The following is a 57,671-nucleotide window of genomic DNA, read 5'->3' on the forward strand; positions in this document are numbered from 1 at the left end:
TCCCCTCACCCCGCCCCCCCCCCCCGCGGGGGGGCCCGCGGGGGGGGGGGGGGGGCCCGCGCCGGGGGGGGGGGGGGGGGGGGGGCCCACCCCCCCCCCCCCCCCCCGCGCCCGTCCTGGTGAACGTGGATCCGCGAGGTGGGATCAGAGGTTCGGGTACAGCGGGTGCTTCTTCGCCAGGGCCGTGACGCGGGTGGCCAGGGCCGCCTTGCGGGTGTCGTCGAAGCCGGGGAGGAGGGCCTCGGCGATGATGTCGGCGACCTCCTCGAAGTCGGCCGCGTCGAAGCCGCGGGTGGCCAGGGCCGGCGTGCCGATCCGCAGGCCGGAGGTGACCATGGCCGGGCGCGGGTCGAACGGGACCGCGTTGCGGTTGACCGTGATGCCGATCTCGTGCAGGCGGTCCTCGCCCTGCTGACCGTTGAGTTCCGAGTCGCGCAGGTCGACCAGGACCAGGTGCACGTCGGTGCCGCCGGTGAGCACGGTGATGCCCGCGTCGGTGACGTCCTTGCGGGTGAGCCGCTCGGCGAGGATGACCGAGCCCTCCAGGGTGCGCCGCTGGCGATCCTTGAAGTCGTCGGAGGCGGCGATCTTGAAGGCCACCGCCTTGCCCGCGATCACGTGCTCCAGGGGACCACCCTGCTGGCCCGGGAAGACCGCCGAGTTGATCTTCTTGGCGTACTCCGCCTTGGACAGGATGACGCCGCCGCGCGGGCCGCCCAGGGTCTTGTGCGTCGTGGTGGTGACCACGTCCGCGTACGGCACGGGACTGGGGTGCAGACCCGCGGCGACCAAGCCCGCGAAGTGCGCCATGTCCACCATCAGGTACGCGCCGATCTCGTCGGCGATCCGGCGGAACCCGGCGAAGTCGAGCTGCCTCGGGTAGGCCGACCAGCCGGCGATGATCAGCTTCGGTCGGTGTTCCTTGGCCAGGCGCTCGACCTCCTCCATGTCGACCCGGTGGGTCTTCTCGTCGACGTGGTAGGCGACCACGTTGTAGAGCTTGCCGGAGAAGTTGATCTTCATGCCGTGGGTGAGGTGGCCGCCGTGGGCCAGGTCCAGGCCGAGGATCGTGTCGCCGGGCGAGAGCAGCGCGACCATCGCGGCGGCGTTCGCGGACGCGCCCGAGTGCGGCTGCACGTTGGCGGCCTCGGCGCCGAAGAGCTCCTTGACCCGGTCGATGGCGAGCTGTTCGACGACGTCGACGTGCTCGCAGCCGCCGTAGTAGCGCCGGCCGGGGTAGCCCTCGGCGTACTTGTTGGTCAGGACGGAACCCTGTGCCTCCAACACCGCCACGGGGGCGAAGTTCTCGGAGGCGATCATCTCCAGGGTGTTCTGCTGGCGGTGCAGCTCGTCGGTGACGGCGGCGGCGACCTGCGGGTCCACCTCGCTCAGCGGACGGTCCAGGATCGTCACGGTTGTCAGCTCCTCGATCGGGTCGATCTCGATCATTCGCCGCAGAACGCGGCGTACTCGTCGGCCGACAGCAGGCCCTCGGCCTCGCCGTCGATGCGCACCTTGAACAGCCAGCCCGTCCCGAAGGGGTCGGAGTTCACCAGGGCGGGGTCCTCGGCGACCGCGTCGTTGATCTCGACGATCTCGCCGGAGACGGGCGCGTACATGTCGCTGACCGACTTGGTGGACTCCAACTCGCCGCACGGCTCGCCGGCGACGACCGTCTGGCCGACCTCGGGGAGCTGGACGAACACCACGTCGCCGAGCGCGTCGGCCGCGTGTTGGGTGATGCCGACGAGGGCGGGGGAGGCCGCCTCGTCGAGCCACTCGTGTTCCTTGCTGTAGCGCAGGTGCTGGGGTGCGTGCACGGGTCCATTCTCCATTCGATCGAGGGGGGTCTGTCCCTCAGGTGGGTTTGTGATGGTTTGTACCGCGGGCCCGGAGGGCCCGAGCCGGCCGCGCCCGCGGAACTCGGGTCGGGCCGCCGGCCGCCTCGGTCAGGCCCGCTTGTAGAACGGCAGCGCGACGACCTCGACCGGCTCCGCCTTGCCGCGGATGTCCACGGCCAGCCGGGTGCCCGGTTCGGCCCGCTCCTTGGCCACGTACGCCATCGCGATCGGCACGCCCAGTGTCGGCGAGGGCGCGCCGGAGGTGACCTCGCCGACCCGCTCGCCGGTCTCCGCGTCCACCACGGGGTACCCCGCACGCGGGACCCGCTTGCCCGGCGAGGTGAGCCCGACCAGGGTCCGGCGCACGTCGTCCTGCGCCGCGGCCAGTGCCTCGCGTCCGACGAAGTCCTCGGGCTTGTCCAGCCGGACCACCCGACCCAGGTTGGCCTCGTACGGCGTGGTGTCCCGGGTCAGTTCGTGCCCGTACAGCGGCATGCCCGCCTCCAGGCGCAGCGTGTCGCGGCAGGAGAGCCCGGCGGGCACCAGGCCGTGCGGCTTGCCGGCCGCGAGCAGCGCCTCCCACAGCGCGACCGCGTCGTCGGGCGAGGCGAACAGCTCGAAGCCGTCCTCGCCGGTGTAGCCGGTGCGCGCGAGCAGTACCGGAATGCCGGCGACCTCGGTGCGCAGGATCGCGTAGTACTTGAGTGCGGGCAGGTCGGCGTCGGTGAGCGAACCGACGATCCCGGTCGACGCGGGGCCCTGCACGGCGAGCAGCGTGTACTCCTCGGACGCGTCGCGCACCACGGCGTCGAAGTTCTGCGAGCGGTGCTTCAGGCTGCCCGCGACCACGTCCGCGTTGGAGGCGTTGGCCACCACCACGAAGTGCTCGTCGCCCAGCCGGTAGACGATCAGGTCGTCGACGATGCCGCCCTCTTCGGTGCAGATCATCGTGTACCGGGCGCGGTCGATCCCGATCTTCGAGACGAAGCCGACCAGGGCGTGGTCGAGCGCGCGGGCGGCGTCCGGGCCGGTGACCTCGATTTCGCCCATGTGGGTGAGGTCGAACAGGCCGGCGGTGGTGCGCACCGCGGCGTGCTCGTCGCGCTCGCTCCCGTACCGGAGCGGCATCCGCCAACCGGCGAAGTCGGTCATCGTGGCCCCGAGCGCGTCGTGCACGGCGTCGAGCGGGGTCCGGCGGTCGGTGGTCATGCGAAGGCTCCTTCGAGGGGGCGCCGGCGGGAACACCCGAGGGGCGCGGGCCGGTCGGGGGCAGGGCGTTCGGCCGCGCGCTCGGTCGGCGCGCACGGGGCACGACGCACGGACGAGGAGCGGGTGCCGGTGCGGAGTGCGGCGAAAGACGACGGGCGGTGCGGCCGGTGCGACAACGGCGAGTACGACAACAAAGGGGGCTCCCTGCCATGGCTCTCAGCCCTTTTCGATCGGAGTCGATCGAAAAGTGGGGTGCCCTCCCCTTCTGTCATCGGAACCTGAGAGCTTCATCGCTTCCGGGCGCATCCGCGCGCGGAACGGCGATTTGCACCGTGGGTGAACCGCACCAGCGGTGCAGTTGCTTTCCAGAAGTGCCTGACCCATGCGGTATCGGTGCCTGAGAGATTCCGGGGAGGAGTTGCTCCTTCGGCGCCCCGCTCGTGGGCGAGGACTCTTCCGCGTGGGGTCGACGGCCGATATGAGGTTGTGCCCGGCATGCTAGCGCGTGTCGTCAATCCCCCACCGGGGCCGGGACCCCGCCGAGTCCGAGGACTGCCGACTCCGGAAGTCGCCGACTTCGAGGGTTGCCGGTTTCGAGGGGCGGCCGACACGCGCTCGCGCGCGAGGGTGCGCGGGTGCGACACCATGCGCAAGGCAGGACGGTTCGGGACAAGGGGAGGGCTCGTGGAGACGGACTCGGCGGGGGCGCATACCGGCGCCGCGACGAGCGGCGTGTTGATGCCCCGGTCCGTGCACGACCTCCGGGAGGAGCGCGATCGCACGGGGGAGCGGATCGGCGACCGGGTGGTGGAGGTGCTGGCCTATCCGGCCTCGTGCGTGCTCGTGGTGACCGGCCTGCCCGGGGCCGGCAAGAGCACGCTGCTCGCGCGCGTGGTCACCCCCGGGCCGACCGTGGCCGTGCTGGACGCGGACCTGGTCCGGGCGCGCTGGGCGGTGCGCGCCGGGCGCATCCCGTACCGGGCCTATCGGCCGCTGGTGCGGCTCTCGCACTACGGCGAGGTGGCCCGGGCACTGCGCGGCCCCGGCGCGGTGGTCGTGCACGACAGCGGCCGCAACCCGATCCTGCGCCGGGTGCTGGTGTTCGCCGCCCGGCGGCGCGGCAGTTCGGCGCACGCACTGTTGTTGGACGTGAGCGCCCATCAGGCCCTGGCCGGCCAACGCGCACGCGGTCGCGGAGTGTCCACGCCGGTGTTCGCCCGGCATCACCGCGAGTGGCGCGAACTGCTCGCCCGACTGACGCCGTGGCTGGATGCGGGCCCCACCCTGGCATCCGCGCCCGGCGGCTTCACCTCGTGCGTACTGCTCGACCGGCCGGCCGCCCGGACGCTCAGCCGGATCGTTTTCGCAGACCCCGTACCCGGACAGCCCCGACGGCGGCGGTCGACCGAGTCGTAAACTGCGGCGGACACCAGAGGAGCACCACCATGCCGTTTCCGGCCAATCCCGTGGAGAGCGCGCTCGTCGCGGCGATGCGCGACCCGTCCCGGGCCGAGGCTCTCTTCGAGGCCCTGGCCGAGTCGGACGTGTGGGTGCCGCTGCCCGAGGGCGGCGACCCGACGGACAGTGAACTGACGCTGCCGACCACCGAGATCGACGGCCGGCCGTACGTGCCGGTGTTCTCCTCGGAGGAGGAGTTCCGGCGGGTCGCCGGCCCGATGGCGTGCACGGTCGCGCCGATGCGCGAGTTCGCCCGCGGACTGCCGCCGCACGTGGGCATCGCGGTCAACCCGGGCGGCGAGGTGGGCATCCCGATCCCGCCGCCGGGGGTGCTGGAACTGGCCCGGCTGCCCGGGGCGGGCGTGCGCGGCGCGCGGGTGCGGCTGTACGAGCCGGACGAGGAGCCGATGGAGTTCCTGATCGCGGCCGCCGCCGAGTTCACCCACGTGCCGGTGGTGCTGAGTGCGCGTCGCGGCCTGGGTGCGATCGAGTCCGACCCGCCGTGCCTGTTCATCGGTGTCGAACTGGACCGCTGGCAGGAGGAGGACCGGCTGGCCGCGGTCGGCGCCCTGGAGCGCGCGCTCGGCCGGGCCGCATGTCCGTGGCCGGTGAACGTGGTGCTGTTGGACGTTGCGCAGGATCCTGTGGGGGACTGGATGCTGGAACGGGCCGAGCCGTTCTACCTGCGGGCCGACCAGCGCTGAGCCCGCGGGCCCGGCACATCCGTGCGCCCACGCGCGCGATGCGCGCCGGCGCGCTCCGGTGCGGGGCGTTCGCACTGCGGCATTCGTCGCAACGACTTCATCGGGACGGCGGGACGGCGGGACAGTGATCCGGCGGGACGGCGGTCGGCGGGTTCGGCGGGACATCGCAACATCGGGACATCGGGACATCGGTTCGGGTTCGGGGAGGACGTCGTGAACCAGGTCGAGCAGGCATTGAGCCAGGTGGCACCCGGGCGTTACGACGCCTACGAGCGGTTGCTCGAAGCGCTCACGGGCGCTCACGTGTGGATGCTGCTGTGGCAGGGGCAACCGGGCAGCCCGGACGCGCAGTACGGGAACATGGACGTGGCCGGATGGCGCTACGCCCCGGCGTTCACGTCCGAGGAACAGCTGCGTCTCAGTGGCTGGGATCGCTCCTTCGAGGTCTGTCCGGTCACCGAGATCGCCTCCTCCTTGTACACCGACCACTGGGGCCTGTGGCTGAATCCGCACGCCCAGGGCGGCGGCGTCGGTGTTCCCTACCTCGACCTCCGGCGGATCGTCGGCGGCCTGGACCGGTTGATGGCCGGCCCCCTGGAAGTGGGCGAACCGACGTTGTGGGACCCGGCGTTCTACGCCCTGCTCGGCGGCCAACTGTTCCAGACCCAGGTGGTGCGAGCCGCGCACCGGGCCTGGGTGCGACCCACCGTCGGACCCGAACGCCTCGTCATCGGCCTGCGCCTGACGGACAATCAGCCCGCCACGATGCAACGGATGCGGGACGCGATGGCACGCGCCTCGGCCGCCGCGCCGGCCGGCCTGACGTTGTCCTCGGTCGCCCTGGACGACCCGTTCGACCCGGTCGCCGCGTGGATGCGTGAGCACACCCGGCCGTTCATCGGCATCGACATGCTCGACGAGGCCGCCCGCAACTCGCAGTGAACGAAGATCGGCACACAGTGGCGGGAGCGGGGCAACAGGCACTGATGCCCCCAATAAACTGACGTCACGTCATCAACCGCTGCCTTGTTGTGATTTCGTGACCGATCTACGCGGATCAACCGGTGAATCGTGTCGCCGTAATCACGGTTCAGTAAAGGTATTCCTCGACCCCTGTTGGTGACCCCCGTCACGGAGGAGTCTCACCCGGACGACAGATCCCGAAGATCATCGGGATCGCAATGCCGGGTATGGCGACGGGATCGGCGATCCCGAGCCGCCGTCGCATCCGTGAGCGGGGAGGGTCGATCCATGACGGCACCGATCGAGACCACCGGTGTGGCCCGAGAGGCGCACCCCGAAGCGATCGCCGAATCCTCCGGCGTACGCATCGAGGGTCGTTCCCTCGGCCAGATCGCGTGGGCCCGATTCCGTCGCGACAAGGTCGCGATGGCCGGTGGCGTGGTGATCATCTTCATGGTACTCGTGGCGATCTTCGCACCGGTGATCACCTCCTTCGTCGGAGGCGACCCCGCCGAGTACCACGACGATCTGCTCGACCCGGTGTTGAACATCCCCAACGGCAGCTTCGGCGGCGCCAGTTGGGACCATCCGCTGGGTCTGGAGCCGGTCAACGGCCGGGACATCTTCTCGCGCATCGTCTACGGCGCCCGCATCTCGATGCTCGTGGCGTTTCTCGCCACGCTCCTGTCGGTGGTCATCGGCGTCGTACTGGGCACCGTGGCGGGCTACTTCGGCGGCTGGGTCGACGCGCTGATCAGTCGCGCGATGGACGTCTTCCTGGCCTTCCCGCTGCTCCTGTTCGCGATCGCGATCGGCAGCAGCCTCCAGGGCGAGGCGTTCGGCCTGAAGGGCGACACGCTCCGGGTCACCGTGCTGATCTTCGTGATCGGCTTCTTCAGCTGGCCCTACATCGCCCGCATCGTGCGCGGCCAGACGTTGTCGCTGCGCGAGCGGGAGTTCGTCGAGGCGGCCCGCAGCCTCGGGGCCACCGACCGGCACATCATCTTCAAGGAACTGCTGCCGAACCTGGTCGGTCCGATCCTGGTGTATTCCACACTGTTGATCCCGACCAACATCCTGTTCGAGGCCGCCCTTTCCTTCCTCGGCGTCGGCGTCCAGGAACCCACCGCCTCGTGGGGCGGCATGCTCGCGCGCGCCGTCCCCCGGTACGAGGACGCACCGATGTTCATGGTCGTCCCCGGAGTCACGATCTTCATCACCGTGCTCGCGTTCAACCTGCTCGGCGACGGGCTTCGAGACGCCCTCGACCCACGCAGCCGCTGAATATTCCGCAAGTCCCCACGAGGAGGCACGACCAGCGATGAAACACCCGGTAACTCGCAGGCGCAGGGCCCAAGCGCTGATCGGCATCGTTGCGGTCACCGCGCTGGCCGCAACCGCGTGTGGCGGTGGCGGCGGCAGCTCGAAGAAGAAGTACTCGCCGAGCAACAAGGCCGTCACCGAGGTCGTCAACCAGTCGCCCAAGAAGGGCGGGACGCTCAAGCTGGTCAGCTCGGACAAGTTCGACTCGCTCGACCCGGGCGACATGTACTACGCCTCGGCCTGGAACTTCTCCCGGCTGATGGCCCGTCCGCTGCTGACCTTCAAGCCCGCCCCGGGCAACGCGAGCTACGAGTTCGCGCCGGACCTGGCCACCGAAGTGGGCAAGACCGACGACGGCGGCAAGACCTGGACGTACCACCTGCGCAAGGGCGTCAAGTACGAGGACGGGACCGAGGTCAAGGCCGCGGACGTCAAGTACGCGGTCGAGCGGACCTTCGACAAGGAGATCCTGCCCAACGGCCCGGCGTACTTCAGCCAGTACCTGGACCCGGACGGCACCTACAAGGGCCCGTACAAGGACAGCGCGCCGGACAAGCTGGGCCTGAACGCGATCGAGACGCCGGACGACTACACCATCATCTTCAAGATGAAGGAGCCGTTCGCGGACTTCAACTATCTCGCCGCGCTCCCGCAGACCGCGCCGGTCCCGCCCGCCAAGGACACCGGCAAGGAGTACGTCAAGCACCCCCTCGCCACCGGCGCGTACATGGTCGACGGCCAGTACGAGCCCGGCAAGGCGGTCAACCTGATCCGCAACCCGCACTGGGACCCGAACACCGACCCGCTGCGCAAGGCGCTGCCGGACCGGATCGAACTCCTGGAGAAGCAGGACGCGAACGACGTCGACAACCGGCTCTTCGCCGGCACGGCGCAGCTCGACGTGGTCGGCACCGGTGTCCAGGCCGCCGCCCAGAACAAGATCCTGACCGACGAGAAGCTGGCCGCGAACTCGGACGACGCGGTCTCCGGTGCGCTGGCGTACCTCGCGATCAGCTCGAAGACCCCGCCGTTCGACAACGTGCACTGCCGGCGCGCCGTGCAGTACGCGGTGAACAAGGCGCAGATGCAGCGCGCGGTCGGCGGTGAGGTCGGCGCCGACATCGCGACGAACCTGATGCCGCCGACGCTGGCCGGTTCCAAGGTCGCCGACATGTACCCGAACGGCGAAAAGCACACGGGTGACGTGGCCAAGGCCAAGGACGAGCTCAAGCAGTGCGGCAAGCCGGACGGCTTCAGCACCGTGCTCACCGCGCGCAGCAACCGGCCCAAGGAGGTCGCGGGCGCCACGTCGGTGCAGAACGCGCTCGCCAAGGTCGGCATCAAGATCGAGATCCGCCAGTACCCCTCGGGTGACTACTTCACCCAGTTCGCCGGTGTGCCCAAGTGGGTGGCGGACAACAAGGTCGGCATCATGTTCATGCAGTGGGGCCCCGACTTCCCGACCCAGTTCGGCTTCTTCCAGCAGATCGTGGACGGCCGGGCGATCAAGCCCGCCGGTGGCACGAACCTGTCCGAGCTGAACGACCCCGCGGTCAACGGTCTGATCGACCAGGCCACCCGCACGATCGACCAGAACGCGAGCGCGGCCATCTGGCAGCAGTTGGACCAGAAGGTCATGGAGTCGGCGGTGATGGTTCCGTTCGCGTGGACCAAGTCGCTGCTCTACCGCCCGCCGAACGTGACCAACCTGGTCGTCACTCCCGCGTACTCCGGGATGTACGACTACCTCAACATCGGTATCCAGTAAGCCTGCGACGAGGTCAGTAGCCCGAAGGAGAGGTGAAGGCCCGTCAGTTCCGGTGCGGGGAGTGGTGATCCCGCTCCCCGCACCGGACCGGGTCGCCGGCTCATGATTTTCTATCTGCTCAGGCGACTGGCGGGAGCGGTGGTGCTCCTGTTGATCGTCACCATGGCGGTCTTCGCCATCTTCTTCCTCATTCCGCGTCTGGGAGGCGCCACAAGCGACCAACTCGCCGCGCGGTACGTCGGCAAATCGCCCAGCCCAGAGGCGATTTCGCAGGTCAAGCACAGCCTCGGGCTGGACAAGTCGGTGCCCGAGCAGTACGGCAAGTTCGTCAAGGGCATGATCGCCGGCAAGGACTACGACACCGGCGTACGCAAGGTGCACTGCGCGCCGCCGTGCCTGGGCTTCTCCTTCCGCAACAACCTGGAGGTGTGGCCGCGGCTCCAGGACCGGATCCCGGTCACGTTGTCGCTGGCCGCGGGCGCCGCGGTGATCTGGCTGATCGCGGGCGTCTCGATCGGGGTGATCTCGGCGCTCAAACGCGGCAGCCTGTGGGACCGCTTCTCGATGGGCTTCGCGCTCGCGGGTGTGTCTTTGCCACCGTTCTTCACCGGCCTGGTGGCACTGGCGTTGTTCAGTTATCAATGGCCGATCTTCAAGGGCGTGCACTACGTGCCGTTCTTCGACAATCCCGGCAGCTGGGCCTGGAACCTGGTGCTGCCCTGGCTGACCCTGGCGTTCCTGTACGCGGCGTTGTACGCCCGACTCACCCGCGCCGGCATGCTCGAGACGATGGGCGAGGACTACATCCGCACCGCGCGGGCCAAGGGTCTGCGGGAGCGGGACGTCATCGTCAAACACGGGCTGCGCGCGGCGCTCACGCCGATCCTGACCATCTTCGGCATGGACGTCGGGCTGCTGCTGGGCGGCGCGATCCTGACCGAACAGGTCTATTCGCTCGACGGCATCGGCAAGTTCGCCGTCGAGGCGATCACGCAACAGGATCTGCCCGAAGTGCTCGGCGTGACGATGATCGCCGCCATCTTCGTGATCCTGGCCAACCTCGTCGTGGACCTGCTCTACGCGGTCGTCGATCCCCGGGTGAGGACCTGATGCCCCGACTGCTACCGCGCCGCAAGCGGGACACCGCGGCCGAGACACCCAAGCTCGCCCCGGCCGGCCCGCCGCCGGTCGCCGAAAACTTCCTCGAAGTGCGCGGCCTGACCGTGCACTTCCCCACCGACGACGGCCTGGTACGCAGTGTCGACGGGGTGGACTTCGCACTCCAACGCGGTCGTACCCTGGGCATCGTCGGCGAATCCGGCTCCGGCAAGAGCGTCACCTCGCTGGCGATCATGGGTCTGCACGGCAACACCGGTGCCCGGATCGGGGGCGAGATCTGGCTGGACGGCCGGGAGTTGGTGCGCTCGACCCCCGAGCAGGTGCGGCTGATGCGCGGCCGCCGGATGGCGATGATCTTCCAGGACCCGATGTCCTCGATGCACCCGTACTACACGGTGGGCCACCAGATCATCGAGGCCTACCAGGTGCACAACGAGGTCTCCGGCAAGCAGGCCCGCACGCATGCGATCGACCTGCTGGGCCGAGTCGGCATCCCGCGTCCGGACCGGCGCGTGGACGACTACCCGCACCAGTTCTCCGGCGGCATGCGCCAGCGCGCGATGATCGCGATGGCGCTCAGCTGCGACCCGGAACTGTTGATCGCGGACGAGCCGACGACCGCGCTGGACGTCACCGTGCAGGCCCAGATCCTGGACCTGATCCGGGACCTGCAACGGGAGTTCAACTCCGCGGTGATGATGATCACGCACGACCTGGGCGTGGTCGCCGAACTCGCCGACGACGTGCTGGTGATGTACGCCGGCCGCGCGGTCGAGCACGGCCCCTCGCGGACCCTGTTCGAGCAGCCCCGACACCCGTACACCTGGGGCCTGTTGGGCTCGCTGACCCGGCTCGACCGGGAGCGCCAGGAACGGCTGATGCCGATCAAGGGCAGCCCGCCGAGCCTGATCTCGCTGCCCTCGGGTTGCGCGTTCCGTACCCGCTGCCCGTACGCGGACCGCAACGACGGGCGCGAGAGGACCGAGGTCCCCCGGCTGCTCGAGATCGAGCCGGGCCACCGGACCGCATGCCACCTGGACATCCAGGAGCGGGAGCGGATCTGGACCGAGGACATCAGGCCGCGCCTGTGAGCGAGACGGCGAACGTGAAAGCGGACGGGCACGGGGCCGGGCACACGGACGGCCGCGCGGCCGGTGGTCCGGCCGGTCGTAGGGCCGGAAACAAAGGGAACGGGAACGCTGAAGTGACCGAGGGCGCCCGAGCGGGAGACGACGTGAAAGCTGCGCAGGCCGCCGAGGCGGCCGCCGATTCCCCGAACGCGCGGGAGCGGGACGTGCTGGTGCGCGTGCGCGGGCTGCGCAAACACTTCCCGATCCGGTCCGGGGTGACCCGGCGCCGGGCCGGCGCGGTCAAGGCCGTGGACGGGCTGGACTTCGACATTCGCGAGGGCGAGACGCTCGGTCTGGTGGGCGAGTCGGGCTGTGGCAAGTCGACCACCGGGCGGATGGTGATGCGGCTGTTGGAGCCCACCGAGGGCACCATCGAGTTCGGCGGGCGTGACATCACCGGACTCTCCCGCGGGCAACTGCGGCCGTTGCGGCGCGACTTCCAGATGATCTTCCAGGACCCGCAGTCCTCGCTGAACCCGCGGCACACCGTCGGCACCATCGTCGGGCTGCCGTTTCGGCTGCAGAAGGTCACCCCCGAGGGCGGCATCAAGAAGGCCGTCCAGGAGCTGTTGGAACTGGTCGGGCTCAGCCCCGAGCACTACAACCGCTACCCGCACGAATTCTCCGGCGGCCAGCGGCAGCGCATCGGCATCGCCCGCGCGCTGGCACTGCGGCCCAAGCTGGTGGTCGCCGACGAACCGGTGTCCGCGCTGGACGTGTCGATCCAGGCGCAGGTGGTCAACCTGCTGGACGACCTGCAGAGCGAGTTCGGGCTGACCTACCTGATCATCGCGCACGACCTGTCCGTGGTTCGGCACACCAGCGACCGGGTCGCGGTGATGTACCTCGGCAAGATCGTCGAGATCGCGGACCGCGAGGACCTCTACACCTCGCCCAAGCACCCGTACACGGTCGCCCTGATGTCCGCCGTCCCGGTCCCGGACCCGGCCCGGCGCGAGACCCGCGAGCGCATCCTGCTCAAGGGCGACGTGCCCAGCCCGATGGACCCGCCGCCGGCCTGCCGGTTCCACACCCGGTGCTGGAAGGTGCAGGACATCTGCAAGACCCGGGAGCCGCCGCTGGCCGAGGTCGCCGGCCGGCATCAGGTGGCCTGCCACTTCCCGGAGAACGTGCCGGCGGGGGATGGTGCGGGTGAGGTGGTGGAGTTGGTGAAGCCGAGGGCGGCGCCGCCGGGCGAGATGGCCACGAAGGATGCCACTGTGACGGATGGGGCCGCCGGGGATGCGCCGGACGTGGCCGCGCCCACGACGGATGCCCCCGTGGCGCACACACCGGCGCCGGACGCGGCTTCGCCGGACGCGGACCCCCAGGCTGCGGCAGCCGCGTCGGAGCCGGCACCGGAGGCCGTCGGAAAAGCCGAGGCCAAGGCCGACGGGAAGCCCGACGCGAAGCCCGACGGGGAGGACACACCGCCCACACCGGCCCCATGAGTAACGGACCGTACCCGGCGGTGTAGAACATCCGTTATGTCGCCCGAGGTGCCGCCCGAGATCTTCCACCACACGCTCCAGCAGGTCCTGGACCTGATCGGCATCTTCGTGTTCGCGGCGGCCGGCGCGCTGATGGCGGTGCGGAAGAACTTCGACGTGATCGGGATCACCCTGCTCGCCGAGGTCACCGCCCTCGGCGGCGGGGTGATGCGCGATGTGATCATCGGGTCGGTGCCACCGGCGGCCTTCACCGACCTCGGTTACTTCACCACTCCGCTGCTCGCCGCCGGCCTGGTCTTCTTCCTGCACCCCCAGGTCGAACGCATCATGTCCGCGATCGACGTACTGGACGCCGCCGGGCTCGGCCTGTTCTGCGTGACCGGCACCGCGAAGGCGTACGCGTACGGCCTGAATCCGATCCCGGCCGCCGCGCTCGGGGTGACCACCGCCGTCGGCGGCGGCGCGATGCGCGACGTGCTGGCCCGCGAAGTGCCCACGCTGCTGCGCTGGGACCGGGAGATCTACACCTTCCCGGCCCTGCTCGGCGCCGGCATCACCGCCGCGCTGATCGAGTTCGACCTGTTCGGGCCGGTCACCGCGACGGCGGCGGTGACCTTCGCGTTCCTGCTTCGCGTGCTCGCGCTCCGGCGCGGGTGGCGGGCGCCGCGCGCGTGGCGCCGTAATTCGGGCACCAGCGCCGAGGAGCAGTAGCCGGCGGCGGCCCGCAACCGCTCGTGCCGCCCCGGTTCGGGCGTTCTCGCCGGGCCCGCGACCCCGGGGTGCGCCGCTCGACCGGCAGGCGCAACGCCTCCACTCATAAGGGTGGACCGTGCCCAATTCGCCCCGGCGGACGTTGCACCAGGATGTGTGGGAGATCCAGCAGCCGTTGACCTACGACCACCGGCCGAGACAACCAGATCCGAAGGACGCGCGCCTGCGCCGGCGACTCGTCGCGTACACGACCGCGATGCTGCCGTCCTGGCGCCTGTGGCTCGGCCGATTCCTGCCCGGAGGGCCGCGATACGGACGGGTGTACGGCCGCCCGCGTCGGCGCCGGCGGGTACCCGACTAAGCTGCGCAGTGCGATGGCCTACTTCGATCACGCGGCGACCACCCCGATGCGCCTTTCGGCAATCCGGGCGATGACCGTACAGCTTGCCCGACTCGGGAATCCGTCCTCGCTGCACGCGTCCGGGCGACGCGCGCGCCGCACGGTGGAGGAGTCCCGCGAGTCGCTGGCCCATGCGCTGGGCGCGCGACCGAGCGAGATCGTCTTCACCGCGGGCGGCACCGAAGCCGACAACCTCGCGGTCAAGGGGATCTACTGGTCGCGCGTCGCGGCGGACCCGGCGCGGCGACGGATACTCGTCAGTCCGGTGGAGCACCACGCCGTGCTCGACCCCGTGCTGTGGCTGGAGTCGGCCGAGGGCGCGGAGGTCGAGTGGCTGGACGTGGACGCCGACGGGCGGGTGCAACCGGACACCCTGCGGGCGGCGATCGAACGCGATCCGGCGTCGGTGGCCCTGGTGTCGGTGATGTGGGCCAACAACGAGGTCGGCACGGTCGAGCCGATCGCCGAGCTGGTCGAGATCGCGCACGAGTTCGGCATCCCGTTCCACTCCGACGCGGTCCAGGCGGTCGGCCAGGTCCCGGTGGACTTCGCGGCGACCGGTCTGGACGCGATGACCGTCACCGGACACAAGCTGGGCGGGCCGGGCAACTGCGGCGCGCTCGTGCTCGGCCGCGGCATCACGCCGGTGCCGGTGCTGCACGGCGGCGGCCAGGAGCGCGACGTGCGCTCGGGCACGCTGGACACCGCGTCGATCGCGGCGCTTGCCGTGGCGGCCGAGGAGTCGGTCCGCGAACAGGCCCAGTACGCGCGACGGGTGGGCGCCCTGCGAGACGAGCTGGTGCGGCGGATCGTGGCGGCGGTGCCGGACGCGCAGCTCAACGGCGATCGGCGGCTGGACCCGGCATACCGGTTGCCGGGCAACGCGCACTTCTCCTTCCCGGGCTGCGAGGGCGACTCGTTGTTGCTGCTGCTCGACGCGCGCGGCATCGAGTGCTCGACCGGTTCGGCCTGCTCGGCGGGCGTCGCCCAGCCGAGCCATGTACTGCTCGCGATGGGCGCGGACAGCGCCCGGGCCCGCGGTTCGCTGCGATTCAGCCTGGGACACACCACCACCGAGGCCGAGGTCACCGAACTGGCCGAGGCGATCCTGCCGGTGGTCACCCGCGCCCGATCCGCCGGGTCGGTGGCGGCGCGCCGGTAGGACCGGCTTCGGGTGGGGCCGGTATCGGTCGGGGGTGGACATCGGTCGGGGCAGGGCGTCGGTCGGGGCTGGGCGTCGGTCGGGGCTGGACGTCGGTCGGGGGCGGCTCGGGCTCGGGTTCGGGTGATTCGCTCGGGGGTCGGCTTCGCTCGGGTAATCCCCTCGGGGGTCGGCGGGGTGACCACGTACTCTTGAGGCGCTATGTCTGATCACACGCTTCCTCCTGCCAACGGCCGCCGCCTCCGGGTGCTCGCCGCCATGTCCGGCGGGGTCGACTCCGCCGTTGCCGCCGCGCGAGCGGTCGAGGCCGGACACGACGTGGTCGGTGTCCACCTCGCGCTCTCGGCGAAACCCGCGACGCTGCGCGAGGGCGCCCGGGGCTGTTGCACGATCGAGGATTCCCGGGACGCGCGGCGGGCCGCGGACGTGATCGGCATCCCGTTCTACGTATGGGACATGGCCGAGCGCTTCCGCGAGGACGTCATGGACGACTTCGTGGCCGAGTACAAGGCCGGGCGCACGCCGAACCCGTGCCTGCGCTGCAACGAGAAGATCAAGTTCGCGGCGCTGCTCGACAAGGCGCTCGGGCTCGGCTTCGACGCGGTGTGCACCGGGCACTACGCGCAGATCGTCGAGCATCCGGACGGCTCGCGTGAGCTGCACCGCTCGGTCGACATGAGCAAGGACCAGTCGTACGTGCTGGGCGTACTCGACACCGACCAGCTCGCGCACGCGATGTTCCCGCTCGGCGGCGACACCAAAGGCGACGTGCGACTGGAGGCCGAGCGGCGGGACCTCGCGGTCGCGCAGAAGCCGGACAGCCACGACATCTGCTTCATCGCCGACGGCGACACCCAGGGCTTCCTGGCCAAGCACCTGGGCACCGAGCGCGGCGACATCGTGGATGCGACGGGCACCAAGCTCGGCGAGCACGACGGCGCGTACGCGTACACGATCGGCCAGCGCAAGGGCCTGCGAATCGGCCACCCGGCGGCGGACGGCAAGCCGCGGTACGTGCTGGACATCTCGCCGGTGAGCAACACCGTCACGGTCGGCCCGGTCGAGGCGCTGGATGTGGACCGCCTGGTCGGCATCCGGCCGAGGTGGTGCGGCCCGGCCCCGGTCGGCGAGGTGGCCTGCACGGCCCAGGTCCGAGCCCACGGCGAGGAAACCCCGGCGATCGCGGAGGCGGTCGGCACCGAGGTCCGCGTGCGACTGGCCGAGCCGATCCGAGGCATCGCCCGAGGGCAGGCCGTGGTCCTGTACGACGGAACGCGCGTCATCGGCTCGGCGACGATCGACGGCACGGCGTAGGGCGAGGTCGCGGCCGGGGCGGGGCGAGCGCGACAGGTTGTGGCCCCGTTACTTCGGGGCGCCGACGCGCGCTCTCATCCCCGGTGACCCGATGTCCGTGCGCACCGGAGCCGGCAACCTCCTTCTCAACTGCATGGGCGCCGGTCGCGCCAATGAGACCCTTGGTCGAGTAGTGGAACAGACTTCGGCCACATGGCAGGCCGAGGGATTGCGGGCCGAACCGACCCTTCGACGCGCCCGGTTGACCTCTGTCGGGACGGGGTGCTGAGGCTGCGCGATGTGACGGACTTCGCCTGGGACGCCGTCTATCTGGGCGCCGCGGAGGACACCATGGCGCGACGGTACGGCGAGTCCGTACGGCTGCCTCGTAGCAGCGACGACGAACCGGTCACCTTCGTGTTCGTGAAGGGACGAGAGGCGGTGCGTACGTACGAGGTGTGGGGGGCCTTCGATGTCCGCGCCGGGGATCGGCCGTGGGGCCGGGAAGTGTATCTCCGCCTGGACGAGAAGCCGCCCGCGCCGGGCACGTTGGCGAGTCCGAAGGTAGGCGAGGGTGCCCTGCCCGCAGCCGTCGATGCGGCGACGCGGGAGCGGGTCTGCGGCGGCGGGTGAGGACGGGTGGCGGGGCCATTGCCCTTGCCGATCCCGGGAATCGGCCCCCGGGCCGGGGGTGTACCCGGGGGCCGATGGGTGCCCGCACGACGTGCCCGCACCGCCTTCGACGCCGTGCGGGCTGTCTGGGTAGCCCTGACGATGCCGGCCCCCGACACGGGTGCGGCAGCAACGAAAGTTGATCGTGATCGTCCGAAGGTTGTCGAATACCCGCCCACGGTCCCGGTCCGTGCTTCCGCGTCCGCGCTCCCGCGAATCCACGCCCCCGTCCCCGCCTCGCCTCGGCGCGAGTTGCACCTTGTCCGCACCCGGGCGTGACCCGTTGCGAGGGCGGGTGGTTCGGGTGGGGGAACCGGGTCGGGGTGGGGTGCGTCGCAGGGGTGTTCGCTGTGGGGCTATGGGGATGGTGCGTGATGGGTGTACGGGGGGCCTGGTGGGATCGGGTGCTGCGGTTGGTGTTGGCGGTGGTGTCGATCCAGGTGCTGATGGTGGCGCAGCCCGCATGGGCTTGCGGGTGTGGGGCGGCGGTGCCGGCCGGCGGGCGGACGCTGACGGTGGGCCGGGAGACCTCGGTGGTGCGCTGGGACGGGCGCGTCGAGGAGATCGACATGCAGCTGACCGTGTCCGGGGACGCGGAATCGGCGGCGTGGATCATGCCGGTGCCGTCGCGGGCGAGCGTGACGCTCGGGAACAGCGCGCTGTTCGGTGAGTTGGAGCGGGTGGTGGCCCCCGTCGAGCGGGTTCGGCACTACTTCTGGCCGAGGGCGGGTGACTGGCCCCTCTCCGACGATTCGGGCGGCGGGGACAGGTCTCCTCGCGCCGGTGCGGCGCCGGGTGCCGGTGGGGTCGAGGTGGTCGGACGCGAGCGGTTGGGCCCGTTCGACGTCGCACGCCTCGCGTCCGACGACCCGCAGGCGCTGGGGAGTTGGCTCACGCAGAACGGCTTCCACCTGCCTCCCGCGCTCGCGACCGCGCTGGAGCCGTACGTGCGGCAGCACTGGGAGTACGTGGCGATCCGGCTCGCGCCCGAGGCGCCCGCCGGCGGCGGCGTCCGGCCGGCCACGCTGCGCGGCAGCCTGGATCCGTTGCACCTGAGCTTCGCCTCGGATCGCCTGGTCTATCCCATGCGCCTGTCCCGACTGGCCAAGGTGCCGCAGCACTTGCGGCTGTACGTGGTCGCCGCACACCGCATGCAGCCGCGCTCGGACATCGGCGGCGCGACCCCGAACGTGCTGTACGCGGGCAAGCCGGACGCCGCACGATCGGCGGGCGCCGGGCAGTCGCCCGGTATCGCGGACCGGTTGGCACCGATCGACGGCAAGCCGGCCTTCCTGACCGCGTTCGACCAGAACTTCCCGATTCCGGCCGACATCGTCGACGACCACGAACTGCGCCCGGCCGCACGCGACAACGGCTATCAACGGGCCACCTACCGCGACGAGTTGCTGACCGTCGCCGGGATCCCGGCCTGGCTGCTGTCGGTACTCGGCGCGCTCGTCGTGCTGCTCGCGGCCGGCCTGCTGTGGCGCCGCCGCATCACCCGCAGGCCGCCGACCGCACCCGGCCCGGTCCCGCCGCGCCCGACGTACGCGCCGAGCTGATCCACCGTCCACGGCGCCGAGGGCTCAAGCGAGGTCCGCCCACGTGCCGGCGACCATGACCGCCGTGACGGCGGTGAGCGCCTCGATGCGGTCGAGGGGGTCGCCGGCGCACAGCAGGAGGTCGGCGTCGTGGCCGGCGCGGAGGCGGCCCTTGCGCCCGCCGAGGCCGACGGTGTCGGCGGCGAGGGAGGTGGCCGACGCGAGCGCCTCGGCTGCCGGGATGCCGCCCGCGACCAGGTCGGCGACGGCGGCCGGCAGGCTCCCGTGCGGCTTGGCGGCGCTGATCCCCGAGTCGGCTCCGGAGACGATGCGGACCCCGGCCCGGTGTGCGCGGGCCACCAGGGCGAGCCGGACCTCCCGGGTCAGTCCGAGGCGCTCCAGCAACTCCCGTACCGACGGCGGCGGGAGCGCGTCCGGGTCGGTACCGAGCGTGGGACACACGGCGACCTGCCGCGCCGCGAGCCGGTGCAGCAGGTCGTCGGAGATCCGCACGCCCCGGTCGGTCAGGCAGGTGCAGTGTTCGATGCCGTCGGCGCCTGCGGCGAGGGCCTGTTCGACCGCGGGCAGGTTGTGTGCGTGCACGGTGACCGGCAGTCCGGCGGCGTGCGCCTCGTCCACGATCAGGCGCAGTTCCGGCAGGGTGAACTGACAGCGCATCAGGTCGGTGCCCGGGGTCATCGTGCCGCCGGTGCCCATCACCTTGACCACGTTCACGCCGCGCTCGGCCCGCTCCCGAACGGCCGCACGCAGTCGATCTGGCCCGACGGCCTCGCTGCCGAATCGCCAACAGTGCCCCTTGGCACTGGTGATCGGCGGCCCGGCGGCCAGGATCGTCGGCGCGGGCAGTCCGTCGGCCGCCCGATCGCGCCGGTGCAACACCGACCAGTCACGGTCGCCGAGATCGCGGACCACGGTTACCCCGACGGCCAGTTCGCGACGTAACGAGTCGTCGATCACCGCGTCGAGTTGCTCGGGGGAGTACTCGGGCAGCCGGTCGAGCGCGCCGTCGCGACTGTCGCCGCCGAGGTGGCTGTGCAGGTCGAACAGGCCCGGCAGGACGGTCGCCGTGGGGTGTTCGACCAGGTTCCAGCCGTCCGGAACGAGGGCCTCGCCCGACTCCAGCCCGACGATTCGCCCGTCCGCCACGAAGACGGACACCGGCCCGGGGAGCGCCCGTTCGCCGTCGAAGGCGCGTGCCGCTCGGATCACCAACATGTCTCTCCCCATTCCTCGGGTTCGTCCCTCGTACAGCACCATAATCCGGAGAATCCCGGAATCCGGCGATTACGGATCGGGGACGGAATCGGGAAAGAGTCCATATTGCGCGGGTGGACTTTCCGGGACGGACGATTCGAGCCATTCGTTGTCCGAACTTCGCCGGTCCCCTAATCTTCACGCGACCGCGTGCGGAGCCGAGACGGCTCCCGGCGAGCGGTGCTCGGCAGCCGTGAAGGCGTCCCGCACCGGTACGACCGATGAGGTCGGAACAACACGTCGCAACCCTCGGAGGGTTCATTGCGGGTTCGTCTGAGAAAGCGAATTCTGCCCGTCTTTCTTGCCGTCGGCATCGCCGCGACGGTCGGGGTGGCGGTGGGCCGGCAGGACGACGGCCCATCCGCGACGATCCGAATGGAGGACAGCTACGTCAGTCAGGCCGGAGCGGCCAAACCGCACGCCGACGTCACGTGGTTGTCGGTGTGCACGGCCACCTGTGACGGCCAAGTCAACGCCGAGAAGCGCGCGTTCGTACGCGTCGACGTGTCGGGTGTGCCGGCGGGCGCGCGTGATGTGAAGCTCGCCCTGGAGTTCACCCCGGCCCGCACGGTGGACACGACCGTACGGGTGCACAAGGTCACCGCACCCTGGCAGGCCGACAAGCTCACCTGGAACAACCAACCCGCGCTCGGCGCACAGGTCGGGACGCGACAGGGCTTCACCGCCTGGCAGCGCGCACCGATCGACGTCTCCGGAGCGTTCACCGGCAACGGCAGCTACTCCTTCGCGGTGACCTCGGCCGGCGGTGCGCATGCCGTCTTCCAGTCGTCGCGCGGCAAACCCGAGGAAGCGCCTCGCGCGACCGTGACCTGGACCGAGGGATCCGACCCGGCGCCCGCCCCCTCCGCCGGGCCGCTTCCGTTCGCCATGCCGTCCACGGCGGCACTGCGCGCGAGCACCAAGAAGGTGTATGCGCACTACTTCACCCCCTATCCCGCCTCGTTCGAGAACGCACCGGCGGATCGTGACTACTACGCCCGCAACTACCTCGACCCGAACGGAGAGAGCGGAAAGCACGCCGCCTACGGCGGACTCCTGCGCGACCGGCCCAAGCCGCGCGACGTGCGCACCGGCGACTGGGCGTTGCAGGACATGCAGCAGGAGGTGCGCGAGGCGACCGCAGCCGGCATCGACGGCTTCACGGTGGACGTGCTGTCCACCACGAGCGCGCACTGGACCCGGTTGAAAACGCTGATCAAGGCGGCGGAGACGGTCGATCCGGAGTTCGACATCGTGGTGATGCCGGACATGACCGCGCTCAAGGACATCACACCCGCCGCGCTGGCCGCGTCGATGAACGAATTGGCCGCGTCCAAGGTGGTACAGCGGTTGGCGGACGGGCGGGTCGTGGTGTCGCCGTTCAAGGCCGAGCAGGTTTCGCCCCAGTGGTGGGCGGACTTCAACGCGATCATGGCGAACACGTACAAGACCAAGGTCGCGCTCGTACCGGTGTTCCTCAACTTCGGTGCGAACGCCGACAAGTACGCGGCCGTCAGCTACGGCTTCTCCAACTGGGGCAACCGCAGCCCCGATCGGCAGGGCAACATCAAGCAGGACATCGCCAAGGCACACAGCCTCGGCAAGATCTGGATGCAGCCGGTGGCGGTCCAGGACGAGCGGCCCAACCAGGGCATCTACGACGAGGCGAACAACACCGAGAACCTGCGCACCACGTGGACCAATGCGATCGACGGCGGTACGGACTGGGTGCAGTTGACCACCTGGAACGACTACTCGGAGGGCACCCAGTTCGCGCCGTCCGCCAACTCGGGGCACACGTGGGTGGACATCTCGGCGTACTACCTGGCCCGGCTCAAGACCGGTGCCTGGCCGGTGATCACCCGGGACACGGTCTATCTGACCCATCGGGTGCAATTCGCCGCGGCTCGGCCCACCTCGGGCGGGCAGACCAGGTTGATGAACCCCAGGAGCGGGACGAACAGCCCGCGCGACACGGTGGAGGTGCTCTCGTTCCTGACCGCGCCCGCGACGGTGAACGCGTCCATCGGCGGAAAGGCGCAGCCCTATCAGGCCACCGCCGGCCTTCAGGCGAAGCTGTTCCCGCTGGCCTACGGCGGCAACTCCGCCGCAGTGGTCCGAGCCGGCCGGACGACCGCGACGATCACGTCACCACACGCCGTGTCGAAGGACTTCGTCCGGCAGGACCTCGGCTACCGAGGCTCGAGTAGCGGACGCGGCCCGACGGGCTGACCCGCGCACCCGGAGCCGATCCGGCCCGACCGCCGACCGACTGCGGGGCGGAACCCCCGTGTTCCTCCCCGCACTCGGCGGCCGTCGGGCCGTCGGCGCTCGCGCGAATGGAACCCGGGTCGGGTGCCGCCGGGATGACACCACCCGTCGTGGTCAGCCGACGTCCGCTCTGCGGTGGTGGTGGAGTTCCATCGGGGCCACGGGGGTTGCGTGGGCGCCTGCGCCGTGGCGGAGGAGCCAGGCGGTGGCCTCGTCGCTCGGGAGCGCCTTGGACATCAACCAGCCCTGGGCCGCGTCGCAGCCAAGTTCGCGCAGCCGCTGGTACGTGGCCTCGTCCTCGACGCCCTCGGCGACCACGCGCAGGCCCAGCGAGTGGGCCAGTTGCACGATCGAGCAGACGATCGCGGCATCCTCCTCGTTCATGGTCAGGCGGGCCACGAACGAGCGGTCGATCTTGATCTCGCTCACCGGAATGTGCCGCAGGTGTACGAGCGAGGAGTAGCCGGTACCGAAGTCGTCCAGGGACAGCCGCACGCCCAACCGACGCAGTGCGTCCAGCGATTCGGCGGCCCGCTGCGGTTCCTCCAGCAGCACCCGCTCGGTGATCTCCAGTTGCAACGCGCCCGCCGCCACGTTGTGTTCGCGCAGCCCCGCGGCCACCGAGTCGGCGAACGAGGGCACGTGGATGTCGCGTGCGGAGATGTTCACCGCGACCGGGACGTCGATGCCCTCCGCGTGCCAGCGGGCCACCTGGTCCAGCGCGACGTCCACCACGTAGCGGGTGAGCCGGGGCATCAGCCCGGTCTGTTCGGCCAAGAGGACGAACTCCTCGGGCGAGACCTGGCCCCGGGTCGGATGCCGCCAGCGCACCAGTGCCTCGCAGCCGTCCACCCGGCCGTCCACGAGCCGAACCTTCGGCTGATAGTGCAGTTCGACCTCGTGGTTGTCCAACGCCCGACGCAGATCGCCCAGCAGCAGCAGCTTGTCCCGGGTGTTCACGTCGCGCGAGTCGTCGTAGAGCTCCACGCCGCTGCGCGAGCGTTTGGCCAAGTACATGGCCACATCGGCGAATTGCAGGAGGCCCAGGACATCGCTCGCGTGGTCCGGGAAGATCGCCACGCCGACGCTGGCCTCCACGTCCAGGGTCAACTCGTCCAGGTCGAACGGCTCGCCGAGCCGGTCCACGATGCGATGCGCGAGGCCCAGGACCAGTTCCTGCGCGGTCTGTCGATCCGAACCCATGTCCAACCCCGGTAACAGCAGCGCGAATTCGTCGCCACCGAGTCGGGCCACCGTGTCCCCCGGGCGGACCAGTGTCTCCAGCCGCGCGCCGACCTGCTGCAACAGCCGATCGCCCGCGACGTGTCCGAGGGTGTCGTTGACCTCGTGGAAGCGGTGCAGGTCGAGCAGCAACAGCGCGACCCGACCGCCACGACCGCCGGCCCGACCCAGTGCCTCCTCGCCGCGCTCCAGCAACAACCGCCGGTTCGGCAGACCGGTGAGCGCGTCGTGCCGCGACTCCTGCTCGCGGTCGAAGCGAACCATCGTGCTGCGGTACAGGGTGTGCAGCGGGAGTACGAACAGCGGGAGCAACCAAGGTTGTTCGGCGGTCACCACGGCGATCAGCGGGGACAGGCCGATCAGCGCGCCGTGCGAGACCAGCCGCGCCCGCACCTCGGCCCGCATCAGCGTGAACACACTCGTCCCGCGCCAACTCGCCCGCGCCAGCCACCCGGACGTCTGGGAGACGGCCGCCATCGCGAGCCCGGCCAGCGCGACCACCGGGAAGTCCACCACACGCAGCCCGCGGGCCTCGTCCGGGCCCGGCTCGATGTCGAACAACCCGAGCACCACGTCGGCGGCGACGAAGGCGAGTACGTAGTGGCCCATCGTGTAGCCGATCCGCCACCACGAATCGCCTCTGAGCAGGCCGGACACCAGGACCGGGACGGTCTGCCACAGCGCGGCGACCTGCCATCCGTGCACGAGCAGCAGGCCGAACGTGATGGCGATCGACGGCATCGCGCCGGGGATGTACAACCCCCGGCGCGTGAGCGCCGTGTACACGCCGTCGATCGACACCAGCGCGAGCATGATCCACACGCCGGGGGTCAGCGGGACCGGACAACGACCGTCGGCCACGGCGATCGCCGGTGGCACGACGAGCGCGAAAACGCCGGCCAACGCCACTATCCCGGTGTGGATGAAGAACGCGCGTGGTCGCGCCAGTCGCGACAGGTCCGTCCTGCCGATCCGACCCATGCGCCTGCTCCCTGCGGCCTCGTCGGGCGGCATCCCGGGCGCCGGGACGGGTACGCCTGTGGGGCACCGAGCCGCCGGATGGGCAGGCTCCCGCCCAGGGTAGGTCGTTCCGGCGGTGCGAGGGAGCGCTTTCAGCCGGCGCGCTCGGCCACCCACGCGCGGGCCGCCTCGGGCCCCTCGTCCAGGAGTACGGCGAAGCCCTCGTCGTCGAGGATCGGCAGGCCCAGTTGCACGGCCTTGTCGTATTTGGAGCCGGGATTGTCGCCCACGACCACGAAGTCGGTCTTCTTCGAGACCGAACCCGTCACCTTGGCGCCGCGCTGTTCCAGGGCCTCCTTGGAACTGTCCCGGGTGTACCCGGTGAGAGTTCCGGTGACGACCGTCACGATTCCGTCGAGCGGGCCGGGCGGCTTCTCCTCGTCGGCGCCCTCCTCGGCGAGTCGCACACCGGCCGCGCGCCACTTCTCGATGATCTCGCGGTGCCAGTCCTCGGCGAACCACTCGGTGACCGCCTTGGCGATGATCGGGCCGACGCCGTCGACCGCGGCGATCTCCTCCTCGGAGGCCGCGGCGAGCCGGTCGAGGTCGTGGAAGCCGCTCGTGATGGCCCGGGCGGTGGTGTCGCTGACGTGCCGGATACACAGCGCGGTGAGTACCCGCCACAGCGGCTGGGACTTGGCCTTGCCCAGCTGTTCGATCAGCTTGCGCGTGTTGGCCTTCGGTTCGGAGGGCTTCTTGACGTTGCCCTCCTTGTCGTAGGTGGCCTTCGACCAGAAATAGGGGACGAGTTCCTTCTCGTCCTCCGCTGCGCCCTTGCGATTGACCTTGCGCAACATCTGCACATCACGCAGTTGATCGGCCGTCAGGTCGAACAGATCGGCCTCGGTGTCGAGTACGGACGGGCCCGCGTGTGGGTGGGTGAGTGCGATCGCGGTCTCGTAGCCGAGCGCTTCGATGTCGAACGCCTTGCGGCCCGCGAGGTAGAAGATGCGCTCGCGCAACTGGGCCGGACACGAGCGCGCGTTCGGGCAACGCAGGTCGATGTCGCCCTCCTTCATCGCGCGCAACCGGGATCCGCACTCGGGGCACGTGGACGGCATCTCGAACTCGCGCTCACTCCCGTCGCGCAGGTCGGCGACCGGACCGAGGATCTCCGGGATCACATCACCGGCCTTGCGCAGCACGATCGTGTCGCCGATCAGCACGCCCTTGGCCTTGACCACCTGCTGGTTGTGCAGCGTTGCGCGAGCCACCACCGACCCCGCCACCGTCACCGGCTCCATCACCGCATACGGCGTCACCCGACCCGTACGCCCGACGCCCACCTCGATGTCGAGCAGCTTGGTGTTGACCTCCTGCGGCGGATACTTGAACGCGATCGCCCACCGAGGTGCCTTCGAGGTCGCGCCGAGCCGGCCCTGGATCGGGATCTCGTCGACCTTGATCACGATGCCGTCGATCTCGTGCTCGACGGAGTTGCGGTGCTCGCCGTAGTAGCGGACGAACTCCTTCACCTCGTCGATCGTGTCGACCACCTTGTTGTGCTGCGCGGTCGGCAGCCCCCACGCGTGCAGGCGCTCGTACGCGTGCGACTGGCAGTCGATGTCGAAGCCCCGGCGAGCGCCGATGCCGTGCACGATCATGTGCAGCGGGCGGGACGCGGTCACTCGCGGATCCTTCTGCCGCAACGATCCGGCAGCGGCGTTGCGCGGGTTGGCGAACGGCTTCTCGCCGGCCTCGACCAGTCGCGCGTTCAGTTCGTCGAACTTCTCGATCGGGAAGAACACCTCGCCGCGGATCTCGACCAGCTCGGGTACGTCGTGCCCGCCGTCGTCGCGCAGCCGGGTCGGGATCTCGGCGATCGTGCGGATGTTCGGCGTGACGTCCTCACCGGTCCGGCCGTCTCCGCGCGTCAACGCGCGCACCAGCCGGCCGTTCTCGTACAGCAGGTTGATCGCCAGTCCGTCGATCTTGAGCTCGCACAGATAGTGGAACGACCCCGTGCCCAGCTCGCGGGTGAGTCGGTCGTCCCACTCGTCGAGCTCGTCCTCGTTCATCGCGTTGTCGAGGCTGAGCAGGCGCTCCAGGTGGTCCACCGAGGCGAAGTCGGTCGAGTACGTGCCGCCGACCTTCTGGGTCGGCGAATCCGGCGTGCGCAACGCCGGGTACTCCTCCTCGATCGCCTCCAGCTCCCGCATCAGCGCGTCGAACTCGCCGTCGCTGACGATCGGCGCGTCCTTCACGTAGTAGCGGAAGCGGTGCTCCTCCAGCTCACGGGCGAGGGTCGCGGCGCGTTCGCGCACCTCGGCCGGGATCTCGTCCACTCCGGTCGTCGCACCAGCCACGTCGTCGCCCTCCAGCGCCACCAGTTCGAATGGGGTTCGCGGCGTCCCGCGGGCGGGCCGCCCGGGCGCGCCGCCGCGTTTCGCTACATGGCACCTTCGGGGTCGTCCCGAAGCACCCGGCCGGCAGCCACACTGTGGGACAGGGCGGCCCGGGCATGCGCCGGAGAGGCACCGGCGAGGCCACACGTGGGGGTCACCACGACGGCTTCGGCCAGGGACTCCGGCGGAAAACCGAGCCTGTTCCACAACGTTCCGACAGACCTGACGGTACCGGGCGGGTCGGACAGTGGCCGCGCTCCCACACCGGGGTCGACCTCGGACGCCTCGCTCTCCGGGGGCAGCGCGGGCACCACCCCGGCGAAGAAGCGGAAGCCGGCCTCGACCGCCTCGCCGATCGATTCGTCCTGGGACTGTCGCAGCAGCGAGAAGTCGAGCGAGACGCCCGCCGCACCTGCCTGACGCAGCAGCGTGACCGGCGTGCCCGGTGCGCAGCAGTGCACGACGGTCGGTACGCCCGCCACCGCGATCACGTCCCGCAGCGTGTCCCGGACCACCGCCTTGTCCACCGCCCGCAACCGGCCGAAGCCGCTGGCGGTGGGCACGTCGCCGGCGATCACGCCGGGCAGCGCGGGCTCGTCCAACTGGAGCACCAGGTCGGCGCCCGGGATCCGCCGAGCCACCTCGGCCACATGCAGCCGGATGCCCTCGGCGAGCGACACGGCCAGGTCCCGGCATGCGCCCGGGTCGGCCAACGCCTTGTCGCCGTAGGTCAGTTCGATCGTGGCGGCGAGCGTCCACGGACCGGCGACCTGGATCTTGAGCGGACCGGTGTAGCCCTGGGTGAACTCCTCCAGGGCGTCCAGGTCCTGGCCCAGGTACGAGCGGGCCCGGCGGTGGTCGCGCCCGGGGCGGTCCACGAAGCGCCACCCGGAGGGTTGCACGTCGGTGTAGAGGTCGACCAGCATCCCGGCCGAGCGGCCGGTCAGGTCGGCACCGGGCCCGCGGGCGGGCAACTCGGGCAGGTGCGGCAGGTCGGTCAGCAGGCCGAGCACCATCTTGACGGTCTCGCGGATGTCCTCACCGGGCATGGAACCGACCCCGGTGGCGCTGCCGGGTGACCAGGGAGAAGTACGTTCTGGGGTGTCCACGCCCGGAAGCTTAGTTCGACCCGGCGCGCACCCCGGCCGGTGCCGGAGCGGTGTCGGCCGCGACTTCGGACGCGGTGTCGGACGCGGCGGGTCCACCCGGTGCGCCGGGGGCCGAGCGCAAGGGGACCTCGCGGACGAACCAGGACAACCCGAACGCGAGCGCGGACAGGATCGCCAGCCCGATCACCACGCCGTGCAGGCCGCTGGTGACCGCCGTGTGGAAGGCGTCCCGTGTGGCGGCGGGCAACTCGCGCAGCGCGGCCGGGGTCAGGTCGGCCCCGCCGGAGCCCGGCCGGCCGTCCTGCGACCCCAGGCTGCCTTCGAAACGGTGTGCGTACACCGCACCCAGCAGCGCGACGCCGAGCGAGCCGCCGATCGTGCGGGTGAGCGTGGCGGTGCCGCTCGCCGCACCGAGGTCGCGGGGGTCGGCGCTGTTCATCGTGATCAGCATGGTGCTCTGCATCACGAAGCCCACACCGACGCCGATCAACAGGGTCAGTGCCGAGGCCGCGGCCGTGGGAGTGTCCACACCGAGGCCGAGCAGCACGAGCGCCCCGACGATCATCAGCGCAGCGCCCAGGATGGGGTAGGCGCGGTAGCGACCGGTCCGGCTGATCAGTCGGCCACTGGTGATCTGTACGCCGAGCATGCCGAACATCAGCGGCAGGAGCAGCAGGCCACCCGCGGTGGGCGAGGCGCCCCGGACGAACTGCATGTACTGCGGGAGGTAGTTGGTGGCGGCCATCATCACCGCGCCGACCAGAAAGCTCAGCACCTGCGCCACGGCGAAGTTGCGGTCGGCGAACAGCCGGGGCGGGATGATCGGTTCGACCGCGCGCCGCTCGACCGGGACGAACGCGGCCAGCGCCACGACGGTGAGCCCGGCCAGGCCGAGGATCTGCGGCGAGGTCCACGCGTAGGTGGTGCCCGCCCAGCCGGCGAACAGGGTCAGTGCGACGATCCCGGTGGTGAGCAGGGCGGCGCCGGCGTAGTCGATCCGGGCCTTGATCCGCACGGTGTCGAGCCGGATGCCGAAGCCGACGATGCCGAGCGCCGGCAGGCCGACCGGCACGTTGACGTAGAACGCCCAGCGCCAGTTCAGGTGATCGGTGAGGAAGCCGCCGAGCAGCGGTCCGCCGACCAGCGCGATCGGCATGATCGCGCCGAACAGCGCCTGCACCCGGCCGCTGTCGCGGGGCGGTACGAGCGCGCCGATCAGCGCGAAGGCGCCGACCATCAGGCCGCCCGCGCCCAGTCCCTGGACGGCGCGGAAGAGGATCAGCTCGTTCATGTCCCGGGACATCCCGGAGAGCATCGAGCCGACCAGGAACACGCCGATCGAGGCCATGAACGCGCCCTTGCGACCGTAGAGGTCGCCGAGCTTGCCCCAGATCGGGGTGGCCGCGGCGGCGGCGAGCAGGTAGGCGGTGACCACCCAGGACAGCCGGTCCAGGCCGCCGAGGTCGCCGACGATGGTGGGCAGTGCGGTGCCCACGATGGTGCCGTCGAGCATGCCCAGGAACATGCCGAGGACCAGGCCGACGATGCCGAAGGGGATTTTGGTGGGTGGGGTGTCGGTCGCGTGTGACATGGCGCTGCCCCCGTGGTGGGTGGTGGGGTACGGACGGTCGAGGAGGCGTCAGGCCGCGTACGGGCGCACGGCCTTGGCGTCGCGCAGAGCATGCGCCCACCACACGAGTTGATCGAGCATGGTCTTCGCGGCGGCGTCCGAGGCCGGGTCGACCGCGTCGCCCTCGGCGTCGAACTTGTCCCAGTGCCCGTGGAAGCTGACCGTGTCCCGGACGGTGACCGCGTGCAGTTCGGCCAGCACGACTCGCAGCTGCTCGACCGCACGCAGACCGCCGGATACCCCGCCGTAGGACACGAAGCCGACCGGCTTGGCGTGCCATTCCGGGTTGTGCCAGTCGATCGCGTTCTTCAGCGCGGCCGGGAAGCTGTGGTTGTACTCCGGCGTGACGATCACGAACGCGTCGGCGGCGGCCAGTCGGGGTGAGACCTTCGCGAGCAACTCGGCGGTGCCGGGCGCCGGCGGCTGTCCGAAGGCCGGGAACACCGTGGGCAGCGGGGTCTCGACCAGGTCGACCACGTCCACGGTGAGGTCGTCGCGTTCGGCGGCACGGGCGCGGATCCATCCGCCGACGGTGGGCGCGAAGCGGCCGTCCCGGGTGCTGCCGACGATGATCGCGAGGCGCAGGGGAGTGGTGGCGGGCATGGTGACTCCTCGGTGTCGTGTACAACGTATCCGTTGAAATACAACGTACACAGCAGCGTGTACGGCGTCCACTCTTGATACGTTGTACGCGGAACTTCGACGTACCCGCGGCACCCGTCGCATCGCCGCATCCATCGCACTTCGGAAGGACCGCACTCATGGCCGGCCAGAAGAGGAAGTCGTCACCGGCAGAGGCAGAGGCGGAGCCGGATGCGGGCGGCGAACGTCGGGTCTCGCTGTGGGAGCGGCTGGACAACCCGACTCCCGCTCCGCGTACCGTGCTCACCTCGGGCCGGATCGCCGAGGCCGCGGTCGCGATCGCCGACGCCGAGGGCATCGACGCGGTGACGATGCGGCGGCTGGCGACCGAGCTGGGCGTCGCGCCGATGGCGGCCTATCGGTACGTGTCGGGCAAGGACGACCTGTTGGAGCTGATGGTCGACCGGGTCTACGGCGAGCTGACCGCGCCCGAGACCGGCGCGGGCTGGCGGGCCACGCTGCGCACGCTCGCGACGAGCACGCGCGAGATCGTCCTGCGGCATCCGTGGCTGGTGCAACTGCCGTCGGCGCGGGCGGCGATCTCGCTCACGCCGAACCGCCTGGCGTCGGTGGAGTGGGGGATGGCCGCGCTGGCCGAACTCGACCTTCCGCCCGACGAGTTGATGGTCGCCGTGGACACGGTCGGCGCGTACGTGCAGGGCCGTACCGCCTCCGAGGTGGCCACCCTGCGGCTGATGGAGGTGCGGGGTGCGGCCGACGGCCACGCACTGCGCACGCACCTGGCCCCGGAGATGACCTACCTGATGAGCACGGGCCGATACCCCACCTTCCACGCGTACCTGGGGGCCGCCCGGCGCAAGGACGATCCGCGCTGGCAATTCGAGACCGCCCTCGACTGCATCCTCGACGGCCTCGCCACCCGCCTGGGCATCTGACCTCGCAAGACCCAAAGATTCCATGTACTACATGTACATCTGATACATTCGTGACATGAGTGAGCCTGTGATTGCCTCCATGGCTGACGTCCGTAGCCACCTTGCGGACGTTCTCGATCGCGCTCGGCGGGACGAGACGCCGACGATCATCACGCGGCGGGGAAAGGAGGAAGCCGTCGTGATCGACATCCACGAGTACCGGCGCTTGCGTCTGCTGGCGGACCGCGTCGAGGACTCGTGGCTCAACACACTGGCGGACGAGTCGGAATCCGAGGGCGTCGAAGGGTCGGTCTCCCTCGAAGAGATGGCCGCCCTGCTCCGATCCCACCATGCCTGATTCCGCATGGGTTACGTCACCCGGTTCACGCCGCATGCCCAGCGGGATCTGCTCAAGATTCCCCGCCCCGATGCCGTGCGGATCCTCCATCGTCTGACCGAACTCCAGCGCGCGATGGACGCGGGCGACACCGGGGCTTTCGATATCAAAGCCCTCCAAGGGCACAGCTCGCGATGGCGTCTCCGAGTCGGGGACTATCGAGTCGTCTACACCATCGAACATGGCCAACTGATCGTATGGGTCATGGCTGTCGGCAATCGCCGCGATATCTACCGCAACCGGTAGGGCCCGAACGGCGGGGGTGCGGTACGCGCGGCGCCGGCCGGCCGGCGGTCAGCGGCCGGTGGTGGTCCCGCGCTCCACGAGGCGGAGTGCGTCGACCGCCATCCTGGCCGCCGTGCCGATCACCGCGTCCGCGGCCGGCAGGGCCGCTGCGGTGTCGGCCGCCCGGGTGCAGATCGCGATCGCGTAGCGGCCGCCGTCCGGATACTCGACCACTCCCGCCTCGTGCCGCATCGTCGGCAGCGTCCCGGTCTTCCCGGACACCCGCACGTCGTCGAACGGGAATCCGGACGCCAGCCGATGCGACCACGCCTGGAGGCCGAGCACCCGCCGCAGCCCGACCCCGTACTCGCCCCCACACGCCTCGTCCCGCCAGATCGCGCCCAGGAGTCGGGTCAGGTCGCGCGGGGTGCCCCGGTTGGAGCGGAGCGGATCCAGCGCCCGCAGCCGGGCCACGACCGCCGGGTCGACCAGCCCGGCCGGCCCCGCCGGACCGGCGTCCTCCCGCATGCCCGCGTACATCTCGCGCAGCGGCTCGATCGCCACCGTGCGGGTCAGCCCCAACTCGGCCATGGTCGCGTTGACCGTGTCCAGGCCCAGTTCGTCCCACAGCGCGTCGGCCGCCGCGTTGTCGCTCACCGCGATCGCGAGCGACGCGAGGTCACGCAGCGACATGGCGACCGGATCGAGCATCGCGGCCACGCCCGTGCCCCCGGGGCTGCGTTCCGCGCCCGCCGGCAGTTCGATGCGCCGGGTCAGCTCGACCCGGCCGGCCGCCGCCTCCCGGAACAGCGTGGCCACCAGGCACAGTTTGTGCAGGCTCGCCGTGCTGTGCAGGGTGTCGGCGCCCAGGTCGAGTTCGGTGCCCGCGTCGATGTCGACCGCGTGCAGCACACCGCTCACCCCCGCGTCGGCGAACGCGTCGGCGATCCGGCTCCGAACGGCACGTCGGACGCCCGCACGCGGGGCACCGGACCCGGTCACAGCGGGAACTCCGAGGCCGGACGCGGGAAGACCGGACGCCCCGGACGCTCGCCGAGCACCCCGGCATGCCGCCGAAGGGCCGCATGCGCGGTCTCGGTGAACGCGCGTACGGCAGGCCCGTCGGCGCTACGCGGCCAAGCGGTCGAGGTTCGCCAGGCCAGCGGCGTGCCCGCCAGCGGGCGCCACACCGTGCCCGGGTCGGGCGTGGTCGGCGGCGCCAGTGCCACCGCCGCGCCGGACAACACCAGCGCCCGGGCGAAGTCGCCGCCGGCCACATCGTGCACGAGCGCCGGCGTACAGCCGTGCCGGGCGCACGCGGTCAGCGTCTCGTCGTACAGCGCCGGGGCGAACTCCCGGGGAAACAGCACCAGCTCACACCCCGTCAGATCGGCGAGCGCGACCTCGGCCGAGGCCGCGAGCGGATCCCCGGCCGCCAGCAGCACTCCCAGCGGCTGATGCAGCATCGGACCCACCTCCAGATCGGCCACCGCGCACGGATGCCGGAGCAGGCCGACGTCCAGCGTGCCGGCCGCCAACTCGCGCAGTTGCCGAGTGGTGGCCAGCTCGCGCAGTTCCAGGGCGCCGCCCGGCGAGCGCTCCCGAAAGCCGGTCAGGATCGCCGCGACCGCCGCGCCGCCCAGATCGGGCGGCACCGCCGCGCGGATCGCGCCGGTACTGCCGCCGCGCAACCCCGCCACCGCGCCGCCGAGCCGGTCGGCGGCGGCGAGCAGCTCGGCCGCCTCGGCCAGGACGACCCGGCCGGCCGGGGTGAGGGCGACCCCGCGGCTGTTCCGGTCGAACAGCCGCACGCCGAGTTCGCGTTCCAGTCGCTGGATGCGCTGGGACAACGACGGCTGGGCGATCCGCAGCCGCTCGGCGGCTCGACCGACATGTCCCTCCTCCGCAACGGTCCGGAAGTACCGGAGGTGTCGGAGCAGGTCCATGACCGGCAATGATAGCCGTTTCACTATCGGATCCGGTGCGATAACGGTCTTGGACCATCCGATCGAATCCCTGTTCTCCTGGCAGCACGCGGAGATCGGGAGGGCCGGACATGACGGCGGACAGGTCGTACGGGGTGGGCGGGTCGGCGGGAGCGGATCGGGCCGAACGGGCACGGGCGGGGGCGGGCTCGGACCGGCCGGCGCCGCTCGGGCCGAGCACGCTCCGGGAAGGGCGGCGGCCCGAACGGTCCCGGCGGACCGGCAGGCGGCGACGGGCCTGGCCGGCGCTCCTGGTGGCCGGAACGCTGGTGCTGGGCGGCGGCGGTTGGGCCGCGGCCGATCGCTGGTTCGGCGACTCGGACGAGGACCGGGTCGGGCCGGCGCGAGCAGGCGGCGCCGAGGCGGATCGGGCGGCGCGGGTCTTCCTCGACCACTGGGCGGCCGGGCGCTGGGCGGACGCGGCCGCGCTGACCGACGACCCGCGGACCGCCGAGACCACGCTGCGCAGCTTCACCGTCGGCTTGGAGATAACCGCGCCCACCTTCACTCCGGGGCCGGCCAAGGCGGCGACCGACGGCGAGGTGGCGGTGCCGTTCGGCGCGGCGATGCCGGTCGGCGGGCTGGGCACCTGGAACTACGCCTCGACGCTCGCGCTGACCAAGGGCGGCGGACCGGGCGGGTGGCTGGTGAAGTGGCAGCCGTCGCTGGTGCATCCCAAACTCGGTGCGGCGGCCAAGTTCCGGCTGACCAAGGGCACGGCGGGCGGCTCGACGGTGAAGGTGCTGGACCGCGACGGAGGCGTGTTGTCGCCGGCCGACCACCCGTCGCTGACCCCGATCTTCGGCGCGACCGGCGGCGCGGGCGGATCGGCCGGCGGGGCGGTACAACTGATCAACCGTCAGACCGGCGCGGTCGAGTCCACCGAGGCCGAGTTCGGCGCACCGAAGCCGGCCGCCGGCGGTGGCCCGGTGGCCACCACGATCGATCCGCGGCTCCAACGCGCGGCGGACACGGCGGTGGCCCGGCATGCGAAGGGTCGGCTGGTCGGCCTGGTGGCGCTGAGCATCGACAAGGGCGAGGTGCTCGCCCTCGCGAACGCGCCGACCACCGGCATGAATCGGGCCTTCATGGGGCGGTACGCGCCGGGCTCGACGATGAAGGTGATCACCACGGCCGCCCTGCTCGACAAGGGCGCGGTCACGCCGAGCGACGTCGTCGACTGCCCCAAATACCTCACCGTGGGCAAGCAGTTCCACAACGTGGAGACCTCGGAGATCCGCGGCGCCACGTTCCGCGAAGACTTCATGCACTCGTGCAACACGGCGTTCGTCAACCTGCGGGGCAAGCTGGGCAACGACGAACTGGGCCGGTTCGCGAGCGAGCACTTCGGCATCGGCCGGGAGTGGAAGACGGGCATCGCGTCCTTCGACGGCAAGGTCCCGCCGCCGGTGGACGAGACCGACAAGTCGGCCGCGATGTTCGGCCAGGGCACGGTGCAGGCGAACCCGCTGGTGATGGCTTCGGCGACGGCCACCGCGGTTTCGGGCAAGTTCCGCCAGCCGGTGGTGATCAAGGGACAACGACCCACCGCCGAGGCCCGCGGCCTGAGCGCACCGGTGGTGGCCGACCTGCGCAAGCTGATGCGGGCCACGGTGACCGACGGCTCGGCCAAGGTGTTGGCCGACCTGCCCGGCGACGTCGGCGCCAAGACCGGCACCGCGGAGGTGACCGAGGACGGCCCGAACAACGGCTGGCTGGTCGCCTACCGAGGCAACGTCGCGATCGCCTGCCTGGTCGAGGCGGGCATCACCGGCAGCGGCTCGGCAGGCCCGATAGTCCACGACATTTTGTCCACCCTCCCCTGACCGGAAAGCCCACCCGCACCGCGCCGATCTCGAGCGCCGAGTTCGTGCGGCAACCTCAAGCGCCGACCGGGCCGAAAATCCGGCCCGGCCGGCGCTCGAGGCCGAGCAGCCCGTCCGGCGCTCGAGGACAGCGGGCCGCAGGCCGGCCCGCCCGAGGGCCTCGCCCGGTCGGCCGCACGGCTCGTGCGTACGGAGCTATGTCCCGAAGGCCAACCCCACGCTCCGACCTATCTCGCGCCGCTGAAGGTAGAAACAGGCCTTGTGCGGTTCCGCCCCATGCTCGCCGGTGTAACCACCCCGCAGCACCGGCCCGCCGTCCGCGGGGACCGGGAACATCCGCGACAGGGTGGGATCCGCGGCCACGAGGTCGTCGCGATCGGCCAGGTTCACCCAGTTCTCGACGAATGCCGGCGGCTGCGCGGGCTGCGGTCGCACCCACGAGTCGACGACGGTGTCCGGCCCGAGCGGCGACCCGAGCGTGATCAACAACGGCAGTGGTCTGCGCAGCCGGTGGGCGAGTTCGTACGCGACCACCGCACCGAGCGAATGCCCGATCACCACCTTGGTGTCGAAGCCGATCTCGGCACCGACCCGATCGAGCACCCGATTTCTGGTCTGATCATCCGTCAGGTATCGGGTCAGCTGGGTCAGCGCCTTGTTCACGAAGCCGCCGGCCGAGCCCGGCCCGTCGGCGGCGAACCAGCGCAGCCCGGCGAGCCCGCACGTGGGGGAGAGCACGACGGTGCGACCCGTCTCCCCCGGACCGCCCTCCAGGCGGGCTATCTCCCTTGCCGCGCGCTGCCGTTCCGGCGGAACCGAACCGCGGACCGCGGCACGATCCAGCCATTCGCGACCGATGCGCGCGGTCACCTCGTGCTGGATGGTCTCGTCGATCATCTCGCCCTGCGACGGGTGTCGGCGGAGCAGGTCACCGTAGAACGCCATCCGCGCGTCGATCCCGCGACGGGTGTGGCGGTACTTCCACAGACGATCCGCGACCTCGGGAAACCCCGCGGCCTTCACTCCCCGGGCCAGCCGTGGGACCCACTCCTCCTCGAGCGTGTGGGCCGACCTGTATTCCTGCGCGATCCCGTGTACCAGCACGATGGCGGCCATCGTGTCCCCTCCCAAGCCCCGAGTCCTTGACGAGCGCGCTCTCGGACGCCGGGCCCAAGAGTTGTGCGAAGGGCCGATCGACGCGGGGGGACGCAGACCGGAGAGTGGCTTCGCAAGGTTCTCTTACCCAGTCGGTAACGGAAGTTGGCATTTGAGTGAAGTTACTTCCGGGTTGTTCGACGAGATGTGCCATCCGGCCGGAAATATTCGCACCTGGGCGGCGGCGCGGTGCCGTCGCGAGGGCCGGCCAACCGTCCGCGGCCGGGCGCGGTGCGGACGGGTCGGTCCGTCACGGAATCCGTTCCGGCTTCGCAATAGACTTGGCGCCCACACCCGACGAAACCGAAGGAACCCGCCTGCATGCCTGGCATCACGCGCGAGGAGGTCGCCCACCTCGCCCGGCTGTCGCGGCTGGAGCTCGGGGCCGAGGAGCTTGATCACCTCGCCGCGCAGCTCGACGACATCATCGGCGCGGTCGCCCGCGTCGCCGAGGTCGCAGCCGACGACATCCCGCCGACCTCGCACCCGCTGCCGCTGACGAACGTCATGCGGCCGGACGTCATCCGCCCCGGGCTCACCCCCGAGGAGGCGCTGTCCGGTGCGCCGGCCGCCGAAGAGCAGCGTTTCCGGGTGCCCCGCATCCTGGGAGAGGAGTGACGGCCATGACCGAGACCATCCGCTGGACCGCGGCCGAGACCGCCTCCGCCATCGCCGACGGCAAGGTCACCGCCGTCGAGGTCACCCGGGCCCACCTGGACCGCATCGAGGCCGTCGACGCCAAGGTGCACGCCTTCCTGCACGTGGACGCGGACGGCGCGTTGGCCGCGGCCCAGGCCGTCGACGACGCCCGTGCGCGCGGCGACCGGCTCGGCCCGCTGGCCGGCGTACCGCTCGCGCTCAAGGACGTGTTCACCACCAAGGGCGTGCCGACCACCTGCGGGTCGAGGATGCTCGAAGGCTGGAAGCCGCCGTACGACGCGACACTGACCCGCCGGCTCAAGGACGCGGGCGTGGTCATCCTCGGCAAGACCAACATGGACGAGTTCGCCATGGGGTCCTCGACCGAGAACTCCGCCTACGGCCCGACCGGCAACCCGTGGGACCCGAGCCGGGTCCCGGGCGGCTCCGGCGGCGGCTCGGCCGCCGCCATCGCGTCCTTCCAGGCGCCGCTGGCGATCGGCACCGACACCGGCGGCTCGATCCGCCAGCCCGCCGCGCTCACCGGCACGGTCGGCGTCAAGCCCACCTACGGCGGCGTCTCCCGCTACGGCCTGGTCGCCTTCTCGTCCTCGCTCGACCAGGGCGGCCCGTGCGCACGTACGGTGCTCGACGCCGCACTCCTGCACGAGGCCATCGCCGGGCACGACCCGCTCGACTCGACCTCGATCGACGCCCCGGTGCCGAACGTGGTCGAGGCCGCGCGCAGCGGCAGCGTCAAGGGCCTGCGGATCGGCGTGGTCAAGGAGTTCGGCGGCGAGGGCTACCAGGCGGGCGTGCTGGCACGGTTCGCCGAGGCGGTCGAGTTGCTGCGCGAGCTGGGCGCCGAGATCGTCGAGATCTCCTGCCCGAACTTCACCTACGCGATGCCGGCGTACTACCTGATCGCGCCCTCGGAGGCGTCGTCCAACCTCGCCCGCTTCGACGCGATGCGCTACGGGCTGCGGGTCGGCGACGACGGCGAGCACTCGGCCGAGGAGGTCATGTCGCTGACCCGCGAGGCCGGCTTCGGCGCCGAGGTCAAGCGCCGGATCATGCTCGGCACCTACGCGCTGTCCTCGGGCTACTACGACGCGTACTACGGCCAGGCCCAGAAGGTCCGCACGCTCATCACGCGCGACTTCGAGGCCGCCTTCGGACAGGTGGACGTGCTGGTCTCGCCGACCACGCCGACCACCGCGTTCCCGATCGGGGAGCGCGCGGACGACCCGATGGCGATGTACCTCGCGGACCTGTGCACCATCCCGTCCAACCTCGCGGGCAACGCCGCGATGTCGCTGCCGTGCGGCCTCGCGGACGAGGACGGCCTGCCGGTCGGCCTGCAGATCATCGCGCCGGCCATGGCCGACGACCGGCTGTACCGGGTGGGTGCCGCCGTCGAGGCCGCCTACCTGTCCCGCTGGGGTGCCCCGCTGCTCGACCGCGCACCCGCGCTCTGACTTTTCGAGGAGTCGATATGGCCAAGAAGAAGAAAGCCCCCAAGAGCAACGTCGCCAAGGTCTTCAGCGTCGGCATGCAGTTGTTCGGCGCGATCGGTGTGCTCAAGCAGATCAAGGAGGCCCGCGGCAAGAACGACAAGCTGGAGCTGGCCGACGCGGTGATCAGCGCCGCCGCCGTGGTCACCGGCTTCGCGCTGCTGATCCGGGCGATGCGCGAGGTCGAGGAAGAGCTGACGGAGGCCGACGTCCTGTGAGTACCACCAGCCTGATGTCCTACGAGGACGCGCTGGAGACCTACGACCCGGTGATGGGCCTGGAGGTCCACGTCGAGCTGGGCACCGCGACCAAGATGTTCTGCGGCTGCTCGACCGAGTTCGGCGCGGAGCCCAACAGCCAGGTCTGCCCGACCTGTCTGGGCATGCCCGGTGCGCTGCCCGTGGTCAACGCGATCGCGGTCGAGTCGGCGATCCGGATCGGCCTCGCGCTCAACTGCAACATCGCCGAGTGGTGCCGCTTCGCCCGGAAGAACTACTTCTATCCGGACATGCCGAAGAACTTCCAGACCTCGCAGTACGACGAGCCGATCGCGTTCGACGGGTACCTCGACGTCCAGGTCGAGGGCAAGACCTGGCGGGTGGAGATCGAGCGCGCGCACATGGAGGAGGACACCGGCAAGTCGCTGCACATGGGCGGCGCGACCGGTCGCATCCACGGCGCGGACTACTCGCTGCTCGACTACAACCGGTGCGGCATCCCGCTGATCGAGATCGTCACCAAGCCGATCGAGGGCGCGGGCGAACTGGCCCCGCTGGTGGCGAAGGCGTACGTGGCCGAGCTGCGCGAGCTGATCCGCGCACTCGGGGTGTCCGAGGCCCGGATGGAACTCGGCCAGATGCGCTGCGACGCGAACCTGTCGCTGCGCCCCAAGGGCCGGGAGAAGTTCGGCACCCGCAGCGAGACCAAGAACGTCAACTCGCTGCGTTCGGTCGAGCGGGCCATCCGGTTCGAGATCCAGCGGCACGCCACCGTCCTGACCGACGGCGGCACCATCGTGCAGGAGACCCGGCACTTCCACGAGGAGGACGGCAGCACCACCGCCGGCCGGATCAAGGAAGAGGCCGAGGACTACCGCTACTTCCCGGAGCCCGACCTGGTGCCCGTCGCGCCCGCGCGCGAGTGGGTCGAGGAACTGCGCGCCACGCTGCCCGAGCTGCCGTCGCTGCGGCGTGCCCGACTCCAAGCCGAGTGGGGCGTCAACGACTTCGAGATGCAGTCGATGGTCAACGCCGGCGTGCTCGACGTGATCCTGGCCACGATCGATGCCGGGGCCGACGCGGACGCGGCGCGCAAGTGGTGGCTGGGCGAGCTGTCCCGGCGGGCCAACGAGCGCGGCGTCGAGGTGGCCACGCTGCCGATCACGGCGGCCCAGGTCGCCCGGGTGTCGGCGCTGGTCAAGAGCGGCGAGCTGAACGACAAGCTGGCCCGCCAGGTGATCGACGGCGTGCTCGCCGGCGAGGGGGAGCCGGACGCGGTGGTCGAGGCGCGCGGGCTCAAGGTCGTCTCCGACGACTCCGCGCTCGGCGCGGCCGTGGACGAGGCGATCGCGGCCAACGCGGGCATCGCCGACAAGATCCGCGGCGGCAAGGTGCAGGCGGTCGGGGCCCTGGTCGGCGCGGTCATGAAGACCACGCGCGGGCAGGCCGATGCGGCCCGGGTGCGCGAGCTGATCCTGGAGCGCCTGGGCGTGTCCTGACGAAGGACCGCTCGGTGGAACCGAGTGGGGCCCTCGGTCGCGATGCGACCGAGGGCCCTTCGTCGTCTCGGCCGTGTACGGGTCGGACGCGGGCCACGGGTAAGCCCTTCGCAGCCTTACGCAGTCCTGCGGACCCCTTGCGTAGGCCCGGCGTAGGCCCGGTATACGCCCACGAACCGGCACGACGCGATGTTCGACCGGGGTTCTCCTCAGGTCTGTTCGACCCCCTTATCGGGTTCTCCCGAGGCGCCTTAGATCGATCCGGGACGAGTCGAGCACCACGGATGCGGCATCCGACCGATGCCCGCAGGCCCCCTGGGACGCGAGGCTCGTACCACGAGCCGGAGCGACCGGCTCGGGTGACCAGGAGGTCGACACCATGTTGGAGTACGAACTGTTTCGGGCCCGTGAGCGCGAGCTGCGGGCGACCGCCGACCAGGACCGGGTGGTCCGCGAGGCGCTGCGGGCGGGCCGGGCCGCGGCCAAGGCGGCCCGGGTGGCCCGGCGCGAGGAGCGGCGAACCGGCCAAGGTGCCGGGGGGCTCAGTTCCGATCGCGGCCTGATCGGGTGGCGGGTATCCGGCCTGCACCAGCACGCGCGGTGAGCACGTGATGCCCGCCACGCTCGCCGAAACCCCTTGGTTGACCTGCGCAAACGGGTTTCGCCGGGGGTGAAAACCCCGGCTGCGAAGCGAAGGAACATGACATGCTCGGCACTGTGGCGAGTACTTCTGTTTCTCCCGTGTTCGTAGGCCGGTCATTGGAAATGGCGCGGTTCCTCACGGCTTTGCGCGACGCCGACGAGGGCACGCCGGGCGTCGTGCTCGTCGGGGGCGAGGCCGGCGTCGGCAAGACACGCCTGCTCCAGGAGTTCCTGGAGCGGGCCGAGGCACAGGGCGCGGTGACCGCCGTCGGCGGCTGTCTGGAGCTGGGCGCGGAGAGTCTGCCGTTCGCGCCGATCTCGGCGGCGCTGCGCACCCTGTCCCGCCGCCTGGGCCCCGAGCTGGCCGAGGCGGTCGCCGGGCGCGAGCGCGACCTCGCGTGGCTGCTGCCCGACCTGGCGCCGGGCACGATCGCGCGCGACGGCGAGTTCGACCGGGTCCGGCTGTTCGAGCTGATGCTCGGCCTGCTGGAGCGGCTCGGCGGCGACCGCACACTCGTGATCGCGATCGAGGACCTGCACTGGGCCGACTCGTCCACCCGCGAGCTGCTCGGCTTCCTGTTCCGGCTGCTGCGCACCGGCCGGATCCTGATCGTCGGAACGTATCGGGCGGACGCGGTCGGCCGGCGGCATCCGCTGCGATCCTTCCTGGCCGAGCTGGATCGGGTGCACAGTGTTTCCCGGATCGACCTGGCCCGACTCACCCGCTCCCAGGTGGGCGACCAGTTGCGCGGCATCCTGCGCGAGGAGCCGCCGCGCCGGCTGATCCGCCAGATCTTCCAGAAGTCCGAGGGGAACGCGTTCTTCGTCGAGGAACTCGCGTGCAGCATCCGGGACGGCCAACTCACCGGTATCTCGGACACGTTGCGCGATCTGCTGCTGATCCGGATCGAGGAGTTGTCCGAGGACACCCAGAAGGTGATCCGACTGGCGGCGATAGGCGGGGTCACCGTCGGCCACCGGCTGCTCACCGAGGTCTCCTGGCTGGAGCCGGATCGCCTGGAGGAGGCGCTGCGCACGGCGGTGTCCGCGCATGTGCTGGTGCCGGTCGGCGAGGAGTTCCAGTTCCGCCACGCGCTGGTGCGCACGGCGATCCGCGAGGACCTGATGCCGGGTGAGCGGGTCCGGCTCTACGCCACCTTCGCCGAGGCACTCGAACGCTGCCCGGACCTGGTCGCCGCCGACGAGCTGCGCGGTCGGATCGCGACCTATTGGTTCCACGCCGGCAAGGCGGTCAAGGCGCTGCCGGCGGTGCTCGCCGCAGCCGAGGCGGCACGTGAGCGGTATGCCTTCGACGAGCGCACCAGGCTGCTGGAGCGGGCGCTGCTGCTGTGGGAGCAGGTGCCCGATCCGGAACAGCTGAGCGGTCGGCGGTTGCTCGACATCTACATGGAGGCGGTCACCGCGGCCCGACTGGGCAGCGAGCGCGAGTTGGCCATCCACTTCTGCAAGCGCGCGATCGAACTGGTGGACCCGGTCGCCGAACCCGAGTTGGCCGCGTTCCTGTGGCGGGAGAAGGCCCGCAGCCTGCGCAACCTGTGCCGCTCGTCGGGCATGCCGGAGCTGCGCCGGGCACAGCAGATCCTGGAGGGCCTGCCGCCGTCGATGGAACAGGCCCGGGTGCTCGCGCACATCGCCCGGGACCGCATGCTCGACGGCGAGGGCGACGAGGCGATCGCCGAGGCCCTGCTCGCGCTGGATCAGGCGCGCACCGTGGACAGCCCCGACATCGAGGCGGAGGCGCGCAAGACGCTCGCGTGCAGCCTGGTGCAGATCGGCCGGATCGAGGAGGGGATGGCGCAACTCGCGCTGGCCGAGGAGAACGCGATCAGCAGCAGCGAGCCGGACAGCCTGGTGCACATCCTGAGCAACAAGGCGTCCTTGCTGGAGGGCCTGGGCCGACACCGGGAGAGCGCGGTGGCTGCGCGGCGCGCGATGGACATCGCCGCCGAGCGCGGACTCACCCGCACCTCGGGCTCGTTCGCGCTGGGCAACCTCGCCGAGTCGCTGCTCTCGGCCGGCGACTGGGCCGACCTGGAGACGCTGGTGGAGAAGACCCTCGACCTGGACCCCGGGCCGCAGACCACCCGCCACCTGGAACTGCAACTGGTCGACCTGTGCCTGGCCCGCGGCGACGTGCGAGGTGCGACCGCGCATCTCAAGCGCTCCCGACTGGCCGCCGGCTCGCGCTACGTCGAGGCGCAGTACGGGATCCCGCTGGCGCGTGCCGAGATCCGGGTGGCCGAGGCGCAGGGCCGGCTGGACGAGTCCCGCGAGGCGCTGATCGCGGCCCTGGAGGGGGTCGGCTGCCCGCCGGGCCACCAGCGCTACATGTGGCAACTGCTGGCGGACGCGGCGGCGAACGAGGCGGACGCGCGCACCTCGACCGTGCGTCCGCGCGAGTCCGAGCTGAAGACCCGCCAGGACATCGCCGACCGGATCGCGGCCATGGCCGATTCGCTCGCGGTGGACTGCGCGCTGGACGCGGCGTACGAATCGCTGGTCAAGGCCGAGCTCGCTCGGGCGGCCGGCACCGACGACGCCGAGCTGTGGGGGCGGGTCGTCTGCGCCTGGGAGCTGACCGAGCAGCCGTACCGCACGGCCTGGGCCCGATTCCGGCACGCGGAGACGCTCCTGGCCGCCGGCGACCGCGACGCCGCCGCGGCTCCGCTGGCCGCCGCCGCGGAGGTGGCCGTCCTCCTGGACGCCAAGACCCTGCGCGAACTCATCGACCTGCTCACCCGCCGCGCCCGGATGGCCCCCACCGCCCAGGGCGACACCGGCACGCCGCTGCCGACCCTGACGCCGCGTGAGATCGATGTGCTGCGGCTCGTGGCCGACGGCCGCAGCAACCGACAGATCGCCGAGGAGCTGTACATCAGCGTCAAGACCGCCAGCGTCCACGTGTCCAACATCCTGGCCAAACTGGAGGTGACCGGTCGCGGCGAAGCCGCAGCGGTGGCCCACCGGTTGCACCTGGTCGACGGCTGACCCGAGGCCGGAGCGCGCTACCCCGCCGCGGCGCAGGACAGGTCGGCGAGTTCGCCGAGGGTGCCCTCGAAGTCGGCGGCCAGCCCGGCCAGGACGACCCACGCCTCCGGATTCGCGCCGATCCGCTTCGCGAGTCGGGCGAGCGCCGGACGCGGGTTGCCCGGGGCCCACTGATAGGCGTCGATCGAGACCAGCGCCTCGAACGCGTGCCGGGCCGGGCGCGCGTGCCGGACGACCTCCTCGGTGTCCAACTCGCCCGCGGTGACCGCGGCGGTGAGCCAGGAGTGCCACTGGTCCAGGGGTGTATCGCGGATGCGGTCGATGGGCGGCCGGCGATGTTCGGGTATGGGCGGTTCGGCGCGCGGCCCCCGATCCCAGCGGGCCCGCAACTCGCGCAGCGGCGTGGGGTCGTCGGTGGCCAACGCGGCCCGGGCCGTGCTGCGGATCCGGTCCGGGAACAGCGCGCCGTGCCGGTCGAGGATGTCGCCGGTCACGCTCGGATCGGCCCGCTCCCACAGGCTCAGCACGATGTCGATCCAGTCGATCCGGCGCAGCTTGCGCGCCTCGCACCGCGGCAGCGCGTGGTCCACCAGCGCCGGGTCGCCGGACAGCGCGTACGCCTCGGGCTCGCTCCCGAAGGGGGGTTCCGCGATCAACTTGGCCCGCAGGTCCGGGTGCATCGGGACGCGGGGCCGGTCGGCCCGCCGGCCGGCGTAGATCTCGCGCCGCAACTCGGCGGTGACGCCGGAGCGGTTGTCCACCAGGAGGCCGTCCAGGTGGTCGTCGCCGAGGTCCTTGAGTCGGTTGGCGTAGTGCCGCCCGATGCTCTGGTGTTGGGCGAGCGCTTCGAGCAGCGCGGGGTGTCCGCAACGCAGCGCCGCCTCGGCGACGTTGGGCAGCGGCGGCACGTTGCCCGGGAGCAGTGCGGCGGCCGCCGCGTGGTCGAGATGCGGGATGAGGGCGGTCAGTTCGTCGGTGTTCAGCCGGCGGAGCAGGAAGACCACGGACGGCCGGACGGCGGCGGGCACCTCGATCGCGGCCTCGCCCCGGTGCGCCGAGGCGGCGGCGAACAACTCCGGCAGCGTGCCGGTGAAGCGGCCGAGTGTGCGGGCCAGGTGCGCCCATGCGGCCGGATTCGCGCCGAGGGTGGTCACGATGCCGGGTCTGAGCAACTCGTGGATCGTCACCTCGCCGGTGACGTAGGAGTGTTCCCGCGAGACCACCGCGAGCACCTGGGCGGCGACGCGCGCAGGCCGCATCCGGACCAGGATCTCGCGCGGCGCCAGCACCCCGGCCCGCAGCGCGGGACCCACCTGGTCGAGCGCCTCGGTCCGGGTCACCGGCGCATCCGGGGTGTGCAGCACGCCTGCGGGTCCGCCCCGGCGGGCGGTGTGCGCCAGCACGGGATGCGCGCGCAGCAGCGCGAGCGCCCGCTCGGCGGCGACTCCCGGCCGGCGCAGCTCCCGTCGCCCTCGGTCGAGGGCGTGGTCCGCCTCGCCGGCGGCACCCTCGGGAGGGGTGGCCCCGGCTTCCGCATCCCCGGCTCCCGCATTCCCCGCGTTCGCGTCCGGGGCGTCCGCGTCCGGGGGGAAGGCCCCGGCCACCACCGGGTCGCCGCCGGCCTCGATCAACAAGCACAGCTGACTCGACGTCAGTCGCGGATTGGCGGCGGCCCGAACGAGGGCCTCGGCACCGCCGTGGACGGCGAGCGCCTCGACCAGGGCGTCCGACACGCGCATCTCGTCCGCGACCGTCGCGTGGATCCCGCGCAATCCCGCCAACCGTACGAACACGCGCTCCACGTCGGCATCGGAAAGCTCGCTGAGCACCAACAGCAGGCCCTTGTTCATGAATCCCCTCCCTCGGGCCCCACGCTAACGTCCGCCTCGGACGTCGTCCGAACCGGACGGGAACCGGCGCCCGCGCCGGAACTCAGCCCGATACCAGGCGCAGGATCCGGTCGTCCCCCTTGCGCGGCGTCCCCCGGCCGTCGGTGTTGTTGGTGACCAGCCACAGTTCGCCCGAGCCGACGGTCACGACCGCGCGCAGCCGGCCGTACCGGCCCTGGAACAGGGCCCTGGGTTCGCTCACGGTGGAGCCGACGATCGGGGCCTGCCACAGGCGTTCGCCCTTGAGGCCGGCCAGGTACACCACGTCGCCCAGGATCGCGATGCCGCTCGGCGAGGCGTCGTCGGTGGCCCACTGGGCGACCGGGTTCATGTACTCGGGGTTGTCGCTGCTGCCTTCGACCGCCGGCCAGCCGTAGTTGGCGCCGGAGCGGATCAGGTTCAGCTCGTCCCAGGTGTCCTGGCCGAACTCGCTCGCCCACAATCGCCCCGTCGAATCCCACGCCAGGCCCTGGACGTTGCGGTGGCCCAGGCTCCACACCGGGGAGTTCGGGAACGGATTGCCGGGCGCCGGGCGGCCATCGGGGGTGAGCCGCAGGATCTTGCCGCCGAGCGAGGACCTGTCCTGGGCCGACGGCTTCTGCCCGGCCTCGCCGGTGCCCGCGTACAACATGCCGTCCGGGCCGAACGCGATCCGGCCGCCGTTGTGGTTCGAGCCCGCCGGGATCCCGGCGAGCAGCACCTCGGGTTGTCCCAGCGGTTGCCCCGGCACATAGGTCATCCGCACGATCCGGTTGTCCTGCGCCGTGGTGAGGTACGCGTACAGGAAGTGGTCGGTCGCGAACGTCGGCGACACCGCGATCCCGAGCAGGCCACCCTCCCCGCGATGCACCGAACCCGGCACCGTGCCGACCACCACCGGCGGCACGGTGCCCGGGCCGAGGCGGGTGATCGTGCCCGTGTCGCGCGAGGACACCAGTGCGTCCCGATCCGGCAGCAGCGCCACGCCCCAGGGGGTGTTCAGGTCCCGGGCGATCTCGCCGGCGACGACCGGCTCGACGACCCCGGTCGCGGTCGGCCCCGCCGGCACGTTCGGCGGCTGCGTCGCGGCCACCGGCGCGGTGGGCCGGGGCGTGGCCTTGCCGGACGACGAGTCGTCGTCGGAACTGCACGCGGCGAGTCCGGCAGCCAGCGCGACGGCGAGCACCAGGGAGGGCCAACGGGGCTTCGGACGATGTGCGCGCACCGGAGAACACCACCTTTCGGAGATCTCTCGACCATAGGCCGTGTCCGAGCCCGCGAAAGCGGAGCCCGGCACGACATTTAGAGTTCCTGTCATGGTCACCGAAGGCAGGATCTGGGTCCCGTACACCCTGGAGCAACTCGCCCCGCTCCCCGGCGGACTCGGCGACGGCTCGATCGTCGACGTCTACGACGGCTTCGGCGTCCCGGTTCCGGACACCGCCGCCGACGTGGAGTTCTACGTCCTGCCCTACACGTTCGACCGTGTGCCGTTGACCCGGATCGCGGAGATGCCCCGGCTCCGGGTGATCCAGGCCCTGACCGCCGGCTACGAACACGTACTGCCCCACCTGCCGCCCGGCGTGGTGCTGTGCAACGGCCGCGGCATCCACGAGACGAGCACCGCCGAACTCGCGCTCGCCCTCACCCTCGCCGCGCTGCGCGACATCCCGACGTTCGTCCGCGGCCAGGACGCGGGGGAGTGGCGGTCCGGGTTCTATCCCGCGCTGGCCGACAAGCGGGTGCTGATCGTCGGATACGGGGCGATCGGCGAGGCGGTGGACCGCCGGCTCCAGGGCTTCGAGGTGGACGTGGTCCGGGTCGCCCGCAGCGCCCGTTCCGGGCCGCACGGACCGATCCGGGCGATGGCCGACCTGCCCGGGTTGCTCCCGCACGCGGATGTGGTGATCCTCACCGTCCCGCTCACCGAGGACACCCGCGGCCTCGTCGACGCCGACTTCCTGGCCCGGCTGCCGGACGGCGCGCTCGTGGTCAACGTCGCACGCGGACCGGTCGTGGACACCGACGCACTGCTCGCCGAACTGCGCGCGGGCCGGCTGCGCGCGGCGCTGGACGTCACCGATCCCGAGCCGCTGCCGGCCGACCACCCGCTGCGCTTCGCACCCGGTGTGTTGATCAGCCCGCACGTCGGCGGCAGCTCGTCCGCCTTCCTGCCGCGCGCCCTGCGACTGATTCGCGAGCAGCTCGCACGCTGGTCCGAAGGAGTGACTCCGGCGAACATCGTGCGTGATCGAGCAACCAAAACCGCCCGGTCGCGCTCTGCTTGAGGACAGGGCCGACACCGGTACGGTGTGCCCGCGCACGCCGACCCGGACGGAGAGACATGGAAGACAGGGGGACGGCGCACGGCGCTGTTCACGAGCGGTTCGAGGCATCGGGCAGCGCCGAGGCGGTCGGGGCCCCGGCCGCCTCGCGGGTCGTCGAACCGGCGGTGGTCGCCCCCCGAACGGGTGAACACGACCGCAAGCTGCGCACGGTGGTCGAGCGGGCCCGACGACGGATCGGCCCCGGCGCGCTGCCGTACCTGCTCGCCGCATGCTTCTTCCTGATCTACGCCGCGCACTCCCTACTGCGGCATCGCCGGATGGAGACGCACGCCTACGACCTGGGCCTGTTCGAACAGGTGGTCAAGGCGTACTCGAACTTCGAGGCGCCGGTGTCGGACATCCGGGGGCCGGACTTCAACGTGCTCGGCGAGCACTTCCACCCGATCCTGGCGCTGCTCGGCCCGATCTACCGGATCTTTCCCGGCCCGAGCACCCTGCTGGTCGCGCAGGCATTCCTGATCGCCGCCTCGGTGGTACCGATCACCCGGATCGCCGCACGCGCCTTCGGCACGCTCGGCGCCGCCGGGCTCGGCATCGCGTACGGGCTGTCCTGGGGCATCCAGTCGGCCGTCTCGTTCGACTTCCACGAGATCGCGTTCGCGGTACCGCTGCTGGCCTTCGGCCTTGACCGATTCCTGCTCGGCCGGTATCCGCAGGCGCTGGCCTGGTGGTTGCCGCTGATCCTGGTCAAGGAGGACCTCGGACTCACGCTGGCCGCCGCGGCCGTGCCGCTGGTGCTGGTGCGCCGCTGGAAACTGGCCGCCGTGCACGTGCTGATCGGGGTCTCCGCGTTCGCGCTGGCGATCTTCGTGTTGCTGCCGGCGATGAACCCGAACGACACGTACGCGTTCTGGGGCAACCTCGACTCGTCCCAGCGCTCCGGCAACGCGGATCCCAAGACGTCGCTGAGCCAGGTGCCGATCGCCGAGCTGGTCGTCGAACTGCCCAAGTCGATGGTGTTGCCCAGTGCGAAGTGGATGACGCTGTTCACCCTGCTGCTGCCCACCGGGTTCATCGCGCTGCGCTCGCCGATCCTGGCGATGATCGTGCCGACGATGTTGTGGCGGTTCACCTCCAGCAACGAGTTCTACTGGGGCACCTACTTCCACTACAGCGCGGTGCTGATGCCGATCGTGTTCGCTGCCTTCGTGGACGGCGTGGTCGGGTTGCGCGCGTCGCGGGTGGACTGGTTGCGTCGGTACGCGGCCAAGGCCGCCATCGTCCCGCTCGCGGTGTCGCTGGCGTTCGCGCGCGACTTCCCGCTGATGGACCTGCTGCACAAGCGCACCTGGATGGTCCAGGACCGGGTGCACTCGGCGCACAAGGTGCTCGACCGGGTCCCGGACGACGCGACGGTGTCGGCCACGATGAGCTTCTCGCCGCAACTGGTCGCGCGGGCGGGACGGGTGACCGACTTCCCGACCATCCTGCCCGGCCCCGGTTACGCGGCGATCGAGGTGTGGGGCGACAACAAGGACTGGGCGCGCTACTGGATCGCGCATCTGATCGGGCAGGGCTTCACCCAGGTCGCCCGCGAACCGGGCGCGGTCCTGCTCAAGCGCGACTGATCCCGGACGCCCGTCCGCAGCCCTTCCCGAGCGACCCGCCCGCTCCCCTCCGCGCCGCTTCCGCGCTCGGCCGTCCGAGTTCTTCGGGTCCCTTCCACTCGCCGCGGCCGGGTCGGGCATGCGTCGCCGGGTGCCGCCCGGCCCGCCCCGCCGAGTCTCCCGAATGCGCCCGCCGAGGCCCCGGCGGGGCTCCCGAATGCCTCCGAGCCTGCCGTGAGGCTGCCCGACGACCGCTGAAACTCCCAGATTTGCCCTGATCAGGGCCCCTTTTTCCGCCCCGTGTCGGGAGTTTGTCACAAATGCGCGGGAAGGGACTCCCATGCAAGGCATGATTAGTTACTCTGTGTTGAGTAAGACAAGCTCACAGTGACGGGTTGGTGTATCGTCCGAGTCGTGGGGCGTTGAGAGACGTGCACGGTCGGGTGTTGCACCCCCGTCGCGCCGGGCGCCGACCGCCCCGCCTCACGGCTGGGGTGTGAGGGCCGGTGCAGTGCCATGAAGCGTCGTGAAGGCGACTTCGGGCAGAGGGGAGTGCGAAATGCCGGGGGACCACTGCCGGAGTGGCCGAGCCATGACGACCCGGTGCGGCTGCTGATCTTGGCCGACACCCCTACCCAGCGGCAGCTGAAGTACCTGATCGTGCCGCTGTGTCTCGTGTATGCGATCGGTGCGCTCCAGGGCTGGGGCAATCCGACGCTGTCGCTTGCGATGGGCGACTTCGGCCTGGCGGCCGCGGCCGCCGTGGCGGCCGTCTCGTGCGCGCTCAAATCCGTGCACGAATCCGGACGGGCCCGGTTGTCCTGGGCGCTGTTCGCCTTCTCGGCCACGATGGTCTCGCTCGGCAACGGGATCTGGGGCTGGTACGAGGTCGTCCTCGACGTCCCGGTGCCCACGCCCGGTCCCACCGACGTGATCTTCCTGCTGTTCGCGCCGCCCACCATCGTCGGCCTGGTCCTGGTGGCCCAGCGTCCGCGGGGCATCGCGGCGTGGACCTGCATGGCGCTGGACGGCTGGCTGATCGCGGGCTCGCTGTTCACGCTCGGGTGGAGTCTCGCGCTGGCCCGCAATACCAACGGGGACCGCTCGGACATCATCAAGATCGTGCTCACCCTCGCCTACCCGGTGCTCGACATCCTGATGATCAGCATGGTCCTCGGCTTGCGTTTTCGGGCCGGTTCGGGAGATCGCGCGGCACTGAATCTGGCGCTGGTCGGCCTCGCGGTCACCGTGATGAGCGACGCGTTGTGGACCACACCCGGGTTGAACAGCGGATATCGCTCCGGCGGCCTGCTGGACGCGGGCTGGTTCGCGGGCAGTCTGCTGCTCGCCATCGCGCCGTGGACCGGCGAGCGGGTCGAGGCGCACGAGCGACCGCGGCACCGCACCATCTCGATGTTGTCCGCGCTCACCCCCTACATCGCCGCCGCCGTGTGTACCGCGGGCGTGCTCGGCGGCGCGGTGGCCGGGCACGCCCCGGACAAGGTGGTGCTCGGGGTCGGCGCGACCGTACTGGTCACGCTGGTGCTGCGGCAGGGCATCACGCTCGTCGACAACGTCTTCATGGCCCAGGAACTGTCCGCCAAGGAAAGCCACTTCCGGTCCCTGGTGCAGGGCTCCAGCGATGTGATCATGATCGCGGCCGGCGACGGCGTGCTCCAGTACGTCAGCCACGCGGTGCGCCGGGTGTACGGCTTCGAGCCGGAGGAGTTGGTCGGCACCCGGCTGGAACTGCTCATCCATCCCGAGGAGAGCGCACGTGTACAACGCGAGCTACGCGCGTTCTTGGACGGTGCGGTGCCGGCGGGCGGGGCGGACACCGCGATGGTGCGGGTGGAGTGCCGGATCCGCTCGGCCGGCGGCACGTGGCTGCACACCGAATCCGCGGTCAACCGCTACGGCGACGGGCTGATCTTCAACAGCCGCGACGTCACCGACCGGATCAAGCTGCAGACCCAGCTGGAGCACGACGCCTTCCACGATCGGCTCACCGACCTGCCCAATCGGGCCCTGTTCGAGGACCGGATCCAGCACGCGCTGGCCCAGCGGCGCGGGATCACCCCCACGATCGCGGTGTTGTTCGTGGACCTGGACGGGTTCAAGGCGGTCAACGACAACTACGGGCACACCGCGGGCGACGAACTGCTCGTGCAGGCGGCGCGCCGGCTCGAACACGCGGTCCGGATCGGCGACACCGTGGCCCGGTTCGGCGGCGACGAATTCGCCGCACTCCTGGTCGGCGACCCCAGCCCGCGCGCGATCCGGGAGATCGCCGAGCGGTTGTTGACCACGCTGTCCGCGCCGTATCGGATCGCGGACGGCGAGGTGCGGGTCGCGGCCAGCATCGGCATCGCCTTCTCCGCGCCCGGGATCGCCCCGGCCGAGCTGATGCGGCACGCGGACGCCGCGATGTATCGGGCCAAGGACGGCGGCAAGGGCCGGGTCGAGGTCTACACCCCGGACATGGACGCGGACGTGGAGCGCCGCGCGGCCCGGGCCGCGGGCCTGCGCCGGATGGACCGGGACGGGCGTCTGGCCGTCTCGTACCAGCCGGTGGTGGACCTGGACACGGGCCGGGTGCGCGACGTGGAGGCCGCGCTGTGCCGGGCCGAGGACGGCGTGGTACCCGGCCGGGTGGACCAGGTGCGGCTGACCGCGGGCGCCGAGGGCCGCCTCTCGCCGGTGGGCCGCAGGCTGCTGGAGGAGAGCGCGCTGGCCGCCGCGACCTGGCGCGCGGCCGGCCACGACATCGGGGTCACGGTCGGCCTGGCCGCACGCCAGCTCACCGGGCCGGGCTTCCTGGACGTGCTGGAGGAGACGCTGCACAGGGCCGACCTGCCCGCCGCGGCGCTCACCCTGGAGATCACCGACAACGTGCTGCCGGACGGCGACGAACTGCTGCTCGGCCGGATCGCGGTGCTGCGCCGACTGGGCGTGCGGTTGTCGCTGGACGACTTCGGCACCGGGCACTCCTCGCTCACGTACCTGCGCCGGCTGCCGGTGGACGCGCTCAAGATCGACCGTTCGTTCGTGGCCGAGGTCGGCACGTGTCCACATCTGACCGTGCTCACCTCGACCATCGTCCGGCTCGGGCTGGATTCCGGGCTGACCCTGGTGGCGGCCGGCATCGACAGCCACGCGCAGGTGGACATACTCCGGGAGATGGGATGTCAGCGCGGGCAGGGCAGTTGGTTCCATCCGGCGGTGTCCGGGGATGCGATCTTCGACGTGCTCGGTCAGATGCCGCTGGGCAACAGCGCGGTCCGCGGCCCGCGGCCCGAGCCGCTCCCGGAGGCCCGTCCGGCCGTGCCGGTCCAGGTGCCCAGACCGCAGATGTGACGGGTCGCACGCCGATCCGAGGGCCGGCCGAAACCATGACGGCCCGTCAGTCCTGGACAAAGGATCCCGAATACTGAGACGCGTGAAGAGTCGGCTTGACACGTACACGGGCGCGGAGGGAGAGTCGCGGGCATGCAGACCCGCATCCTCGTACTTGAGAAGCGCGTGCACTGACCACCGAGTCGGTTCGCGCGCCCCCTCCGCTTGCCTAACGGCACGGGGGGTTTTTTGTTGCAGTCCGACGGGTCCGGGCCTCGCGCCCCACTCGATATGCCGACTTCAGATCGAGAAGAGACGAAAGCATGACCGATCAGGTGACAGGAGCCCAAGCGCTGATCCGCTCCCTGGAAGCCGCAGGGGTGGACACGGTCTTCGGCATTCCCGGGGGCGCGATTCTTCCCGCCTACGATCCGATGATGGACTCGACGAAGGTGCGCCACATCCTCGTCCGGCACGAGCAGGGCGCGGGTCACGCCGCGGAGGGATACGCGCAGGCCACCGGCAAGGTCGGGGTGTGCATGGCCACGTCCGGCCCGGGCGCGACCAACCTGGTGACGCCGATCGCCGACGCGCACATGGACTCGGTGCCGATCGTCGCGATCACCGGCCAGGTGGCCAGTGCCGCGATCGGCACGGACGCCTTCCAGGAGGCGGACATCTGCGGCATCACGATGCCGATCACCAAGCACAACTTCCTGGTCACCGACCCGGCCGAGATCGCGCCCACGATCGCCGCGGCGTTCCACATCGCCGCCACCGGCCGGCCCGGCCCGGTCCTGGTGGACATCTCCAAGGACGCGCTCCAGGCGACCACCGAGTTCATCTGGAACGGCACCCCCGAACTGCCCGGCTACCGCCCCGTCACCCGGCCGCACGCGAAGCAGATCCGCGAGGCCGCCCGGCTGCTCAGCGAGGCCAAGCGTCCGGTCCTGTACGTCGGCGGCGGGGTGCTCAAGGCGCACGCGTCGGCCGAGCTGAAGATCCTCGCCGAGCTGACCGGCGCTCCGGTGGTCACCACGCTGATGGCGCTCGGCGCGTTCCCGGACAGCCACCCGCAACACCTGGGCATGCCGGGCATGCACGGCACGGTGGCCGCGGTCACCGCGCTGCAGAAGTCGGACCTGATCTTCGCGCTGGGCGCCCGCTTCGACGACCGGGTCACCGGCAAGCTGGACACCTTCGCGCCGCACGCCAAGATCGTGCACGCGGACATCGACCCCGCCGAGATCTCCAAGAACCGCATCGCGGACGTGCCGATCGTCGGCGACGCCCGCGAGGTGATCGCCGACCTGGTGGTCGCGGTCCAGGCCGAGCACGAGGCCGGCCGGTTCGGCGACTACCAGGAGTGGTGGACCGCGCTCAACCGTTGGCGCGACACCTACCCGCTGGGCTACGACGTGCCGGCGGACGGCTCGCTGTCGCCGCAACTGGTGATCGAGCGGCTCGGCGCGATCTCGGGCCCGGACACGATCTTCGCCTCCGGCGTGGGTCAGCACCAGATGTGGGCCTCGCAGTTCATCCGCTACGAGAAGCCCTACACCTGGCTCAACTCCGGCGGCGCCGGGACGATGGGCTACTCGGTGCCGGCCGCGATGGGCGCCAAGGCCGGCATGCCGGACACCACGGTGTGGGCGATCGACGGCGACGGCTGTTTCCAGATGACCAATCAGGAACTGGTCACCTGCGCGGTCAACGACATCCCGATCAAGGTCGCCATCATCAACAACGGCACCCTGGGCATGGTCCGCCAGTGGCAGACGCTCTTCTACAACGAGCGCTACTCCAACACCGACCTGCAGAGCCGCCGGCTGCCGGACTTCGTCAAGCTCGCCGAGGCGATGGGCTGCGTCGGGCTGCGCTGCGAGAGCCCGGACCAGCTGGACGAGATCATCCACAAGGCGATGTCGATCAACGACGCGCCCGTGGTCATCGACTTCGTCGTGCACCAGGACGCGATGGTGTGGCCGATGGTCGCGGCGGGCTCGTCCAACGACGAGGTGATGGCCGCGCGCGACGTGCGTCCCGACTTCGGCGACTCGGACGACTGACAGGCCGACAGGGCATCAGGAAGGCATAGGAGTCCAGCGATCATGTCCAAGCACACCCTCTCGGTCCTCGTCGAGAACAAGCCCGGTGTCCTCGCCCGGATCACCGCACTGTTCTCGCGTCGGGGCTTCAACATCGACTCGCTCGCCGTCGGCACCACCGAACATCCGGACATCTCGCGGATCACCATCGTGGTCAGCGTGGTCGAGGAACTGCCGCTGGAGCAGGTGACCAAGCAGCTGAACAAGCTGGTCAACGTGCTCAAGATCGTCGAGCTCGACCCGCCCGCGTCGGTGCAGCGCCAACTGCTGCTGGTCAAGGTGCGCGCCGATCACGAGACGCGGTCCCAGGTGGTCGAGATCGTCCAGCTCTTCCGCGCCAAGACGGTCGACGTCTCGCCGGAGGCGGTCACCATCGAGGCCACCGGCGGCCCCGACAAGCTGGCCGCGATGCTCCGCATGTTGGAGCCGTTCGGGGTCAAGGAACTCGTCCAGTCCGGCGTCGTGGCGATCGGCCGCGGCGGCCGCTCGATCACCGACCGTTCGCTGCGGTCGGTCGAGCGCTCGGCCTGACGGATATGTCCGGACCTCGGTCCTGACGGACCGTCACGGTCCACATTTCAAACCAGCGGCACGCGCCGCGCTCGTGATTTGCGAAGATGACGAGCGGGGCGTGGCCCCTGAAACACCCTGTCTTGAAGGAGAACCCCGAAGTGGCCGAGCTGTTCTACGACGACGACGCCGACCTGTCCATCATCCAGAACCGCAAGGTCGCGGTGCTCGGCTACGGCAGCCAGGGCCACGCCCACGCGCTGTCGCTGCGGGACTCCGGCGTCGACGTGCGGGTCGGTCTGCTGGAGGGCTCGAAGAGCCGCGCCAAGGCCGAGGAGGCCGGCCTGCGGGTCGTCACTCCCGCCGAGGCCGCGGCCGAGGCCAGTGTCATCATGATCCTCACCCCGGACCCGGTCCAGGCGAAGGTCTACGCCGAGGCCGTGGAGCCGAACCTGAAGGACGGCGACGCGCTGTTCTTCGGACACGGCTTCAACATCCGGTTCGGCTTCATCAAGCCGCCGGCCAACGTCGACGTGTGCATGGTCGCGCCCAAGGGCCCGGGTCACCTGGTCCGCCGGCAGTACGAAGAGGGTCGCGGCGTGCCGTGCATCGTCGCGGTCGAGCAGGACGCGTCGGGCCAGGGCCTGGCGCTCGCGCTCTCCTACGCGAAGGGCATCGGCGGCACCCGCGCCGGCGTCATCAAGACCACCTTCACCGAGGAGACCGAGACCGACCTGTTCGGTGAGCAGGCCGTGCTCTGCGGCGGCGCCTCGGCGCTGGTCAAGGCGGGCTTCGAGACCCTGGTCGAGGCCGGCTACCAGCCGGAGATCGCCTACTTCGAGTGCATGCACGAGCTCAAGCTCATCGTCGACCTCATGTACGAGGGCGGCCTGGAGAAGATGCGCTGGTCCATCTCGGAGACCGCCGAGTGGGGCGACTACATCACCGGCCCGCGGATCATCACGGCCGACACCAAGGCCGAGATGAAGAAGGTGCTCGCCGAGATCCAGGACGGTTCGTTCGCGACCGCGTGGATGGCGGAGTACGAGGCGGGTCTGCCCAAGTACAAGGAGTACGTGAAGGCGGACTCCGAGCACAAGCTGGAGACCACCGGCAAGGAACTCCGCAAGATGATGAGCTGGGTGACCAACGAGGCCTGATCCTCGACGAGTTGCCCGCCCCTCAGGCGGTGTGAGTGCCCCGGACCGAATCGGTCCGGGGCACTTTTTCAACGGGCCCGGGTGGCGGAAGCGGCGTCGCTTTGCCGTTCGCGACCCGATGCGTTGCCCTGCCGCCTTTTCGACCCGGCCCACTGCCCCACCTCGCGCCGGGTCTCGCGCAACCTTGCCTCCGTGGTGGGCGTGTGGACCGTACCGGACGTGTCATGCGGGTCGGGTCGGGGAGTGGTGGGGGGCGTTCGGCGATGGGGGATGAGGAGGTGCTTGCCGGTGCGTTCGGTGCGTTCGAACGTGACGTCGGTCGCGTTCTCGGTGGGCGGTCGGGTGCCGGGGGGATGCCGATTCGGGTGGTGATCGCTCGGCGTCGGCGGCGGCGTGGCCTGGTCGGGGTCGGGTTCGCGCTCTTGCCGGCGCTGTTCGCGGCCTATCGCTTGGCCGCCGGCCGGAACCGATCACCCGGTCGTGTGCGTGGGTGGGGGAGAGACGCCACAGGCGGGTATTCCGGGACCCGAA

44 protein-coding genes, 1 pseudogene and 1 riboswitch are annotated in these 57,671 nt (G+C 70.9%); of the genes and pseudogenes, 31 read left to right on the forward strand and 14 right to left on the reverse strand.

The window, feature by feature from the left end; genetic code table 11:
* Positions 1 to 144: 144 nt before the first annotated feature.
* The 3 genes from glyA to gcvT form a co-directional block, all read right to left on the reverse strand.
* Complete coding sequence (gene glyA, locus ACIBM5_RS12880) at positions 145 to 1,449, reverse strand: serine hydroxymethyltransferase (RefSeq protein ID WP_396006892.1); 1,305 nt, start codon at positions 1,447 to 1,449, stop codon at positions 145 to 147.
* On the reverse strand, positions 1,446 to 1,820 hold the full coding sequence (gene gcvH, locus ACIBM5_RS12885; RefSeq protein WP_391581302.1) for a glycine cleavage system protein GcvH: 375 nt from the start codon (positions 1,818 to 1,820) through the stop codon (positions 1,446 to 1,448). Before gcvH ends, glyA begins: the two co-directional genes overlap by 4 nt.
* A gap of 129 nt (positions 1,821 to 1,949) precedes the next feature.
* Positions 1,950 to 3,050 carry a glycine cleavage system aminomethyltransferase GcvT gene (gene gcvT, locus ACIBM5_RS12890; RefSeq protein WP_396006893.1) on the reverse strand — a complete coding sequence of 367 codons (1,101 nt, stop codon included), beginning with the start codon at positions 3,048 to 3,050 and terminating at the stop codon, positions 1,950 to 1,952.
* Positions 3,051 to 3,425: 375 nt separating this feature from the next.
* Positions 3,426 to 3,519: riboswitch (glycine riboswitch) on the reverse strand.
* Positions 3,520 to 3,734: 215 nt separating this feature from the next.
* Between gcvT and ACIBM5_RS12895 the strand changes: the two genes are divergently transcribed.
* The 14 genes from ACIBM5_RS12895 (at position 3,735) to ACIBM5_RS12960 (ending at position 18,766) form a co-directional block, all read left to right on the forward strand.
* Positions 3,735 to 4,466, forward strand: coding sequence for an AAA family ATPase (locus tag ACIBM5_RS12895; RefSeq protein ID WP_396006894.1), 732 nt, complete (start codon positions 3,735 to 3,737; stop codon positions 4,464 to 4,466).
* 29 nt (positions 4,467 to 4,495) lie between these two features.
* The gene (locus tag ACIBM5_RS12900) at positions 4,496 to 5,212 is read left to right on the forward strand and encodes an enhanced serine sensitivity protein SseB (protein WP_396006896.1); all 717 of its coding nucleotides are present in this window, start codon (positions 4,496 to 4,498) and stop codon (positions 5,210 to 5,212) included.
* Positions 5,213 to 5,425: 213 nt separating this feature from the next.
* Positions 5,426 to 6,154: an enhanced serine sensitivity protein SseB C-terminal domain-containing protein gene (locus ACIBM5_RS12905; RefSeq protein ID WP_391581306.1), complete on the forward strand. Its 729-nt coding sequence runs from the start codon at positions 5,426 to 5,428 to the stop codon at positions 6,152 to 6,154.
* 309 nt (positions 6,155 to 6,463) lie between these two features.
* The gene (locus tag ACIBM5_RS12910) at positions 6,464 to 7,459 is read left to right on the forward strand and encodes an ABC transporter permease (RefSeq protein ID WP_396006897.1); all 996 of its coding nucleotides are present in this window, start codon (positions 6,464 to 6,466) and stop codon (positions 7,457 to 7,459) included.
* A gap of 37 nt (positions 7,460 to 7,496) precedes the next feature.
* A complete protein-coding gene (locus tag ACIBM5_RS12915) occupies positions 7,497 to 9,266 on the forward strand; it encodes an ABC transporter substrate-binding protein (RefSeq protein WP_396006898.1) in 1,770 nt (589 codons plus the stop codon).
* A 102-nt stretch (positions 9,267 to 9,368) separates the two neighbouring features.
* Positions 9,369 to 10,376, forward strand: coding sequence for an ABC transporter permease (locus tag ACIBM5_RS12920; protein ID WP_396006899.1), 1,008 nt, complete (start codon positions 9,369 to 9,371; stop codon positions 10,374 to 10,376).
* Positions 10,376 to 11,476: an ABC transporter ATP-binding protein gene (locus ACIBM5_RS12925; protein ID WP_396006900.1), complete on the forward strand. Its 1,101-nt coding sequence runs from the start codon at positions 10,376 to 10,378 to the stop codon at positions 11,474 to 11,476. Before ACIBM5_RS12920 ends, ACIBM5_RS12925 begins: the two co-directional genes overlap by 1 nt.
* 143 nt (positions 11,477 to 11,619) lie before the next feature.
* The gene (locus tag ACIBM5_RS12930) at positions 11,620 to 12,966 is read left to right on the forward strand and encodes an ABC transporter ATP-binding protein (RefSeq protein WP_396006901.1); all 1,347 of its coding nucleotides are present in this window, start codon (positions 11,620 to 11,622) and stop codon (positions 12,964 to 12,966) included.
* A gap of 36 nt (positions 12,967 to 13,002) precedes the next feature.
* Positions 13,003 to 13,677 (forward strand): trimeric intracellular cation channel family protein, encoded by a 675-nt coding sequence (locus tag ACIBM5_RS12935; RefSeq protein ID WP_391581312.1) that lies wholly within the window; start codon positions 13,003 to 13,005, stop codon positions 13,675 to 13,677.
* Between the two features lie 118 nt (positions 13,678 to 13,795).
* Positions 13,796 to 14,038 (forward strand): hypothetical protein, encoded by a 243-nt coding sequence (locus ACIBM5_RS12940; RefSeq protein WP_396006902.1) that lies wholly within the window; start codon positions 13,796 to 13,798, stop codon positions 14,036 to 14,038.
* A gap of 13 nt (positions 14,039 to 14,051) precedes the next feature.
* Positions 14,052 to 15,239, forward strand: coding sequence for a cysteine desulfurase family protein (locus tag ACIBM5_RS12945; RefSeq protein WP_391581314.1), 1,188 nt, complete (start codon positions 14,052 to 14,054; stop codon positions 15,237 to 15,239).
* A 201-nt stretch (positions 15,240 to 15,440) separates the two neighbouring features.
* Positions 15,441 to 16,553: a tRNA 2-thiouridine(34) synthase MnmA gene (gene mnmA / locus ACIBM5_RS12950; protein WP_396006903.1), complete on the forward strand. Its 1,113-nt coding sequence runs from the start codon at positions 15,441 to 15,443 to the stop codon at positions 16,551 to 16,553.
* Positions 16,554 to 16,832: 279 nt separating this feature from the next.
* Positions 16,833 to 17,165, forward strand: a complete 333-nt coding sequence (locus ACIBM5_RS12955; protein WP_396006904.1) for a hypothetical protein — start codon at positions 16,833 to 16,835, stop codon at positions 17,163 to 17,165.
* Positions 17,166 to 17,578: 413 nt separating this feature from the next.
* Entirely contained in the window at positions 17,579 to 18,766 is a 1,188-nt protein-coding gene (locus tag ACIBM5_RS12960; protein ID WP_396006905.1) for a DUF2330 domain-containing protein, read from the forward strand.
* 24 nt (positions 18,767 to 18,790) lie between these two features.
* Here the strand turns inward: ACIBM5_RS12960 and ACIBM5_RS12965 are convergent, their stop codons facing one another.
* The gene (locus ACIBM5_RS12965; protein WP_396006906.1) at positions 18,791 to 19,981 is read right to left on the reverse strand and encodes an amidohydrolase family protein; all 1,191 of its coding nucleotides are present in this window, start codon (positions 19,979 to 19,981) and stop codon (positions 18,791 to 18,793) included.
* 414 nt (positions 19,982 to 20,395) lie between these two features.
* Here ACIBM5_RS12965 and ACIBM5_RS12970 point away from each other — a divergent pair, with 414 nt between their 5' ends.
* Positions 20,396 to 22,252: an endo-1,3-alpha-glucanase family glycosylhydrolase gene (locus ACIBM5_RS12970; protein ID WP_396006907.1), complete on the forward strand. Its 1,857-nt coding sequence runs from the start codon at positions 20,396 to 20,398 to the stop codon at positions 22,250 to 22,252.
* A 153-nt stretch (positions 22,253 to 22,405) separates the two neighbouring features.
* Here the strand turns inward: ACIBM5_RS12970 and ACIBM5_RS12975 are convergent, their stop codons facing one another.
* From ACIBM5_RS12975 to ACIBM5_RS12995, 5 genes are all read right to left on the reverse strand, one after another.
* Positions 22,406 to 24,514 carry a putative bifunctional diguanylate cyclase/phosphodiesterase gene (locus tag ACIBM5_RS12975; protein WP_396006908.1) on the reverse strand — a complete coding sequence of 703 codons (2,109 nt, stop codon included), beginning with the start codon at positions 24,512 to 24,514 and terminating at the stop codon, positions 22,406 to 22,408.
* 131 nt (positions 24,515 to 24,645) lie between these two features.
* Positions 24,646 to 26,859: an NAD-dependent DNA ligase LigA gene (gene ligA / locus ACIBM5_RS12980; RefSeq protein WP_396006909.1), complete on the reverse strand. Its 2,214-nt coding sequence runs from the start codon at positions 26,857 to 26,859 to the stop codon at positions 24,646 to 24,648.
* Positions 26,860 to 26,942: 83 nt separating this feature from the next.
* Positions 26,943 to 27,947 (reverse strand): methionine synthase, encoded by a 1,005-nt coding sequence (locus ACIBM5_RS12985; protein WP_396007097.1) that lies wholly within the window; start codon positions 27,945 to 27,947, stop codon positions 26,943 to 26,945.
* A 70-nt stretch (positions 27,948 to 28,017) separates the two neighbouring features.
* Positions 28,018 to 29,598: an MDR family MFS transporter gene (locus ACIBM5_RS12990; RefSeq protein ID WP_396006910.1), complete on the reverse strand. Its 1,581-nt coding sequence runs from the start codon at positions 29,596 to 29,598 to the stop codon at positions 28,018 to 28,020.
* A gap of 48 nt (positions 29,599 to 29,646) precedes the next feature.
* Positions 29,647 to 30,240, reverse strand: a complete 594-nt coding sequence (locus tag ACIBM5_RS12995; RefSeq protein WP_396006911.1) for an NADPH-dependent FMN reductase — start codon at positions 30,238 to 30,240, stop codon at positions 29,647 to 29,649.
* 158 nt (positions 30,241 to 30,398) lie between these two features.
* Here ACIBM5_RS12995 and ACIBM5_RS13000 point away from each other — a divergent pair, with 158 nt between their 5' ends.
* The 3 genes from ACIBM5_RS13000 to ACIBM5_RS13010 are packed head-to-tail and all read left to right on the forward strand — an operon-like array spanning position 30,399 to position 31,797.
* Positions 30,399 to 31,175: a TetR/AcrR family transcriptional regulator gene (locus ACIBM5_RS13000; RefSeq protein ID WP_396006912.1), complete on the forward strand. Its 777-nt coding sequence runs from the start codon at positions 30,399 to 30,401 to the stop codon at positions 31,173 to 31,175.
* Positions 31,176 to 31,230: 55 nt separating this feature from the next.
* Complete coding sequence (locus ACIBM5_RS13005) at positions 31,231 to 31,512, forward strand: type II toxin-antitoxin system Phd/YefM family antitoxin (protein WP_396006914.1); 282 nt, start codon at positions 31,231 to 31,233, stop codon at positions 31,510 to 31,512.
* 6 nt (positions 31,513 to 31,518) lie between these two features.
* Positions 31,519 to 31,797, forward strand: a complete 279-nt coding sequence (locus tag ACIBM5_RS13010) for a type II toxin-antitoxin system RelE/ParE family toxin (protein ID WP_396006915.1) — start codon at positions 31,519 to 31,521, stop codon at positions 31,795 to 31,797.
* 48 nt (positions 31,798 to 31,845) lie between these two features.
* Here ACIBM5_RS13010 and ACIBM5_RS13015 read toward each other — a convergent pair whose 3' ends face one another.
* Both ACIBM5_RS13015 and ACIBM5_RS13020 read right to left on the reverse strand, forming a co-directional pair.
* Positions 31,846 to 32,778 carry a serine hydrolase gene (locus ACIBM5_RS13015; RefSeq protein WP_396006916.1) on the reverse strand — a complete coding sequence of 311 codons (933 nt, stop codon included), beginning with the start codon at positions 32,776 to 32,778 and terminating at the stop codon, positions 31,846 to 31,848.
* Entirely contained in the window at positions 32,775 to 33,722 is a 948-nt protein-coding gene (locus ACIBM5_RS13020) for a LysR family transcriptional regulator (RefSeq protein ID WP_396006917.1), read from the reverse strand. The genes ACIBM5_RS13015 and ACIBM5_RS13020 overlap by 4 nt, the downstream gene beginning before the upstream one ends.
* A gap of 110 nt (positions 33,723 to 33,832) precedes the next feature.
* Between ACIBM5_RS13020 and ACIBM5_RS13025 the strand changes: the two genes are divergently transcribed.
* The gene (locus tag ACIBM5_RS13025; RefSeq protein ID WP_396006918.1) at positions 33,833 to 35,587 is read left to right on the forward strand and encodes a penicillin-binding transpeptidase domain-containing protein; all 1,755 of its coding nucleotides are present in this window, start codon (positions 33,833 to 33,835) and stop codon (positions 35,585 to 35,587) included.
* A 195-nt stretch (positions 35,588 to 35,782) separates the two neighbouring features.
* Here ACIBM5_RS13025 and ACIBM5_RS13030 read toward each other — a convergent pair whose 3' ends face one another.
* Positions 35,783 to 36,703 carry an alpha/beta fold hydrolase gene (locus tag ACIBM5_RS13030; RefSeq protein WP_396006919.1) on the reverse strand — a complete coding sequence of 307 codons (921 nt, stop codon included), beginning with the start codon at positions 36,701 to 36,703 and terminating at the stop codon, positions 35,783 to 35,785.
* A gap of 360 nt (positions 36,704 to 37,063) precedes the next feature.
* On the opposite strand from ACIBM5_RS13030, the gene gatC reads away from it, so the two are divergent.
* From gatC to ACIBM5_RS13060, 6 genes are all read left to right on the forward strand, one after another.
* Positions 37,064 to 37,360, forward strand: coding sequence for an Asp-tRNA(Asn)/Glu-tRNA(Gln) amidotransferase subunit GatC (gene gatC, locus ACIBM5_RS13035; protein WP_355535084.1), 297 nt, complete (start codon positions 37,064 to 37,066; stop codon positions 37,358 to 37,360).
* Between the two features lie 5 nt (positions 37,361 to 37,365).
* A complete protein-coding gene (gatA, locus tag ACIBM5_RS13040; protein WP_396006920.1) occupies positions 37,366 to 38,859 on the forward strand; it encodes an Asp-tRNA(Asn)/Glu-tRNA(Gln) amidotransferase subunit GatA in 1,494 nt (497 codons plus the stop codon).
* A 17-nt stretch (positions 38,860 to 38,876) separates the two neighbouring features.
* Positions 38,877 to 39,113, forward strand: a complete 237-nt coding sequence (locus tag ACIBM5_RS13045) for a hypothetical protein (protein ID WP_020556325.1) — start codon at positions 38,877 to 38,879, stop codon at positions 39,111 to 39,113.
* Positions 39,114 to 39,127: 14 nt separating this feature from the next.
* On the forward strand, positions 39,128 to 40,612 hold the full coding sequence (gene gatB, locus ACIBM5_RS13050; RefSeq protein WP_396007098.1) for an Asp-tRNA(Asn)/Glu-tRNA(Gln) amidotransferase subunit GatB: 1,485 nt from the start codon (positions 39,128 to 39,130) through the stop codon (positions 40,610 to 40,612).
* 379 nt (positions 40,613 to 40,991) lie between these two features.
* Positions 40,992 to 41,216, forward strand: coding sequence for a hypothetical protein (locus ACIBM5_RS13055; RefSeq protein ID WP_396006921.1), 225 nt, complete (start codon positions 40,992 to 40,994; stop codon positions 41,214 to 41,216).
* Positions 41,217 to 41,317: 101 nt separating this feature from the next.
* Positions 41,318 to 44,263 carry a helix-turn-helix transcriptional regulator gene (locus ACIBM5_RS13060; protein WP_396006922.1) on the forward strand — a complete coding sequence of 982 codons (2,946 nt, stop codon included), beginning with the start codon at positions 41,318 to 41,320 and terminating at the stop codon, positions 44,261 to 44,263.
* 17 nt (positions 44,264 to 44,280) lie between these two features.
* Here ACIBM5_RS13060 and ACIBM5_RS13065 read toward each other — a convergent pair whose 3' ends face one another.
* Entirely contained in the window at positions 44,281 to 46,113 is a 1,833-nt protein-coding gene (locus ACIBM5_RS13065; RefSeq protein ID WP_396006923.1) for a hypothetical protein, read from the reverse strand.
* An 82-nt stretch (positions 46,114 to 46,195) separates the two neighbouring features.
* The gene (locus tag ACIBM5_RS13070; protein ID WP_396007099.1) at positions 46,196 to 47,320 is read right to left on the reverse strand and encodes a PQQ-dependent sugar dehydrogenase; all 1,125 of its coding nucleotides are present in this window, start codon (positions 47,318 to 47,320) and stop codon (positions 46,196 to 46,198) included.
* A 127-nt stretch (positions 47,321 to 47,447) separates the two neighbouring features.
* On the opposite strand from ACIBM5_RS13070, the gene ACIBM5_RS13075 reads away from it, so the two are divergent.
* From ACIBM5_RS13075 to ilvC, 6 genes and pseudogenes are all read left to right on the forward strand, one after another.
* Positions 47,448 to 48,419 carry a 2-hydroxyacid dehydrogenase gene (locus ACIBM5_RS13075; protein WP_396006924.1) on the forward strand — a complete coding sequence of 324 codons (972 nt, stop codon included), beginning with the start codon at positions 47,448 to 47,450 and terminating at the stop codon, positions 48,417 to 48,419.
* Between the two features lie 56 nt (positions 48,420 to 48,475).
* Complete coding sequence (locus ACIBM5_RS13080; protein WP_396006926.1) at positions 48,476 to 50,047, forward strand: DUF2079 domain-containing protein; 1,572 nt, start codon at positions 48,476 to 48,478, stop codon at positions 50,045 to 50,047.
* 582 nt (positions 50,048 to 50,629) lie between these two features.
* A complete protein-coding gene (locus tag ACIBM5_RS13085; RefSeq protein ID WP_396006927.1) occupies positions 50,630 to 53,383 on the forward strand; it encodes a putative bifunctional diguanylate cyclase/phosphodiesterase in 2,754 nt (917 codons plus the stop codon).
* 275 nt (positions 53,384 to 53,658) lie between these two features.
* Positions 53,659 to 55,431, forward strand: a pseudogene (locus tag ACIBM5_RS13090) (acetolactate synthase large subunit); the annotation flags it as partial.
* Between the two features lie 42 nt (positions 55,432 to 55,473).
* Entirely contained in the window at positions 55,474 to 56,001 is a 528-nt protein-coding gene (gene ilvN, locus ACIBM5_RS13095; protein WP_391581341.1) for an acetolactate synthase small subunit, read from the forward strand.
* A 140-nt stretch (positions 56,002 to 56,141) separates the two neighbouring features.
* Positions 56,142 to 57,140, forward strand: coding sequence for a ketol-acid reductoisomerase (gene ilvC, locus ACIBM5_RS13100; RefSeq protein ID WP_396007100.1), 999 nt, complete (start codon positions 56,142 to 56,144; stop codon positions 57,138 to 57,140).
* Positions 57,141 to 57,671 lie beyond the last annotated feature (531 nt).

This window comes from Embleya sp. NPDC050493 (assembly GCF_044458105.1).
Lineage (GTDB): Bacteria > Actinomycetota > Actinomycetes > Streptomycetales > Streptomycetaceae > Embleya.

What these genes read in the sequence shown, in the direction of transcription:
- glyA (WP_396006892.1), bottom strand. Translation starts at nt 1,449, where the DNA reads ATGATCGAGATCGACCCGATCGAGGAGCTGACAACCGTGACGATCCTG.
- gcvT (WP_396006893.1), bottom strand. Translation starts at nt 3,050, where the DNA reads ATGACCACCGACCGCCGGACCCCGCTCGACGCCGTGCACGACGCGCTC.
- ACIBM5_RS12900 (WP_396006896.1), top strand. Translation starts at nt 4,496, where the DNA reads ATGCCGTTTCCGGCCAATCCCGTGGAGAGCGCGCTCGTCGCGGCGATG.
- ACIBM5_RS12910 (WP_396006897.1), top strand. Translation starts at nt 6,464, where the DNA reads ATGACGGCACCGATCGAGACCACCGGTGTGGCCCGAGAGGCGCACCCC.
- ACIBM5_RS12915 (WP_396006898.1), top strand. Translation starts at nt 7,497, where the DNA reads ATGAAACACCCGGTAACTCGCAGGCGCAGGGCCCAAGCGCTGATCGGC.
- ACIBM5_RS12920 (WP_396006899.1), top strand. Translation starts at nt 9,369, where the DNA reads ATGATTTTCTATCTGCTCAGGCGACTGGCGGGAGCGGTGGTGCTCCTG.
- ACIBM5_RS12925 (WP_396006900.1), top strand. Translation starts at nt 10,376, where the DNA reads ATGCCCCGACTGCTACCGCGCCGCAAGCGGGACACCGCGGCCGAGACA.
- ACIBM5_RS12935 (WP_391581312.1), top strand. Translation starts at nt 13,003, where the DNA reads ATGTCGCCCGAGGTGCCGCCCGAGATCTTCCACCACACGCTCCAGCAG.
- ACIBM5_RS12945 (WP_391581314.1), top strand. Translation starts at nt 14,052, where the DNA reads ATGGCCTACTTCGATCACGCGGCGACCACCCCGATGCGCCTTTCGGCA.
- mnmA (WP_396006903.1), top strand. Translation starts at nt 15,441, where the DNA reads ATGTCTGATCACACGCTTCCTCCTGCCAACGGCCGCCGCCTCCGGGTG.
- ACIBM5_RS12960 (WP_396006905.1), top strand. Translation starts at nt 17,579, where the DNA reads ATGGGTGTACGGGGGGCCTGGTGGGATCGGGTGCTGCGGTTGGTGTTG.
- ACIBM5_RS12965 (WP_396006906.1), bottom strand. Translation starts at nt 19,981, where the DNA reads ATGTTGGTGATCCGAGCGGCACGCGCCTTCGACGGCGAACGGGCGCTC.
- ACIBM5_RS12970 (WP_396006907.1), top strand. Translation starts at nt 20,396, where the DNA reads ATGGAGGACAGCTACGTCAGTCAGGCCGGAGCGGCCAAACCGCACGCC.
- ACIBM5_RS12975 (WP_396006908.1), bottom strand. Translation starts at nt 24,514, where the DNA reads ATGGGTCGGATCGGCAGGACGGACCTGTCGCGACTGGCGCGACCACGC.
- ACIBM5_RS12985 (WP_396007097.1), bottom strand. Translation starts at nt 27,947, where the DNA reads ATGCCCGGTGAGGACATCCGCGAGACCGTCAAGATGGTGCTCGGCCTG.
- ACIBM5_RS12990 (WP_396006910.1), bottom strand. Translation starts at nt 29,598, where the DNA reads ATGTCACACGCGACCGACACCCCACCCACCAAAATCCCCTTCGGCATC.
- ACIBM5_RS12995 (WP_396006911.1), bottom strand. Translation starts at nt 30,240, where the DNA reads ATGCCCGCCACCACTCCCCTGCGCCTCGCGATCATCGTCGGCAGCACC.
- ACIBM5_RS13000 (WP_396006912.1), top strand. Translation starts at nt 30,399, where the DNA reads ATGGCCGGCCAGAAGAGGAAGTCGTCACCGGCAGAGGCAGAGGCGGAG.
- ACIBM5_RS13005 (WP_396006914.1), top strand. Translation starts at nt 31,231, where the DNA reads ATGAGTGAGCCTGTGATTGCCTCCATGGCTGACGTCCGTAGCCACCTT.
- ACIBM5_RS13010 (WP_396006915.1), top strand. Translation starts at nt 31,519, where the DNA reads ATGGGTTACGTCACCCGGTTCACGCCGCATGCCCAGCGGGATCTGCTC.
- ACIBM5_RS13020 (WP_396006917.1), bottom strand. Translation starts at nt 33,722, where the DNA reads ATGGACCTGCTCCGACACCTCCGGTACTTCCGGACCGTTGCGGAGGAG.
- ACIBM5_RS13025 (WP_396006918.1), top strand. Translation starts at nt 33,833, where the DNA reads ATGACGGCGGACAGGTCGTACGGGGTGGGCGGGTCGGCGGGAGCGGAT.
- ACIBM5_RS13030 (WP_396006919.1), bottom strand. Translation starts at nt 36,703, where the DNA reads ATGGCCGCCATCGTGCTGGTACACGGGATCGCGCAGGAATACAGGTCG.
- gatC (WP_355535084.1), top strand. Translation starts at nt 37,064, where the DNA reads ATGCCTGGCATCACGCGCGAGGAGGTCGCCCACCTCGCCCGGCTGTCG.
- gatA (WP_396006920.1), top strand. Translation starts at nt 37,366, where the DNA reads ATGACCGAGACCATCCGCTGGACCGCGGCCGAGACCGCCTCCGCCATC.
- ACIBM5_RS13045 (WP_020556325.1), top strand. Translation starts at nt 38,877, where the DNA reads ATGGCCAAGAAGAAGAAAGCCCCCAAGAGCAACGTCGCCAAGGTCTTC.
- gatB (WP_396007098.1), top strand. Translation starts at nt 39,128, where the DNA reads ATGTCCTACGAGGACGCGCTGGAGACCTACGACCCGGTGATGGGCCTG.
- ACIBM5_RS13055 (WP_396006921.1), top strand. Translation starts at nt 40,992, where the DNA reads ATGTTGGAGTACGAACTGTTTCGGGCCCGTGAGCGCGAGCTGCGGGCG.
- ACIBM5_RS13060 (WP_396006922.1), top strand. Translation starts at nt 41,318, where the DNA reads ATGCTCGGCACTGTGGCGAGTACTTCTGTTTCTCCCGTGTTCGTAGGC.
- ACIBM5_RS13065 (WP_396006923.1), bottom strand. Translation starts at nt 46,113, where the DNA reads ATGAACAAGGGCCTGCTGTTGGTGCTCAGCGAGCTTTCCGATGCCGAC.
- ACIBM5_RS13075 (WP_396006924.1), top strand. Translation starts at nt 47,448, where the DNA reads ATGGTCACCGAAGGCAGGATCTGGGTCCCGTACACCCTGGAGCAACTC.
- ACIBM5_RS13080 (WP_396006926.1), top strand. Translation starts at nt 48,476, where the DNA reads ATGGAAGACAGGGGGACGGCGCACGGCGCTGTTCACGAGCGGTTCGAG.
- ilvN (WP_391581341.1), top strand. Translation starts at nt 55,474, where the DNA reads ATGTCCAAGCACACCCTCTCGGTCCTCGTCGAGAACAAGCCCGGTGTC.